Annotated in this window: 44 protein-coding genes, 1 other RNA gene and 4 pseudogenes (2 of these 49 cut by a window edge); 15 read left to right on the top strand and 34 right to left on the bottom strand. The window is 56.9% G+C overall.

Annotation, left to right across the window (positions count from 1 at the left end; genetic code table 11):
• Positions 1–2008 (top strand): annotated as a pseudogene (locus RGM2987_RS23600) (hemagglutinin repeat-containing protein) (its annotated part extends 3782 nt beyond the left edge of the window); the annotation flags it as partial.
• A complete protein-coding gene (locus tag RGM2987_RS23595; protein WP_245145210.1) occupies positions 2008–2436 on the top strand; it encodes a hypothetical protein in 429 nt (142 codons plus the stop codon). The pseudogene RGM2987_RS23600 and the gene RGM2987_RS23595, both read left to right, overlap by 1 nt.
• Here RGM2987_RS23595 and RGM2987_RS23590 read toward each other — a convergent pair.
• The 3 genes from RGM2987_RS23590 to RGM2987_RS23580 form a co-directional block, all read right to left on the bottom strand.
• Positions 2427–2975 (bottom strand): RNA 2'-phosphotransferase, encoded by a 549-nt coding sequence (locus tag RGM2987_RS23590; RefSeq protein ID WP_245145209.1) that lies wholly within the window; start codon positions 2973–2975, stop codon positions 2427–2429. The two genes, RGM2987_RS23595 and RGM2987_RS23590, sit on opposite strands and share 10 nt — an antisense overlap.
• Before the next feature lie 680 nt (positions 2976–3655).
• A complete protein-coding gene (locus RGM2987_RS23585) occupies positions 3656–4234 on the bottom strand; it encodes a transposase (protein ID WP_245145208.1) in 579 nt (192 codons plus the stop codon).
• Between the two features lie 411 nt (positions 4235–4645).
• Positions 4646–4918, bottom strand: coding sequence for a hypothetical protein (locus RGM2987_RS23580; RefSeq protein ID WP_245145207.1), 273 nt, complete (start codon positions 4916–4918; stop codon positions 4646–4648).
• 574 nt (positions 4919–5492) lie between these two features.
• Here RGM2987_RS23580 and RGM2987_RS23575 point away from each other — a divergent pair.
• From RGM2987_RS23575 to RGM2987_RS23555, 5 genes are all read left to right on the top strand, one after another.
• Positions 5493–6974 (top strand): leucine-rich repeat domain-containing protein, encoded by a 1482-nt coding sequence (locus RGM2987_RS23575; protein WP_245145206.1) that lies wholly within the window; start codon positions 5493–5495, stop codon positions 6972–6974.
• A 435-nt stretch (positions 6975–7409) separates the two neighbouring features.
• Positions 7410–8402, top strand: coding sequence for a hypothetical protein (locus RGM2987_RS23570; RefSeq protein ID WP_245145205.1), 993 nt, complete (start codon positions 7410–7412; stop codon positions 8400–8402).
• 1 nt (position 8403) lies between these two features.
• Complete coding sequence (locus tag RGM2987_RS23565) at positions 8404–9036, top strand: DUF2997 domain-containing protein (RefSeq protein ID WP_245145204.1); 633 nt, start codon at positions 8404–8406, stop codon at positions 9034–9036.
• Entirely contained in the window at positions 9037–9558 is a 522-nt protein-coding gene (locus RGM2987_RS23560) for a 4Fe-4S single cluster domain-containing protein (protein ID WP_245145203.1), read from the top strand.
• 27 nt (positions 9559–9585) lie between these two features.
• Complete coding sequence (locus RGM2987_RS23555; RefSeq protein WP_245145202.1) at positions 9586–11196, top strand: AAA family ATPase; 1611 nt, start codon at positions 9586–9588, stop codon at positions 11194–11196.
• Positions 11197–11472: 276 nt separating this feature from the next.
• Here RGM2987_RS23555 and RGM2987_RS23550 read toward each other — a convergent pair whose 3' ends face one another.
• The 4 genes from RGM2987_RS23550 to RGM2987_RS23535 all read right to left on the bottom strand — a co-directional run bounded on the left by RGM2987_RS23550 (position 11473) and on the right by RGM2987_RS23535 (position 16614).
• Positions 11473–13845, bottom strand: a complete 2373-nt coding sequence (locus tag RGM2987_RS23550; protein ID WP_245145201.1) for a TonB-dependent siderophore receptor — start codon at positions 13843–13845, stop codon at positions 11473–11475.
• Between the two features lie 120 nt (positions 13846–13965).
• The gene (locus RGM2987_RS23545) at positions 13966–14946 is read right to left on the bottom strand and encodes a DUF4880 domain-containing protein (protein ID WP_245145200.1); all 981 of its coding nucleotides are present in this window, start codon (positions 14944–14946) and stop codon (positions 13966–13968) included.
• Positions 14933–15448 (bottom strand): sigma-70 family RNA polymerase sigma factor, encoded by a 516-nt coding sequence (locus RGM2987_RS23540; RefSeq protein ID WP_245145199.1) that lies wholly within the window; start codon positions 15446–15448, stop codon positions 14933–14935. The genes RGM2987_RS23545 and RGM2987_RS23540 overlap by 14 nt, the downstream gene beginning before the upstream one ends.
• A gap of 407 nt (positions 15449–15855) precedes the next feature.
• Complete coding sequence (locus RGM2987_RS23535; RefSeq protein ID WP_245145198.1) at positions 15856–16614, bottom strand: SDR family oxidoreductase; 759 nt, start codon at positions 16612–16614, stop codon at positions 15856–15858.
• Between the two features lie 160 nt (positions 16615–16774).
• Between RGM2987_RS23535 and RGM2987_RS23530 the strand changes: the two genes are divergently transcribed.
• Positions 16775–17668: an AraC family transcriptional regulator gene (locus RGM2987_RS23530; protein WP_245145197.1), complete on the top strand. Its 894-nt coding sequence runs from the start codon at positions 16775–16777 to the stop codon at positions 17666–17668.
• A gap of 25 nt (positions 17669–17693) precedes the next feature.
• Here RGM2987_RS23530 and RGM2987_RS23525 read toward each other — a convergent pair whose 3' ends face one another.
• A complete protein-coding gene (locus RGM2987_RS23525; RefSeq protein ID WP_245145196.1) occupies positions 17694–18203 on the bottom strand; it encodes an Lrp/AsnC family transcriptional regulator in 510 nt (169 codons plus the stop codon).
• Between the two features lie 201 nt (positions 18204–18404).
• On the opposite strand from RGM2987_RS23525, the gene RGM2987_RS23520 reads away from it, so the two are divergent.
• The 4 genes from RGM2987_RS23520 to mdeB all read left to right on the top strand — a co-directional run bounded on the left by RGM2987_RS23520 (position 18405) and on the right by mdeB (position 23201).
• A complete protein-coding gene (locus RGM2987_RS23520) occupies positions 18405–19421 on the top strand; it encodes a 1-aminocyclopropane-1-carboxylate deaminase (RefSeq protein WP_245145195.1) in 1017 nt (338 codons plus the stop codon).
• Between the two features lie 137 nt (positions 19422–19558).
• Positions 19559–20023 carry a transketolase gene (locus tag RGM2987_RS23515; protein ID WP_245145194.1) on the top strand — a complete coding sequence of 155 codons (465 nt, stop codon included), beginning with the start codon at positions 19559–19561 and terminating at the stop codon, positions 20021–20023.
• 59 nt (positions 20024–20082) lie between these two features.
• Entirely contained in the window at positions 20083–20505 is a 423-nt protein-coding gene (locus tag RGM2987_RS23510; RefSeq protein ID WP_245145193.1) for a hypothetical protein, read from the top strand.
• Positions 20502–23201, top strand: a complete 2700-nt coding sequence (mdeB, locus tag RGM2987_RS23505; protein ID WP_245145192.1) for an alpha-ketoglutarate dehydrogenase — start codon at positions 20502–20504, stop codon at positions 23199–23201. Before RGM2987_RS23510 ends, mdeB begins: the two co-directional genes overlap by 4 nt.
• Before the next feature lie 250 nt (positions 23202–23451).
• On the opposite strand, the gene RGM2987_RS23500 is transcribed toward mdeB, so the two are convergent.
• From RGM2987_RS23500 to RGM2987_RS23470, 7 genes are all read right to left on the bottom strand, one after another.
• Positions 23452–24606, bottom strand: coding sequence for a M20 family metallopeptidase (locus RGM2987_RS23500; RefSeq protein WP_245145191.1), 1155 nt, complete (start codon positions 24604–24606; stop codon positions 23452–23454).
• Positions 24603–26027, bottom strand: a complete 1425-nt coding sequence (locus tag RGM2987_RS23495; protein ID WP_245145190.1) for a M20 family metallopeptidase — start codon at positions 26025–26027, stop codon at positions 24603–24605. Before RGM2987_RS23495 ends, RGM2987_RS23500 begins: the two co-directional genes overlap by 4 nt.
• Positions 26024–27013, bottom strand: coding sequence for an oligopeptide/dipeptide ABC transporter ATP-binding protein (locus RGM2987_RS23490; RefSeq protein ID WP_245145189.1), 990 nt, complete (start codon positions 27011–27013; stop codon positions 26024–26026). Before RGM2987_RS23490 ends, RGM2987_RS23495 begins: the two co-directional genes overlap by 4 nt.
• On the bottom strand, positions 27010–28026 hold the full coding sequence (locus tag RGM2987_RS23485; protein ID WP_245145188.1) for an ABC transporter ATP-binding protein: 1017 nt from the start codon (positions 28024–28026) through the stop codon (positions 27010–27012). Before RGM2987_RS23485 ends, RGM2987_RS23490 begins: the two co-directional genes overlap by 4 nt.
• A 17-nt stretch (positions 28027–28043) precedes the next feature.
• Positions 28044–28946 carry an ABC transporter permease gene (locus RGM2987_RS23480; protein ID WP_245145187.1) on the bottom strand — a complete coding sequence of 301 codons (903 nt, stop codon included), beginning with the start codon at positions 28944–28946 and terminating at the stop codon, positions 28044–28046.
• Positions 28947–28955: 9 nt separating this feature from the next.
• Positions 28956–29873, bottom strand: a complete 918-nt coding sequence (locus RGM2987_RS23475) for an ABC transporter permease (protein ID WP_245145186.1) — start codon at positions 29871–29873, stop codon at positions 28956–28958.
• Positions 29874–29978: 105 nt separating this feature from the next.
• Positions 29979–31499, bottom strand: a complete 1521-nt coding sequence (locus RGM2987_RS23470; protein WP_245145185.1) for an ABC transporter substrate-binding protein — start codon at positions 31497–31499, stop codon at positions 29979–29981.
• Between the two features lie 183 nt (positions 31500–31682).
• Between RGM2987_RS23470 and RGM2987_RS23465 the strand changes: the two genes are divergently transcribed.
• Together RGM2987_RS23465 and RGM2987_RS23460 are read left to right on the top strand one after the other, a co-directional pair.
• Positions 31683–32600 (top strand): LysR substrate-binding domain-containing protein, encoded by a 918-nt coding sequence (locus RGM2987_RS23465; protein ID WP_245145229.1) that lies wholly within the window; start codon positions 31683–31685, stop codon positions 32598–32600.
• A 154-nt stretch (positions 32601–32754) separates the two neighbouring features.
• The gene (locus RGM2987_RS23460) at positions 32755–33369 is read left to right on the top strand and encodes a LysE family translocator (RefSeq protein WP_245145184.1); all 615 of its coding nucleotides are present in this window, start codon (positions 32755–32757) and stop codon (positions 33367–33369) included.
• Between the two features lie 252 nt (positions 33370–33621).
• On the opposite strand, the gene RGM2987_RS23455 is transcribed toward RGM2987_RS23460, so the two are convergent.
• Both RGM2987_RS23455 and RGM2987_RS23450 read right to left on the bottom strand, forming a co-directional pair.
• Positions 33622–34305 carry a hypothetical protein gene (locus RGM2987_RS23455; RefSeq protein ID WP_245145183.1) on the bottom strand — a complete coding sequence of 228 codons (684 nt, stop codon included), beginning with the start codon at positions 34303–34305 and terminating at the stop codon, positions 33622–33624.
• A 101-nt stretch (positions 34306–34406) separates the two neighbouring features.
• Positions 34407–35323, bottom strand: a pseudogene (locus RGM2987_RS23450) (tyrosine-type recombinase/integrase); the annotation flags it as partial.
• Here RGM2987_RS23450 and RGM2987_RS27605 point away from each other — a divergent pair.
• Positions 35322–35462, top strand: coding sequence for a hypothetical protein (locus RGM2987_RS27605; protein WP_348529650.1), 141 nt, complete (start codon positions 35322–35324; stop codon positions 35460–35462). The pseudogene RGM2987_RS23450 and the gene RGM2987_RS27605 overlap by 2 nt on opposite strands.
• A gap of 723 nt (positions 35463–36185) precedes the next feature.
• Here the strand turns inward: RGM2987_RS27605 and RGM2987_RS23440 are convergent.
• From RGM2987_RS23440 to RGM2987_RS23355, 17 genes and pseudogenes are all read right to left on the bottom strand, one after another.
• Entirely contained in the window at positions 36186–36671 is a 486-nt protein-coding gene (locus RGM2987_RS23440) for a hypothetical protein (protein ID WP_245145182.1), read from the bottom strand.
• Complete coding sequence (locus RGM2987_RS23435; RefSeq protein ID WP_245145181.1) at positions 36661–37038, bottom strand: helix-turn-helix transcriptional regulator; 378 nt, start codon at positions 37036–37038, stop codon at positions 36661–36663. The genes RGM2987_RS23440 and RGM2987_RS23435 overlap by 11 nt, the downstream gene beginning before the upstream one ends.
• Before the next feature lie 189 nt (positions 37039–37227).
• Positions 37228–37395, bottom strand: coding sequence for a hypothetical protein (locus RGM2987_RS23430; protein WP_245145180.1), 168 nt, complete (start codon positions 37393–37395; stop codon positions 37228–37230).
• A 416-nt stretch (positions 37396–37811) separates the two neighbouring features.
• Positions 37812–38051 (bottom strand): hypothetical protein, encoded by a 240-nt coding sequence (locus RGM2987_RS23425; protein ID WP_245145179.1) that lies wholly within the window; start codon positions 38049–38051, stop codon positions 37812–37814.
• Positions 38052–38851: 800 nt separating this feature from the next.
• Positions 38852–39463: a hypothetical protein gene (locus RGM2987_RS23420; protein WP_245145178.1), complete on the bottom strand. Its 612-nt coding sequence runs from the start codon at positions 39461–39463 to the stop codon at positions 38852–38854.
• Between the two features lie 416 nt (positions 39464–39879).
• Positions 39880–43086, bottom strand: coding sequence for a type I restriction endonuclease subunit R (locus RGM2987_RS23415; RefSeq protein WP_245145177.1), 3207 nt, complete (start codon positions 43084–43086; stop codon positions 39880–39882).
• Positions 43087–43120: 34 nt separating this feature from the next.
• On the bottom strand, positions 43121–44167 hold the full coding sequence (locus RGM2987_RS23410) for a hypothetical protein (protein ID WP_245145176.1): 1047 nt from the start codon (positions 44165–44167) through the stop codon (positions 43121–43123).
• A gap of 3 nt (positions 44168–44170) precedes the next feature.
• Positions 44171–45481: a restriction endonuclease subunit S gene (locus tag RGM2987_RS23405; RefSeq protein WP_245145175.1), complete on the bottom strand. Its 1311-nt coding sequence runs from the start codon at positions 45479–45481 to the stop codon at positions 44171–44173.
• Positions 45471–47048 (bottom strand): class I SAM-dependent DNA methyltransferase, encoded by a 1578-nt coding sequence (locus RGM2987_RS23400; protein WP_245145174.1) that lies wholly within the window; start codon positions 47046–47048, stop codon positions 45471–45473. Before RGM2987_RS23400 ends, RGM2987_RS23405 begins: the two co-directional genes overlap by 11 nt.
• Before the next feature lie 934 nt (positions 47049–47982).
• Positions 47983–48818, bottom strand: a pseudogene (locus RGM2987_RS23390) (integrase domain-containing protein).
• Positions 48819–49914: 1096 nt separating this feature from the next.
• Positions 49915–51171 (bottom strand): annotated as a pseudogene (locus RGM2987_RS23385) (integrase domain-containing protein).
• Positions 51172–51359: 188 nt separating this feature from the next.
• Positions 51360–51756: a transfer-messenger RNA gene (gene ssrA, locus RGM2987_RS23380) on the bottom strand.
• A 94-nt stretch (positions 51757–51850) separates the two neighbouring features.
• Positions 51851–52141, bottom strand: coding sequence for a hypothetical protein (locus tag RGM2987_RS23375; RefSeq protein WP_245145172.1), 291 nt, complete (start codon positions 52139–52141; stop codon positions 51851–51853).
• A gap of 126 nt (positions 52142–52267) precedes the next feature.
• Positions 52268–55078, bottom strand: a complete 2811-nt coding sequence (locus RGM2987_RS23370) for an FAD-binding and (Fe-S)-binding domain-containing protein (protein ID WP_245145171.1) — start codon at positions 55076–55078, stop codon at positions 52268–52270.
• The gene (locus RGM2987_RS23365) at positions 55075–55746 is read right to left on the bottom strand and encodes a lactate utilization protein (RefSeq protein WP_245145170.1); all 672 of its coding nucleotides are present in this window, start codon (positions 55744–55746) and stop codon (positions 55075–55077) included. Before RGM2987_RS23365 ends, RGM2987_RS23370 begins: the two co-directional genes overlap by 4 nt.
• Complete coding sequence (locus tag RGM2987_RS23360; protein ID WP_245145169.1) at positions 55743–57200, bottom strand: LutB/LldF family L-lactate oxidation iron-sulfur protein; 1458 nt, start codon at positions 57198–57200, stop codon at positions 55743–55745. The genes RGM2987_RS23365 and RGM2987_RS23360 overlap by 4 nt, the downstream gene beginning before the upstream one ends.
• On the bottom strand, positions 57197–57671 hold the 3' portion of the coding sequence (locus RGM2987_RS23355; protein WP_245145168.1) for a (Fe-S)-binding protein. It continues 350 nt past the right edge of the window; the window shows 475 of its 825 coding nt (coding positions 351–825); its start codon lies off the right edge, out of view; it ends in the stop codon at positions 57197–57199. Before RGM2987_RS23355 ends, RGM2987_RS23360 begins: the two co-directional genes overlap by 4 nt.

Genomic DNA, 57671 nt, shown 5'->3' with positions numbered 1-57671 from the left:
GGACAGTAGCCAGGTTGGCAAGGGCGAAAAGGACAAGAACGGCTGGAGTGTTGAAGGCTGGAACTATGAGAAGGACCGCCAGCAAATCGTACGGGCGACGGTGGGAGCAGGTGACGTCGTCGTTCGCAACGACGCTGGGACTGTCGTCGACTCAACGCAAGGTTTGAACCGCAACGTTGACAACGCCTACGAAATCACCCGCGATGATGAACACCGTACAGACCTCTATGTAAGCAAGTCTTCCGTGACGGCCGTCCTTACGCCGTATGAAACGGCCAAGGAGTGGACCAAACAACTTCGCAGTTATGACGAAACAGCGAAGAGAAATTTCCAGCAAGCCGGCTACGACTTCAACGCGGCGGTCAACAAGATCGAGGCGGGGTTGGGGCGGAAAATGGATGCGAGTGCCTCGGCGATGGTGGGCGTCGATTTCGCCGAAGAGACCATGGAGGCACTGATCATCGGCGGCCTTACGCGTGCGCAGGCCATGAAGACCATGGGGAGCCCAGCGTTTCAGAACCAGGTGTTGGCTGAAGTCGGCCGTCTGGCTGGTGTGGATGTTAAGCAGGTCGAGCAGATCAGCAATGAAATTCAGGCGTCCTCATCTGACACGGGAGCGAGGGATGACTCCGGTTTCGTTCTTCCCCCCACTAAGGTAGAGGCCGACGCTCAAGAGTACAGCCTAGCCCAAGGAATTCTACGTAAAGCCTCGTCGTTCAATAAATACGCCAACGAGCACGAGGACGAGCGGCAAGCAATCTCGATGGTCGTCGCCATGGCGCAAGGCCCCAAAGGGCTGGTGCAGCTGATTGTCATCAACGCAGTTTCTGAAACCAAGCAGGGTAAGGCGCTGTTCGATGAAGTCGAGCAACTCAACGAGACTGTGGGCAAAGGAATCGCAGATGAGATTGAAGACTACGACCTCAAGAAAGAAGACGAAGATGATAAATTCCTGATCGGCGGCGGTCAGTTCATGGCCTCAGTATTGACAGGGGTGCTTTCGAAACGTAGAGGTTCGAAAGAGCCTACGTCAGTGACGGTAGCGGATGGAAAGGGGAAGGTTAGTAATCCAACTGCAGAACCCAAAGGCCCCTGCTGCTTTGCAGCTGGGACGATGGTTTCAACGCCCCAGGGTGACCGAGCCATCGAAACGCTGAACGTTGGCGATGTGGTATGGAGTAAGCCGGAAAAAGGCGGCAAGCCCTTTGCGGCGGCGATCCTCGCTACTCATCAGCGCAGCGACCAACCGATCTATCGGCTCAAACTTAAAAGCGTGCGTCACGATGGTTACGAGCGAGGCGAAACACTGCTGGTTACGCCGAGTCATCCGTTCTACGTGCCTGCCAAACGCGATTTTATCCCCGCTATCGACCTGAAGCCTGGCGACCTGCTGCAATCCCTGGCTGACGGTGAGACAGAAAATACCTCATCGGCAGTCGAGTCGCTGGAGCTTTACGCACCATTCGGTAAGACGTATAACCTGACGGTAGACATCGGCCACACGTTCTATGTGGGAGAGCTCAAGACCTGGGTGCATAACACTGGGCCTTGTGATTTGCCGGAGAGGGGTGGTGGTGCAAAAGGCGCAGGCAGTGCCACACTTCATGCGGCTGATGATATTCGGTTCTCGCAGAATAGCGTTTCATTCAATAAAACTGACCGAGTAACGGGTACAAATTACACATACGACGATTTGGTTCAAAGCATGCGGACTAATGGTTGGAAAGGTGATCCAGTTGACGTCGTTAAAATGCCTGATGGCAAGCTGACTAGTATGGATAACACTCGAATCGCCGCGGCCAGAGAGGCGGGGATTGACGTTAAAGCTAACGTTCGTGGATTTGATGATCCATTGACGCCAGCTATTCAAGAGGCTAGGGGGTGGCAGAGTTTTAATACTTGGGGAGAGGCCATTACTGGTCGTATAAACAAGCAGTCAGGTGGGTTTTCTACTTCCAATCCTCACGGTTCAACAGAGCCACCACGTATTTCTGGAGGCGGTAAATAATGAAGACTTTTTTGTACGATCTTCCAATTTTACCTGATGGTTTTAAATTCCCTATTGATTATTTAGATATGGTTTTAGCTGATGAGTTTGTAGATATAGAGCCTTGGCGGTTTCTATCAAAAGATATGGCGACATCTCTTTTTTATTATAGCTCTATGCTTTTGAAGTTTTCGGGGGCGGCGCTAGTCCCCTTTGCAATTATTCAAGATGAGTCAGGGCTGTATAATGATGGCTGGGTTGTTCTTGCTTGTTTTGATGGGGAGGCCAAGGAAGGCAGTTCATGTGTGCGGATTTATGATTATTCAAAGCCGAAGTTAAGTCCTTGGGATAATTTGGCTTACTCTGGTTTCTCTGAATGGTTTAGTGCTGCCAAAGAAGAGTCTTTCCGATATAAATCTAAGCGAATCGAAGATAAAGGCTATACCTGATGTATGAAAAAATTGGGGACATGGTCCGTTAACCATACATCGTTCTCAGCCTGAAAAAATTTGAAGCCCTGTTGGTGCATTCGGAGGGCTTCAACTTTTAGCACCACAGGCTTTCCATATCGCTGTCCGACAGCTACGGCTGTGGTCATGTCTTGTGATAAATGCACATGATGGCGAGAGCCTGCAATTAATCCTTGTTGCTGAATTGACTCTAGAAAGCGAGTTGCAGTTCCGTGGTACAAAAACTCGGGGGGCTCTTTCTCAATGTGTTGGAGGTCTACACTTCCGTTTGAGTGCCCCTGCACAGCTCGAATGTATTGCGCATCATTAGAAATAGAAAAACGCTTCTTATCGCTGCTGCTAACAATAGACAGAATTAGCTCTCGATCTAAAGTTCGCCCTTCCTTAGCTGCGCCTGCAATTAAACAATCAATTTCTGCCCAACCTTCCGTGTCCAGCTGAAGTCCAATGGAATGCGGCTCATGGCGCAAGATGTAACTTAGGAACTTGCTTGTTTCGTTTAGTTGCTTTTTATTCATGATTGTCCTGCATTTATTTGTCGAATTTTCAGGGGGCATTTGCTTTGGCTGATATCCGGTGCACTTGCGCCAGTGTTTTCAGTTGCTGTTGAACCCTACATGCACCCTGATTGCACTCTTTCTGTATCCTATTTGCAACCTTTCTGCACTCAAGGTGCACCTCTTTTGCACCCACCCTGACGACCTACGGTCTTTCTGCTCAATACGCCCTTTTTCAGCATGAATTTTCGCTCCTTAACAGGAGCAAAATTCGGGAAAGGGGGCCGGGAAAGGGGATACCCATTAGCCGGTCTCAAGTCAAGGTTAAAAGCCACCTCGCCCTGCTGTCTCTAACAGCAGGGTCTACCCTTCTCGAGCCTGTCAGGTTGAACCCGTCGTACCCGTTTTCTCATCAATGGCTACGACCGAGTCGTGCCTGACACCCATATGGATCAAGCGGTAACGATACTTCAAGCACCGCCTTGGCAGTGACCTGCCCCAGAGAAACGTTGGTGCCGCCAATGTGTCCAAAACGTGTCGCAGAACTGTGGCTCGTGCAAATACACGTCCAGTCTCAGCGGGCTCACTTGGCAGACGACCCGGTTACAACATGCTCAGGCGGTGACAGCCGGTCGCCACTCAGATTTTGTGGTTCGCGCCCAGTCCCTTTTTGGTTGACCGGCCATCACCTTAACTCGCCTTCAGGCGAAGCAGCATTTGGCATCGAAAGGCTGTTTCTCCTCCAGGATGTGGTAGCTCGCTCGGGCCAGTTTATGCGCCAGCGCTTTGGTGGCGACCACGGTATTGGTTTTGGCTTTCTTCTTCTCGAAAAAGCGTTTGGCATCCTCGCTGAAACGCCGGGCAAAATTAGCGGCTTCAATAAAGGCCCAGATTAAGTAAGCGTTGCCGTTCTTGGTATTGCCTTCGCCCTTTTTCTTGCCATTGGAGTAATGCGCACTCTTTACACAACGGGCGTAGGAGGCGAAGTTACCTACGTCGGCAAAGCGCTCGATATCTCCCGTCTCCAGCATGATGACCGTAGCCAGCACCTCACCAATTCCAGGCATCGTTTTTAACAATGAAAACTCCGGACGCAGGCGCGCTTCATGTACCAACCGCTCTTCTAAATAAACAATCTGAATTTGCAATGCTTGAACAATGGCAACATTGGCTTTCATTGCCAAAGCCACATCCGTTGGCAGGCCTAGCCTGTCGACGGATGTAGCTGAGAGTCCTTTGACTTCATTGCAGCTCAGCCGTTGGCCGAACTGACGTGCCAAGATGTTTTCGAAAAATATTTCAGTGAGGGTAGTTCATGAATCAGGAAATCAATAAGTGTGTCGTGCGCGCGATCATCGAGATGGCAGTTTTCTTGAGTTCTCCCAAGAAGATGTTGTGAACCCAGATGCGGCTATCCAAGCCCTTGAACAGCTTGCAGCGACTCTTCAAATGTCTGATTTAAAGTCTAGAGAGTCCCTATGTTTGCAATTTAAAGAAGTCTCTGCTGAATATTCCAGCGAGCAGGCAGTGTTCATCGAAACTCTCGGAGAGTAATTGGGGTTGCTTGAGGGATAGTCTAGGGGTATCTGGGGCAGCCCGACGATTATGAGTTGACTGGCAATCGTTCTGTATTTAATCGTGGCCTATTCCAAATAGTCCAAAACGGGCGACCACAAGTCGCCCGTTTTCATTTACTCCGCAGCCTGCGCCCGCAAGCGTCTCCCAAGCACATCCATCACATCACACCCATCGCGTAGCGATATCGTGAGCAATTTGCAAAAGTCGGAAAGCACCAACGTATCGGAGCTCATATCCGAGCGGAAGGCGATGTTTTCCAGTAGCTGTGTCACGGTGCGGATGCGGTAGTCGGCGGTTTCGAAGAGGACGTCGAGTGGGGCTTCGGTGTCGATCAGCAGGGTTGCTGGGGTAATGTCGATGCCGGTGATGGGCATATATCGGTTCATGTTTTGGCTCTCTATTTAAGTGGATGCCGTCACTCAAACGTCGCCAAACGATGGGGTGACAGCTGTACGCAGGTTGGCGAACCGGCAATAGAGAACCGGCAGACCCTAGGGTCTCCCGCGCACAGCCGCCATAGAACGACTTTGCGGGTGCACAAGCGACTGCAAAAAAGCCATCAGCTTGCGCATTCTCTAGTGTCAGGTCGCCAAACCTGAATCGCCATTTGGGCGACGGGCGGACTATAGGCTTCATCCCTCGGAGGCCGCAAGGTGCTTGTTTCTGAGAGCGGCGTAGGATTTTTGTGATGAGGGCGGCAGGTGGTTGCCGCATTGGAGATTGGGATGCGGCCTGACCAGAATATAGGTGGATGGCTTGATATCTTGGGGCTGCTTCGCAGCCCAGCGGGAGCAAGCTCCCTCGCCACGGGGGGGCCGTTTGTGTTCGGCGGCTCCGTGCGTAAAGCAGCGAGCGGGCATCTTCAGCGGGACCGGTTTTTGTGCTTCCCTTATGCACTTATCGAACTCTTCTTGAAAATCGCCGCGTAAGCCGCGCCCGCTCACTTCGGACTCGTGAACAGTGCAGACTGCCAACCGCAACGCCTTGATGACCCGACTCGCCGCTTCACCCGATGACATCGCCACACGGGCGTCACTTTATTGCGAGCTGCTGAACACCGGCGACGCGTCCCTGGACGGCCTGCGTGTCGCCGCCGGCCTCGGCGATCCGGCGGCAAAGTTGGCTATTGCCCAACTGCACACCACCGCCCACCGCAATCGCCCCGGGCCGTTGTTGCCGCAGTTGCGGGGCCTGCCGGTGGACCATGTGGAAATCGATGATGCCGAGCCGCAGTGGCTCGACGCCCTGGCCGGGTTGCCGTTGCGTACCTTGGTGCTCAACAGCCCGAGGTTCAGTTGCGACCCGGAGCTCTGGCGACGGCTGCCAGGCCTTGCTCTCGAAACGCTGGAAATCAGCGGCTTTTCCCGCCATGACAATGCCACCTGCCTACCTTCACTCGAACGGCTGCGCAGCCTGAAGCTGGAAACCTACGGTGACGACTTCGACGACCGTTTCCTCAAGCAGCTCGCCAACAGCCCGCTGCAAGCCTTGTCGCTCAATCGTTGCGATGAAATTTCCGACGACGGTCTTCTCGAACTCTCGCATCTGAAATTGCGCTCTCTCACCCTACAGCGTGCCGGTGAGCTCACTTCGCAAGGCATGGCGCACGTGTGCGGTCATTCGCTGGAACAGCTGTCGATCGAGGGCAGCGGCGCCGTTCTGAAAGATCCGTCCTGGCTCTCCCGCCTGACCGGGCTGCGGTCCCTGAGCCTCGATGACTGTTACGCGAGCGAGGCCGCGGTGCTCGCTATCCGAAGTTTGCCCATCGAGCGGCTTTCGCTTCAATCGGCTTATGTGGGCGAGGAGGAACTGGAAGTACTCGAAGGCATGCCGATTGCGGAACTGGATCTCAAGTCGTCGCGGATGATGATCGAACAGCTCGATGTGCTGCACGGCTTTCCACTCAAGCGCCTGGGGCTTTGCGATGTGCGGGGCGTCTGCGCCGATACGTTGAGCGATCTGCGTGGGTTGGATTTGGAGTCGCTGGATCTCTCGTTGAACGACATCACTTGGAAGGAACTGAAACAACTGGCCGGCCTGCCGCTTAAAAGGCTCAACCTGAGTTTTTGCCAAGGCATCGACGGCAAGACGTTGCGTAAGCTCAGCGAAATGGGGCTGCCGTTGGAGCAACTGGAGATCAGCGGCCTGGACCTGCGCGATGGCGACTTGGCGTGCTTGCGTGACTTGCCGCTGCAACGCCTGGGCTTATATGAGAGCCCTTGGTTGACCGACGCCGGCGTCGCCCACCTTGCGGGGCTGCCGCTACGGGATCTGACGCTTGAAGCCGGCCCGGGGGAGTCGCAACTTACGTCTGCCATGGTGTCGGTGCTGGAGCGGTTGCCGCTGGAAAGGTTGTCGTTGCGTAATTGCTCGAAGGTCAGCGCAGAGGGTTGGGATCGTTTGGCAAGGCTGCGGGCCCACGTGAGCGGCCCCGGCATCTGACGCTCGTCGGCGTATTTGCGCCCTGATAGGAATAGGCCGGGTACGCAGCGCAGATGAAATCCACGAGGCGCGAACCTTGGGGCCACCAAAAGCATAAACCCGTACGTCCGAATCGTCCGGTGGAACTTCCCCAGAAAATGATGTCAATTTGATTGTACACTGCACCAGCAAGCTCATTTTTGGATCAGTCAGCGCTAGGCGATTCCTGACGCACATGGAGAGAGTGATGAGATTTATCATTGCGTTGTTATGTTGAGTACCTACGCTCTGCCGGTTGCGGCAACATCGGCGACGGCGGTCAACGCGCGTACTGCGAAGCCAAAACCAATGGCTAAAGGTTCGGCAACATCAGTGACAACGATCAACGTGCCTTTGGGTAGTGCTACAGCTTTCCCCTCTCTACCCGCTTCTGCACCCATCCTAGAAGGTTTGTGAATGATAAAGACTATCCCGATGTGGAAAATGATGATTGCCATCCACGGTAAGAAAGCGGGGCTTGCAGTACTCGCATCCTTGCCTGTTTTCATCGTTACCGGTGCATGGATGTTTCTTGATGGCCTGCAAAGTGGGCAGAAGCGTCAAGCGGCAATTGGGCTTATTTGTGTGGTTTTTTTCGGTGCATGCACTTTGCTATTTGCACCTTCAAAAAAATATATTCCTGGCAAGACATTTCAGGGTTATCGAAATAAAAAACTCAGCTCAAAGACTGCCGTAAATTACGCCTATGGACTCATTGTTTTTATTGTCGCAGTTTTTTTGATTCTTGCACCGGAGCATGCGTTGAGCGTATTAGCCTCTGGATCTGTAGCCGCCTATAGCTGTTATGCTCTGTCAAAAAGCCTGAAATTTCACGCAGATATCGATTTTGCAACCAATGAATATTTGGCAACCGCACTTGGGTTCCCTGTCGGGGAAAAGATTCTGGTCAGCTACCAGAATTTTGCGAGTGACGAGGTCGCAGTAGGTAGTAATGCTTTTGCCGTAACAGCGACGAAGTTAATCATAGCGTCGTATGATGGGCATCTTTGGAAAAAGCTGTCACGGGATCTGAATCAGATCTCGCGCATTGGCATTGGTGGCAGTGAAAATCAAAATTACTTCGTTAAGTTGCAATTCAATGATGGGGCCGATGTTTTGTTGTGCGTTGGGCTATATGAAAAGCTCACATCAAGCCCCATTTTGGTAATAAGAAGGCTGCTGGAAGCCATTGACGCAAGTCTCCTGGGGGGTAGTGGTGTATCACAGGCAACACCAAGGCGTCGGGTGGTTGTCAACTCTGGAACTCCAGCCCCAACTCCACAAGTTGCTGCGCCTAAGGCCGCGCTTGCATCCATGGCACCTACGCGCAACATTGAGGTCGCCCCTGACGTATTAGTGGCTATCCAGAACGCCGAAGAGGTGGTTCCTGGGCGCAAGCTGGAGCTGTAACATGTCTCACTGTACAAAGTTTGAATTTTCTTATGTAAATGAAGAAGCCATTGTCAAAGCATTCGGCAAGATGGGCCTTAGCCCAACGACTGGTCTGGTTTCCGTCTTTGCCAGCGACTTCAGTAAAAGGGTCTTGAGCAAAATCGGGTACATGGGGCAACAGCAATTCAGGGCTATCTGTGGCCAAACCGCTGATGAGTTCAATCTATTTGTCTGCCAGGTCGAGGAGGGCTCCTACAAACTCCTCATCGAGCGGGAAACCGTTTCCACCGCCGATGAAGCGATAATGGCTGATTTGGCTTTACGCTTTCAGAAAGCGTATATCAGCGTAGCCATCGATGAAACCATCAAGCGCATAGATGCATCCGGTATTCCAGCGAGAGTGAAAGAAAGTCTTCTAGGGTTCGAGGTTGAATTTGGACCCAGTTATGAGTACGGCATCCTTGTCACCTTTACGGGCGATGAAATCACGGAGGAGGTGCATGGCGTGAAAGGCGACATTTGCACAAAGCTTACCGAGGTGCTTGAATCTCTACTTTCCAGTCCTACTGCGGAGCTGGTGACTGAGTGGAAGCCGGAATATACCGTAGTCCACGAAGAGCAAACCCTTCAAGTTCTTAGCGCGAATTTCTAAATGGAAATCAATGTCCACCATATGGAGTTGAGCTGCGTTAACGGCCCCGGGTTGCGCCTGACATTATGGGTGCAGGGTTGTGCGCTGAATTGTAAGGGGTGCTTCAACCCGGGGACCCACGCTGGCGAAGCGAAGACGTTGATGCCTATTGACGAGTTGGCGCAGAAGATCAATGCACTGGGCGTAGTTGGGGTTACCCTCTCTGGAGGTGAGCCGCTCGACCAGGCGCCAGCCTTGGAACAATTGATACATGCCGTCAATGGCGAGAAGAACTGGATACTCTATACAGGCTATACGCCAAAGGAGATATTCCAGAATGAGGCCATGATTCGTGTTGTCAAGGCGGTGGACTTAACGCTGGCGGGTCGGTATCGACAAAACGCGAAACATCCCTATCAGTACAAGCAGATTATCAAGACCAGCGAGAGAGTCGATGTTGACTTTTTTCGTACTAGAAGAGTTGTCGAGTTTGTCGTTTCAAATTCCGGCGTTACCAAAACCGGTCTTCCGGTGTATATATAACTCCGTCCAAACGCAGGGATAACAGGCATGAGCCGTACCAAACAGATAACAGACTACCTTAAGGCGCGTTATGCGATTCTGGTCATTGAATCTTTCGAGGAAGAGCGCGTACTCAATGAAGTTTCTGAAATCGCCAAGGCGCTTAGCCATCGCTTGTTCGTTTGGAACTCGACGCAAGGTGTCCAAATAAATGGCGTCGTGGCAGGGGATAAAACCTATGATTTGAAAATGGCCTTGGACTTTTGCGAAGAGAAGGCGAAAGAGGAGGGCAGCAAAAATATTTTTATTTTTTGTGATGCTCACAACTATCTTGCCTCAAACTCAAATCCTGTCTATCGTCGTCGGCTTCGAGATCTAGCCATCAATATCCGCTCACGTGGGTATCGAAGCAATTGCATTATCGTGGCACCCAGTTTTGAAATTGCCAATGATCTTCAAAAGGAAATCACGTTGATTGATTTTCCTTTGCCTTCAAGAGATGAAGTCAAGGCTCAGATAAATAATTTTGTTAATTCCTGGCAAGGCAACAGCAGCGTCAAGATTGATCTGTCTAGCGAAACCAAAGATAAACTCATTGATGCCGCTTTGGGCCTCACGGGATTGGAAATTGACAATAGCTTGTCTCGTTCGCTGGTCTCCAGCCTGAGTATTAATGAAAATACTGTAAAAGATCTGCTTTCCGAGAAAAAACAAATCATACGTAAGACGGGTATCCTGGAATACATTGATTCGAAGGTAAATCTTGAGGATGTTGGAGGGTTGGCAACGCTCAAGAAATGGCTCCATTTGCGTAGCCAATGTTTTGGGCAGGTGGCTCAGGAGTTCGGTGTAGGAACCCCGAAGGGTTTGCTCTTAACTGGCGTGCCTGGTTGCGGTAAGTCTCTTACAGCGAAATGCGTATCGTCGTCATGGAACATGCCCTTGTTGCGTTTGGACATGGGGAAAATCTTCCAAGGAGTGGTGGGCTCTTCAGAATCCAATATTCGTTCCGCGCTACGGACTGCCGAAGCTATTTCGCCCTGCATCCTATGGATCGATGAAATTGAAAAAGGACTTTCCGGCTCCTCCGGAGGAGCATCTGATGGTGGCACGGCTACACGCGTATTCGGCACCCTGCTGACCTGGATGCAAGAAAAAACGGCGCCGGTGTTTGTGTTTGCTACCGCCAACAACATCAACAGCTTGCCTCCAGAGCTTTTGAGAAAGGGGCGATTTGACGAAATATTTTTCGTTGACTTCCCGTCGACGTTAGAAAGAAAGAAAATTCTTGAAATACATCTGAAAAAATTGAAACGGGACCCGGAAAAATTTGATCTGGAGCGCTTGTCAGCTCTAGGAGGCGAGTCGAATTTTGGTAAGGATATCGTGCTTTCTGGTGCAGAAATCGAAGCTTGGGTCGGAGAGTCGCTGATTGAAGCGTTCTCACGGCGGATGAATGGCTCTGGTGATGCAAGCGATCTGACGATGGCCGATTTTGAAACGACTATTTCGCGTTTAGTACCCATGAGCAAAATGCGCAAAGACGAGTTTACAAAGCTTCGTGACTGGGCAAATCAAAATGCAATTAGCGCTTCGGCTATGGGTGCTGGTCAAAATGATGCGGAAACCCAAATCGGCGGCAGGCAAATTGATTTTTAATCTGCGGTGGGGTACGGCTTTGTTGCGCAGGTTGCGGCTGATGTTCTGGCCGGTAAAAGGGCTGCATGAGCAAACCTGCTGCCCTTGATCGTTGTCAATGGGGTGGCTGGCTGTGCCGGCCTCTTCGCGAGCAGCCCGCTCCCACATTGGATCTGCGTTTATCTTTATATCCCAGGTCACTATCAGTCCTGTGGGAGCAAGCTATTCGCCAAGGGGGCTGAGCTGTTTGGCCCTTAGCAGACCGGCATCAGACCGAGCCCCGCAACGAGTCGCCGCTTACCAGTTATAACTCAACTTCGCCGTGACCTCGCGTCCCGGGTTGTAGTAGTTCGCGGTCCCTGAACCGACCACATGTTGCTCATCCAGAAGGTTGCTGACATTGATCGCCAGGTCGGTGCCTTTATAGAGTTTGTAGTTGAAAGCCGCGTCGAACAGCGTCGTGCCGTCGCTGGTGCCGGTGTTGGCGGCGTCGAAGTAATAAGAGCCAACATACCGTGCGCCCAGGCCGACGCTGACATCGGTGTCGGGTACGCTGTAATAGGTCCACAGCGACGCGGAGTGCTTTGGCGCCGTGGCGAACTCGTTCCCCTTGAGCGAGCTGCCGTCGTACAAGGTCCCGCGCAACACTTCGGACTCCATGTAGGAATAGCCACCCACCAGGCTCAGGTTCGGGGTCAGTTCGGCCTTGGCCTCCAGGTCCAGCCCGCGTACACGAGATTCGCCAACGGTTTGTTGCTCGATGACACCGCTCGGTAGCACGACGGCGATGCTGACATTTTCCTGGGTCAAGTCGTAGACCGCCGCCGAGAACAATGCGTCCATCCCGATGGGCGCATATTTCACACCCACTTCGTACTGCTTGCCTGTCTTGGGAATAACGCCAACGGTTGGCGGCGAGACCGACTCCACCATGCTGATGTAGGTGGACACTTCGTCGTTGACGATATAAGTCAGCGCGCCGCGATAAGAGGTCTCCGAGAAGTTATCCGAGTCTTTTACGTTGTTGATGTCGGTGCTGGACAGGTCCAGCGAGTCGTTGCGCACGCCGGCGGTGACGATAAAGCGCTCGTAGAAGGACAGGTTCTGCTGCAAGAACACGGCCTTGGTCTTGGTATCGAGCTTGTCGTTACTGTAGGGCGCTACGCCGCTTGGAACTCCGGTGAACACCGGGTTGGCCAGGTCGATGGATCCGGTTGGGGAATAGATGGAGCTTTCCTCAGTCGAGGAATCGCCATACTCCACGCCCACCAACGTACTGCTGTCGATGTTTTCGAAACGGGCATCGTATTGCAGCATCAAGTTGCCGTTCAGTTGCTCGGCTTCGCTGTCAGTGCCGAAGATGTAGCGAGGGACTGTGGTTCCGGTGCGAGTCGTCGAGTCGCTGAGGTACACATAGCCGAAATCATCGGTCAGTTCGCTGTAGCGCAGGTTGCTGCGCAGCACGAATCCATTATCGAAATCATGGCTGAAGGTGCCGCTGATGTTGGTGCGCTCGACATCGTGAAAGTTGTAGCTGGGCTCGCCGTAGAACTTCTTGCGATCGTATTCCTTGTCCAGCGGATAACCGCCGCTGTTGGGCGAGCTTTGGGTTTTCAGGTAGTCGACGATCACCGAGGCCGAGGTGAAGTCCGTGGGGGACCAGGTCAGGCCGCCCATCAAGAACTTGTTGTCGTCCCGGGAGTGGTCGTACTCGCGATCACTGTCTTGCATTTTTGCGGTGAAGCGACCGGCTACGGTTTTCTCTTCGTTCAACGAGTCGCCAACATCGATGCCTGATTCGACATGGTCAAAAGAACCGTAGGTGACATAGCCCTGGCCGAACTTGTCGAAGCGTGGCTTCTTGCTGACGAAGTTCACCGAGCCGCCCGGGTCGGCCGGGCCGAACAGTGTGGAGTTGGCCCCGCGTATCACCTCGACGCGCTCATAGGCGAAAGGCTCCTCGCGCACGCCACGCATTGAGCCCAGGGTCAGGCCGTCCCGATAGGTCGTGGCCTGGAAACCACGAATCTGGAAGTAGTCGTTGCGGTCGTCAGTGCCGTAATAATCGGTAATGACCCCCGGCGTGTACTGCAGCAGCTCTTCGGTCGTGCTCACGCTGCGTTGCTGCATTTCCTTGTCGGTCACCACGGAAACCGAGGCGGGCGTATTGAGGATGCTGGTGGCCACCTTGCCGCCGACCCACAGCTCCTGGGCGACCACCGAGTGGGCGTCTTCGGTGCCGTCGATCCTGGCCTTGGCGTTGACGAGAATGGGCGCGAGGCGATAGTCGTCGAGTTCGCCCTCAGCCCTGGTTTGCGGCGTTAGCAGGTAAGCGTTCGGGCCTTGTCGTTGCACTTCTATGTCGCTGCCCTGCAACAATGAGGACAAGGCTCCAGGGGTATCGAGTGTGCCGCTCACGCCCCGGGTATTGCGGTTCGCCACGCTCGGGGCATCGAAGGAGAGACTAATGCCCGCCTCGCGCGCGAAGCGGTCCAGCGCCGGAGCCAGTGGCCCGGCGGGAATGTTCCACTGGTGAACCTGCTGGGTTTGATCAACGCTCGAGGATTGCGCCAGGGACGGCAGTGCGTAGCTGCTGACGATGGCGCCAAAGATCGCACCGTGCAGGGTACGATTCAGCCGGGGACGCTGTAGAACCGGGGACGAACTCATTTACTCGCTCCGTGAAAGGGGATCGGCAGATAGGCTTGTATGTCAGCCTTTCTTACATGCCGAACGAGAATGAGAAATCACCTCATTTTTATTTGAGCTTCGCGAGCGGACACAAAAAACTTAGCTGGCGGCGCTCAACGTCACCCAATAATGGGTTCGATAATCAATGCGCAGATGCAGTGACTGCGCAACCAATGCCAGCACTCGGTCGGTGTCGGCGAGCTGAAAGGTGCCGGAAACGCGCAGGCCCGAAACCTCGTCGGCGCATCGCAATACACCGGGGCGATAGCGCGACAAGGTCTCGATGAAATCACCGAGGCGCATATCGCGTGCGCTGATCACCCCGTCGCTCCAGCTCCATAGATCCAGGCCGTTATCCTTGAATTCACGAACGCCATTTGAAGTAAACAGCCGCTGATTTCCAGCCTGGACGGTATTGTTGCCCAGGTTATGACTGGTTCCGGGAAATACCGCCACTGCGCCGGCCTGCACCGCAAGGAGGGTGCCGTCGTCACGCTCGTGCGCCAGGAACCGGCCGTTGGATGTGCGTATGAGTCCGTCACGGGTTTGCAGCCAGAAAGGACGCGATTGCGCCGAACCGGTATCTGCACCGATGTTCACGATGATTTCGCCGCGCCGCAGTACGACCAGGCGTCGTTCTGCATTGAAATAGCTGTCGACGGCACTGTCGCTATTGAGCTGGATAAGGCTGCCGTCATCGAGCTGGACGCGTTTGCGCTCGCCAGTCCTGCTGTGTTGCTGGGCAAGCAGGGCCGGCAGCGGTGTGTAGTCCCGGCCCAGCCAGGTCGCCGCGCCCAAAGTGGCCAACGCACCCAGCAGCTTCAGGCTTTGCCGCCGATGCATGCCGGAGCGGGTGCCTCTGAGGGTTTGCCGGACCAGATCAGGTGGAATGCCCGCGAAATCATCGCCAAGGGCTTCTACACGCTGCCACGCTAACAAATGTTCCGGGCGCTGCTGCAGCCAGTGCTCGAACGTGCGCCGCGTTTGCTCATCGGCTGGGTTGAAACGCAGGCGCACCAGCCAGTGGATCGCCTGGTCGACCACCGCCGGATCCAGCGCTTGCGCTTCACTGTTCGGCATAGCGCAAGCGATAGCAGTGTTGCAGGGCCTTGGCCAGGTCGCGTTCAATCGTAGAGCGGGACACACCGAGTTTTTCGGCGATCTGCTGGCAGGTCAGTCCGTCGAGCTGGGCCAGTAGAAAAGCCTCGCGAACCCTCGGTTTGAGCAGGTCCAGCAGGCGGTCGATCCGCTCGAGGCTGTCAAGAATCAGCAGCCGCTCTTCTTCAGAAGGGATTTCCTGGGAAGGCAGCAGGGCGAGGCTCTCGAGGTAGGCGCGTTCCAGCTCGCGACGGCGATACCGATCGATCATCAGCCCACGCGCGATGCTGCTCAGGTAGGCACGAGGTTCGCGCAAGGGGCTTGATTGACGGGATTTGAGCAGGCGCACAAACGTGTCCTGCGCCAAGTCTGCGGCGCTTTCGCGACAGCCGATGCGCCGGCTCAGCCAGCCGTGCAACCAGGAGTGGTGGCTGCGATAGAGCTGCGCGAGATCGGCATTGCCCAATGTGTCGTTGCTGCGCATCAGCATCCCGGAAGACTACATAATTGATAATGAATCGCATTATATTCAGGCCGCAGAGGCCAGGGCAACTTTGCCGGACCTGAGGCTCGCTTTGCTATTTGCCTTGATAGGAATAGGCACGATCACGATGCCGGGTATCGGCTATTACTGCGGCAGCCAGCTCTGTTTCGTCGCATCAGGCCAGGCGGTATACCGTTCACTTAAGGACATCACTGAACTTGTGGCGAGGGAGCTTGCTCCCGCTTGACCGGGCTGGCGCTCCAGTGCGAAGCGCTCACAAAATGGGGGCTGCTGCGCAGCCAGCGGGAGCAAGCTCCCTCGCCACAATGGGTTAGATAAAGCCTAAGTGAACCACACGTGTCCATCGCCGGATTTTGTCGGCCAAGAAGAGCACGGGTAAGGGGGCATTACAGCAACTGCCCACCCGAAATATCAAAAGTGGTCCCGTTAGCCCAAGCCATGTCACCGGACAGGATCGCGGCGACCGCACCGCCGATGTCGTCCGGCAGACCGACACGGCCCAGGGCGATGCCTTGTGCCACGTAGGCGTTCACGTCCTGGTTGTCGCGCACCACGCCACCGCCGAAATCGGTGGCGATGGCGCCGGGGGCAATCGCGTTCACGCGGATCTGGCGCGAGCCCAGTTCTACGGCCATGTAGCGGGTCAGCACTTCGAGCGCGGCCTTCACCGCCGCATAAAGGCTGTACCCCGGCAACGTGAAGCGCACGAAGCCGGACGAAACGTTGAGGATACGACCGCCGTCTTGCATGAGCGGTAGCAGTTTCTGGGTCAGGAACACCGGACCGCGAAGGTGGGTGGCGACCAGTGAACCGAACTGCTCCTCGGTGGCGTCGACGAAGTTTGCAAAGAGGCCATTACCGGCGTTGTTGACGAGGAAGTCGAAGCGCTCGCGCCCGAAGTCGCTCGCCAGCGTGTCAGTCACTGCGCTCGCAAACGCCGGGTAGCTGGCGGTGTCGGTGATGTCCAGCGACAGCATCGCGGCCTTGCCGCCCAGCGCCTCGATCTCCTGTATCAGTGTCTGGGCTTCGGCGGCGCCGCTGCGATAGGTGCCGATGATGTGGACGCCGCGCTTGGCGAGGTGAAGGGCCATGTTGCGGCCCAGGCCACGGCTGGCGCCGGTGATGAGTGCGATCGGTTGGGTCATGGGTCATCTCTGCTGGGTTAGGTACGCCTTTTTCGGCGCGATCTTGACCTGGCCAAGATAGGCAATGAGCGCTTTGTAACCCACGCCCGATCAGCTCAATTTAATGCCTGATTGTCTCAACCGCCTTGTGCCCTGGCCGGGCACGGGCATAATCGGCCCTATGAACAGAGATCTTGCCCCGCATCTTGATATAGCCCTGCGCCATGCGCCGCCGGGATTGACCGCCACGCCGATTCCGCGTGTGGACCTGTGCGTCGGCCAAGGCTCTACAGACCAGGCGCCCTGCCTGTATCGCTCGATGATCTGCTTCATCCTGCAAGGCTCCAAGCGCGTCGCGATCAACGACAGCCTGCTGAGCTACGACAGTGAGCACTATCTCATCAGCGCGCTGGACCTGCCCTTGACCGGGCAAATTCTCGATGCCGAAGACGGGCAACCCTACGTCGCCGTATCGCTGGTGTTGGACCCGGCCACCCTGGCGGAACTGGCAGCGATCATGCCGCCGGTTCGCGAGCGCGAACAAAAGGGAATCGGCATCACGATCAATCCGATGAATGCTTCGCTGCGCGACACGTTGCTGCGCTTATTGTCATTGCTCGATACACCCGCCGACATCCCGGTTCTCGGCCCCATGCTCGAACGGGAATTGCTCTATCGTCTCTTGCAGGGGCCCCAAGGCCGGATTCTGCGTCAGATAGCCCAACCCGACGGCGCACTGGGCAGGATCCGCCGGGCCGTCGCCTGGATCAGGGACAACTCCACCACCCGACTTCGCATCGAGGCCTTGTGCGACGCCGCCGGCATGAGCCGGGCGAGCCTGCATCGGCATTTTTTGTCGCTGACCGGCCTCAGTCCTATCCAATATCAGAAGCAACTTAGGTTGCAGGAGGCTCGTCAGCTTTTGCTGGCCGGGGAACATCGCGCGTCTGACGTGGCTTACGCTGTCGGTTATGAAAGCGCGTCGCAGTTTAGCCGTGAGTATGTTCGGCAGTTTGGTGCGTCGCCTGCGCGGGATGTGCGAGAGGTGCGGCGGGGGATGGGGATTTCTCTATAGACGAGCGGCAGCCTCAATTCGAGCCTCAAAGGGGAATGTGGGTTGTCGACAAGACCTGGCGCAACCCCATGAACGAGCGAATCTGGCGAACCCCGGGCAGGTAAAGCAATTGCTCCGCGTGGAGCCGGTTGAAACTGTTGCTGTCCTTGGTTCGTATCAACATGAAGTAGTCGAATTCCCCCGTCACCACATGGCATTCCATGCAGCCGGACACCTTTTGCGCCGCGGCTTCGAAGGCGGCGAAGGATTCCGGCGTCGAGCGGTCCAGCACCACGCCGATCAACACCACCATCCCAGCATCGAGCGCTTGACTGTCCAGCAACGCGACAATGCCCTTGATCAGGCCCTCTTGCTTGAGGCGTTCGACTCGTCGCAGGCAGGCCGGCGCACTCAGCTTTACCTTTTCGGCGAGCGCTACATTGGAGATCGAGGCGTCTCGCTGCAGGGTCTTGAGAATGGCGCGGTCGGTCCGGTCCAGCGGGTGCGGCTCTGCAGCTGGGGTGCCGAGTTTCTTGTGGTTGTTTGTTGCGTTCATGTCGATTTCTACACAATAAAAATATGGTTTAAGTGGAAATTGAAAATTTATATTTCTTCAAGGCGCCTAAACTTGCAACACATATTTTTCGCTTTGTTCTTAATATTGGACTCATCGAAGCCCCTCTGAAAGAACCTGGAACGCAGCCCTTTTTGCCTTTCGGTCTGGCGCTTGGATATCCAATACACAAGGAGCAGAGTCATGAACCTGAATCGCTTTAAACGTTATCCGCTGACCTTCGGTCCTTCTCCCATCACGCCTTTGAAACGCCTCAGCGAACACCTGGGCGGCAAGGTCGAGTTGTATGCCAAACGTGAAGACTGCAACAGCGGCCTGGCGTTCGGCGGCAACAAGACGCGCAAGCTCGAATACCTGATTCCTGAGGCGCTCGAACAAGGCTGCGACACCCTGGTGTCCATCGGCGGGATCCAGTCGAACCAGACCCGCCAGGTCGCCGCCGTTGCTGCCCACCTCGGCATGAAGTGTGTGCTGGTCCAGGAAAATTGGGTGAACTACTCCGACGCCGTGTATGACCGGGTCGGCAATATCGAGATGTCCCGCATCATGGGTGCGGACGTACGACTGGACGCTGCAGGATTCGACATCGGTATTCGGCCCAGCTGGGAGAAGGCCATGAACGACGTGGTGGAGCGCGGTGGCAAGCCGTTCCCGATACCGGCAGGTTGTTCCGAACATCCCTACGGCGGGCTCGGGTTCGTCGGCTTTGCCGACGAAGTGCGGGAGCAGGAAAAACAACTGGGGTTCAAGTTCGACTACATCGTGGTCTGCTCCGTGACCGGCAGTACCCAGGCCGGCATGGTCGTCGGTTTCGCTGCCGACGGCCGTTCGAAGAACGTCATCGGCATTGATGCCTCGGCCAAGCCCGAGAAAACCAAGGCACAGATTCTGCGTATCGCCCGCCACACCGCTGAGCTGGTGGAGCTGGGTCGTGAGATCACCGAAGACGACGTAGTGCTCGATACACGCTTCGCTTACCCCGAATATGGTTTGCCCAACGAAGGCACGCTGGAAGCCATTCGCCTGTGCGGCAGCCTTGAAGGTGTGTTGACCGACCCCGTATATGAAGGCAAATCCATGCACGGGATGATCGAAATGGTCCGCCGTGGTGAGTTCCCCGAAGGCTCGAAAGTGCTTTACGCACACTTGGGCGGGGCACCTGCGCTGAACGCCTACAGCTTCCTGTTCCGCAATGGCTGATTAACGCCAATGACCTGTAGGAGCGAGCTTGCTCACGAAGCGGTGGGGCAGTCGGCATCAATATTGGATGTCATGGCCTCATCGTCGGATCGCCGACAGGAGCAAGCAGCTGCTATCAAACCGCCGGGAGTAGCGCCATGCATGCGATATCGCAATCCGCAGTCTGGATCAAGGAACCTTCGGCGGATGCCGGAGTGATCATCGTCACCAGCGCCGCGTTGCCCAAATACATGATCGACCAGCTGCACGTGGCGATAGATGACTGGGACCAGGTGGCTTATCTGGCCGTCAAGCAATCCGAGGCGTTGATGGTCGACTGGTTGCGGGGCGGGTCTGGCCCGGAGCAATCCGCTGAGGGCTATGCGTGTCATGCCAGCCAGCTGTTGCGCTCGGTCTCCCACGAAAGTTTTTTACTGGACGTCGAAGTCGGCACGGTGCCTGGCTTGGCCTGGCTGGGGTCGGTGCGCGGTCACCCGTTGCGCGTCGTCGAGCTGGGAACGATAGCCTCATCCACCACAGCGATGGATCAACAGGTAGAACAAGTGCTTTCGGCGACCCGCCGTCTGGCGAAAAGCGTGCTGCAGGCACGCGGCGTCATTTAGCCGGTGACCGCGCTAATTCACCTGTTGAATCACCCTCCCAAACAACAAAGGCAACGCCAATGAGCCAAGCGGCCTACTGTCGTAACAACGCCCTGAAGTGGATGCGCGAGCCTTCAAATTGCACACGAATCGTGGTCATCGCGGGTGGGCTTGATAGCGATCATATTGACTTGATCCATCAGGGTTTCAGCTGCTTCGACAATGTTGCACTGATCCATATCGATGCTGTGAAGACAGGGTCTGGTCAGCTCGCTGAAGGGCGAGTGGCCGAGGGTGATTACTGTTTTGTGGTACTCGGTGAAGTGGATGAGCATTTGTTGCACGACCTTTCCATTGGTCAGCCCTGCATCTACCCGATTGCTCCAGACGGGGCGGCCGAACGCTCGGTCATTGCGGCGGTAGAACAGGTGAAAAGCCTCGCCCGGGTGAACCGTTCGCACCCCCTTGAAGTGTTACCCGACACCAGCAGGAGTTGCTCATGAACCCATCCGATATCCAGATCCCAATTCCGGGCGAGACAGTTGAAGATGCACAGGAAATGGGCGAGTGGCGGGAAGCGTTGCTGTCCGTCATCGACCACGGCGGCACGGCCCGGGCGAAACAGATCCTCGACATGCTAGTGGCCGTGGCCGGCACGTGCGAGATTGGTTGGCGGCCCCGCCACGGTACGCCCTATATCAATACCATCAGCGTCGAGCAGCAGCCGGTGTTTGCGGGTGACCTGGCGCTGGAAGAGCGACTGGCGTCGATCATGCGCTGGAACGCGCTGGTCATGGTCGCCAGGGCCAACCAGGCCTATGGGGAGCTGGGCGGCCACATCGCCAGTTACGCCAGCGCCGCCGATTTATTTGAAGTGGGCTTCAACCATTTTTTCAAGGCGCGCACCGACACTCATGGCGGTGATCTGGTGTTCTACCAGCCGCACTCGGCACCGGGCGTTTATGCACGAGCCTTTCTGGAAGGGCGCCTCGAGGAACAGGATCTGCACCATTATCGGCAAGAGATCGGCGCACGTGCCAATGGTGCGCGGGGGTTGTCGAGCTACCCGCACCCGTGGCTGATGCCGGACTTCTGGCAGTTCCCGACCGGCTCGATGGGTATCGGTCCGATCAGCTCGATCTACCAGGCGCGTTTCATGCGTTATCTGGAGCATCGCGGCCTGCAAAATACCTCGGGGCGAACCGTCTGGGGGGTGTTTGGCGACGGTGAAATGGATGAGCCGGAAAGCATGTCGGCGCTGACCCTGGCGGCGCGTGAAGGACTGGATAATCTGGTGTGGGTGGTCAACTGCAACCTTCAGCGCCTGGACGGTCCGGTGCGTGGCAATGGGCGCATCATTGATGAGCTGGAGGCGCTGTTCGGTGGGGCCGGCTGGAACGTCATCAAACTGGTCTGGGGCTCCGACTGGGACGGCCTGTTTGCACGAGATAAAGATGGCGCGCTGGTCCGAGCATTGTCGGCTACGGTCGATGGCCAGTTCCAGACGTTCGCGGCCAAGGACGGGCGCTTCAACCGCGAGCATTTCTTCGGCCAGGACGAAGCCCTGGCGCATTTGGCCCAAGGCCTGACCGATGAGCAGATCGACCGCCTCAAGCGCGGAGGTCATGACCTGGTGAAAATCTTTGCCGCGTATCAAAGCGCAATGCACGAGGGCAAGAAACCTACGGTCATCCTGGCCCAAACCAAGAAGGGCTTCGGCATGGGCGACGCCGGGCAGGGCAAGATGACCGTGCACCAGCAGAAGAAACTCGATCACGAGGCGTTGATCGCATTCCGCAACCGTTTCAACCTGCCGTTGACCGATGAACAGGCCACTTCGCTGAGCTTCTTCAAGCCGGGCGACGACAGTGCCGAAATGCGCTACCTGCATGAACGCCGCCGTGCGTTGGGCGGTTACATGCCTACGCGACCTTCAACCTGCGAGTCATTGGCCGTACCCGATGTAGGCAGCTACGCCGGGTTTGCCGTCGCCGCCGAAGGCAAGGAAATGTCCACCACCATGGCCTTCGTGCGCATGCTTAGCGGCTTGCTGCGGGACAAGCAACTGGGGCCGCGCATCGTGCCGATCGTGGCGGATGAGGCGCGTACCTTCGGCATGGCCAGCCTGTTCAAACAGATCGGTATCTACTCCAGCGTGGGGCAGCGTTATGAGCCGGAGGACATTGGTTCGATCCTGAGTTATCGAGAAGCTCTGGACGGGCAGATTCTCGAAGAGGGCATCAGTGAGGCCGGCGCCATCAGTTCCTGGGTGGCTGCCGCGACCAGCTACTCGGTGCATGGCCTGCCGATGCTGCCGTTCTACATCTATTACTCGATGTTTGGCTTCCAGCGCATTGGCGATCTGATCTGGGCTGCGGCGGATCAGCGCGCTCGCGGGTTCCTGCTCGGCGCGACTGCGGGGCGCACGACCCTGGGCGGTGAAGGCTTGCAGCACCAGGACGGCAACAGCCATTTGATGGCGTCGATGGTGCCCAATTGCCGTGCCTACGATCCGGCGTTCGCCGGTGAGTTTGCGGTGATCCTGGACCACGGCATGCGCCAGATGCTGGAGCGCCAGGTCGACGAGTTTTATTACGTCACCCTGATGAACGAGAACTACCCGCAGCCCAATCTTCCCGAAGGTGTCGAGCAGGCAATTATCAAAGGCATGTACCTGTTCGCCCGGCATGAAGTCGAAGATGCGCGCGGCAGCGTTCAGCTGTTGGGTTCCGGCACGATCCTGCTTGAGGTGATCGCGGCGGCCGAATTGTTGGCCCGCGACTGGAACATCGACAGCGACGTCTGGAGCGTCACCAGCTTCACCGAGCTGGCCCGGGATGCCCGGGAAGTGGAACGCTGGAACCGCCTGCATCCCGGGCAAACCGCGCGGCGCAGCCATGTTCAGGAGTCGCTCGACGACACGGCGCCGATCATTGCCTGTACCGATTACGTGCGCGCCTTGCCTCAACTGATCGCCAGTTATCTCGATGCCCGTTACACCGTGCTCGGCACCGACGGCTTTGGTCGCAGCGATACTCGCAGCCAGTTGCGCAGGTTCTTCGAAGTGGACCGCCATCAGATCGTCCTGAGTGCGCTGACCGCACTGGTGCATGAGGGGCATCTGGACGCCAGTGTCTGTGCCGAGGCCATTGAGCGCTACGCCATTGACGTTGACGCAGTGGTCCCCTGGGACGCTTGAAGTCGGCCTCCCCCCTGTGGGAGCGAGCTTGCTCGCGAAGGCGATGGTTCAGTCACGTGGATGTTGGGCTTGCTGGCCTCATCGCGAGCAGGCTCGCTCCCACAGGTTTTTTTGTATCGCGCAAATGTTGTGAACACCCGCAACCCCCTGTGGGAGCGGGCTTGCTCGCGAAGGCGGTGGTTCAGTCACATGGATGTTGGGCTTGCTGGCCTCATCGCGAGCAGGCTCGCTCCCACAGGTTTTTGTGTTCTCAACTGCTCTCGCCAACAGCCAGAATGGTCGCCACCAAGGCCTGCGCACGAGGCACCAGTGTGTCCAGTTCCAGATACTCACGATCAGTGTGGACCTTGCCACCCACCGGCCCGAGGCCACACAGGGTTGCAATGCCCAGGCTGGCGGTGAATCCGGAGTCGGCGCAACCGCCGGTGAATTCGCCTTCGACGTTGAAACCCAAGGCCCGCGCTTTTTGTTGGTAGATGCGCAGCAGCCGTTCGCTGTGATGGGCTTCCATCGGCAGGAAGGTCGTCGCTTCCTTGAGGATGGCGTGGGTGCCGATCAGTTCTTCTTCTGCGACGATGGCCTCGATTGCGCTCAAGATCCGGTCCCAGTGCTTGAGTTCGATGAAGCGCACGTCCAGCCGGGCACAGGCGCTGGGCGCGACGGTGTTGCTGGAGGTGCCACCGGATATCAGGCCCACGTTAGTGGTGATGCCTGCCGGGTAATCGGTCAAGGCATGGAGCTTGACGATCTTGCGTGCCAGGGCCTCGATGGCGCTGGCGCCGTCGGCATGGTTGACCCCGGCATGCGCCGCGCGGCCGCTGACTTCGATGATCAGCGTGGCACCGCCTTTGCGTGCGCTGACCACGTTACCGCTGGCCCGGCCGGGTTCGGTATTGAGCACGGCGCGTGCGGCCCGGGCTGCGCTTTCGATATGGGTTCTGGCGCTGCCGGAACCAATTTCTTCGTCACCGGTGTACAGCACCTGAACCGGATAGGGTAACCGGCCGGCGCGTTTGAGCGCCTTGAGGGCGAAGCAATTGAGCACCAGTCCGCCTTTCATGTCGGCGACGCCGGGGCCAAAGGCGAGGTTGCCATCGCGGCTGTAGCCGCGAGTCGCGGTGGTGCCTTTGGGGAACACCGTGTCGCGATGGCCCAGCAGCAACACTGGCTTCCCAGGTTCGCCTGGCACTTGCGCGAGTAGCACGTCGCCAAAACCCTCGACCGGCATGCGCTTGAGCTGGATGCCGTCGGCTGCCAGTTCAGCGGCGAGCAGCGCGCCCACAGCGTCGACACCGGCCTTGTCATAGCTGTTGGAGTCGGTGTCGACGATACGCTGCAACAGCGCCTCCATGGCTGGGCGCTGGTCAGCAAGCCAGTCCAGCGCCTGTTGTGGCGTGGCGCTCATTGCGCTTGCTCCCGTAACTGATGCTCCTGCGTCAGGCGTGCCGCGTCGTTGCCCAGGTCCCAGAACAGTCCGGCCATGATTTGCAGGCTTTCCTTGACCACCGGTGCCAGCAAGTGCTCGTTCGGCGCATGTTGAGAGCAGGCTGGGTATGAGTGCGGCACCCATAAGGTTGGCAGGCCGAGCACGTCCGCGAACACGTCGTTGGGCAGCGAGCCACCGAGGTTTGGCAGCAGCGCAGGTTTTTTGCCGGTGGTCTGCGTCAAGGAGCTGAGCGCCCAATCAACCCATGGGCTTTGCGGGTCCAGCCGAGTGGCGTGCATCACATCGATGCGGCTTTGCCTGACCTCGACGTTGCTGAAACCATGGGCATCCAGGTGGCTGCGCACCGCGGGGATAAAACTCGTGTAGTCGCTGTTCACCACGAAGCGGATATGGCAGTGGGCGTTGGCCTTGCCGGGGATCGCGTGCACGGGGGCGTCCGGGTTGCCGGTCTTGAAGGCGATGACGTCGAGGGTGTTCCAGCCGAAGACCTTTTCACTCAGCGAGAGCTGCGGATTACCCCAGTCGGCGTCAATTTCCGGATCGCCCGGTCCTCCACCGACGTCGATGTCGGCCAGTGCCTGGCGAACCGGCTCCGGCAGTGCCTCAGGCATCAGTCCCGCCACTTTCACTCGGCCGTGCTCATCGACCATGCTTGCGATGGCATTGGCCAGAATGATGCCAGGGTTGGCCAGCAACCCGCCCCAGTTGCCAGAGTGATGGGCGCCTTCGCGCAGATTGACCACCAGCTCGAAGTTGAACACCCCACGTGAGCCCAGAAATATGGTTGGCCGTGATGCCGCCAGGCGCGGGCCGTCCGAGGCGATGAAAATATCCGCCGCGAGCTCTTCACGGTGTGCGGCACAGAATGCATTCAAGCCCGGCGAGCCTTCTTCTTCGCCCATTTCCAGCAGCAGTTTGACGTTGAACCCCAGCTTGCCTTCGCGAGCCTTGAGCGTCTGCTCCAGTGCGGTCAGGTTGATCAAGTGCTGGCCTTTGTTATCCGCCGTGCCGCGGCCATACCAGCGATCGCCTTCGACAGTGACTTGCCACGGCGACAGGCCCTCACGCCATTGCGCTTCATAGCCGCGTACCACATCACCGTGGCCGTAGCTGAGTACGGTCGGCAGTTCTGGATGTTCAATGCGTGTGGCGATCATGAACGGGCCGCGCTCTGCCACCGGGTTGTCATAGATATCGACACCGAAGCCCATCGCCTCGACATAAGGGGTGATGAAGTCCGTGAGGTAGCGATACAACTCGGGCTGGCTGTCCGGTGCCTGGCTTTCGGTATGCAAGGCGACGCTACGTGCGAGCAGATTAAAAAAACTGCCGTTGTCGAATTGCGCTGTGGTGTTGCTGATGGCCAATGAACGACTCATGAGTGGACAAGCTCCAGTGTTTGGGCAGGCGTATCGTGAAGGTGGCAACGCACGTTGCCTCCGATAATGGAATCATTGGCCGGGTAGGCCGTTTTGCACGGTGCGAAGCAGCTCGGGCAGCGCGGGTGAAAAGCGCAACCGGACGGCGGTGACATCGGATTGGGAAAGGTGCCGTGCAGTCCTATTTCGGGAATGCCCAGGCGCGGATCGGGCGTGAGCACCGAATCCAGCAAGGCGCGGGTATAAGGGTGGCCAGGCTCGGCAAACAACGATCCACGAGTCCGTTCTTCGACGATGCGCCCCAGGTACATCACCGCGACCCGGTCGGCGAGGTGTTCGATGACCGCCAGGTTGTGGCTGATCAGCAGATAGGTCAGGCCGAATTCGTGCTTGAGGTCTTGCAGCAGATTGAGAATCTGCGCCTGCACCGACACATCCAGTGCGGAGGTGGGCTCGTCGCAGATCAACACATCGGGGCGCATGATCAGCGCGCGGGCGATCGCGACGCGCTGGCGTTGTCCGCCGGACAGCTGACTGGGGTAACTGTCGATTACGCGTTTGGGCAGGCCGACCACATCAAGCATCGCTTCGGTTTTCTTGCGCCGCTCGGCCGTGCTGCCGATGCCGTGCACGATCAGCGGCAAGGTCACGATTTCGCGCAGTGTCTTGCGTGGGTTCAGCGAGGAATACGGATCCTGGAAGATCGGCTGGATATGCCGGGACATTTCCCTGCGATCAGTCGCCGCCAGATGTTTGCCGTTGACCAGCACATCGCCGCTGGTCGGCGGCAACAGGCCGAGCAGCAGCTTTGCCAGGGTACTTTTTCCGCAACCGGATTCACCTACCAAGCCGAGGGTCTCGCCACGCATCAGGCGCAGGGAAACCCCATCGACGGCCTTCAGGGTGGCGGCGGGTTTGAAAAAGCCCTGGTTGATCCGAAACTCGCGACGAATGTCACACAGCTCCAAAGCGATGTCTTTTTTCATGACCGTGCCCTCTCTTGAAGGCGAATCGGCTCTGGGGCCGGTGTGGCGAACAGGCAGCGGGCCATGTGGCCGTCCTGTTCGATTTCGGGGATGTCTTGCGCGCAGGCCGCCATCGCCTGGGCGCAACGATTGCGGAACGCACACCCTTGCTGATCGCCCACCAGGCTCGGTACCAGGCCTGGAATCGAACCCAGTGCCTCACCCGGTCTGGTCCGGCCAGGGATTGGAATACTGGCCAGCAGGCCACGGGTGTACGGATGCTGCGGATTCTCGAACAGCTGCCGGGCAGGGGCGGTTTCGACGATTTCCCCGGCATACATCACGGCGACCCGATCGGCGATCCGTGCCACCAGCCCCAGGTCATGGGTGATGAAAATCACCGCCAGGCCGAGTTCTTTCTGAATGTCGCGGATCAGGCGCAGGATCTGCGCTTGAATGGTCACGTCCAATGCGGTGGTGGGCTCATCGGCGATGATCAGGTCCGGTTCGCACATCAACGCCATGGCAATGATCACCCGTTGGCGCAAACCGCCGGAAAGTTGATGCGGGTACTGACGCAAGCGCTCGGTGGCATTGCTGATGCCGACTTTCTCCAGCATCTGCGCGGCGCGAGCGAGGGCATCCTTGCGCGATACCTTGTGGTGCCGGGTCAGCACTTCGCTGAGCTGATCGCCAATGCTGTAGGCCGGGTTCAGCGAGGTCATCGGTTCCTGGAAGATCATCGCCAGACGGTTGCCGCGCAAGTCGCACATGTGCCGTTCGCTCTGGCCGATCATGTCGATACCGTCCAGCGTCAGCCGGGACGCGCTACGTTTGGCCTTGCGTGGCAACAGGTCCATCAGTGCGAGCGAGGTCAGGGATTTACCGCAGCCGGATTCGCCGACGATGCACAGCATTTCACCGCGCTCGACTTCAAAGTTCAGACCGCGCACTGCATGGAGCATGTCATCCGGCGTCGGGCGGTTGCCCATGGGGATGTCCACGCGCAGGTTTTCCACATGGAGTAGTGCCATGCTTGGTACTCCTCTATTTAGTTACGGCCGTCGGGCAGAATCAGATCGCGCAGGCCGTCGCCGACCAGGTTGATGCCCAGCACCAGAATCATCAGGGCGACGCCGGGAATGGCGATGACCCACGGGGAAAAGAACATGTAGGGTTTGCCTTCAGCGATCATCAAACCCCAGGACGGCGTCGGCGGTTGCACGCCCACCCCGAGGAACGACAGGGCCGACTCCAGCAGGATCGCGTGGGCCATTTCCAGCGTCGCGACGACGATCAGCGCGCCGACCAGATTGGGCAGAATTTCACTGACCAGAATGCGCAGCGTCGAGCAGCCAAGCGCCTGGGCCGACGCTACATATTCCGCATCGCGAATCTGTTGCACCGAAGCCCTGACCACCACCGCGAAGCGATCCCATAACAGGCAGCCGAGCAGCATGATGACCACTTTCAGTGAACCGCCCATCAGCGAGGCCGAGGCCAGCGCGACCATCACCACCGGCATCGCCAGCCGGGTGGTGATCAGGTAGCTGATAAACGCGTCGACCTTGCCGCCGTAGTACCCCGCCAACAGCCCCATGACGGTGCCGATAAAACCGGAAATCAGCGCCGCCGCAATGCCGATGAACAATGAAATACGTGCGCCGTAGAGCAGCCGTGACAGGTAGTCACGCCCCAGCTTGTCGGTGCCAAGGACGTAGTCCCAGGTGCCTTTGGCCATCCAGGCCGGCGGTTTCATGCGCAGCATCACGTCCTGCGCATAAGGGTCGTAAGGTGCCAGCCACGGCGCGAACAGTGCGCCAGCGAAGATGATCAGCAACAACACTGCGCCGATGGCGAAACCACGATGACGAAAGCTCTTGCCAAGGGCTCGGCTCAGGCTGTTCGGGGGTGGCAGGTAGTCATTGATCGCGAGGGTCGTGGGGGTGCTCATGTAAGCCTCCTAGCGCACGCGAATGCGCGGGTCGAGCAGTGCGTTGAGCACATCGGCCAGCAAGGTGAGGATGATGTAAATCACCGCAATCAGCAGGACCACGGCCTGTACCACCGGAAAGTCATCCCGGGCGATGGCGTCCCAGGCGAGTTGCCCGATGCCCTGCAGGGAGAACACGGTTTCGATCACCACCGAGCCGCCGAGCATGAAGCCAAACTCCACCGCCGCCAGCGCGACCACTGGAATCAAGGCGTTGCGCAGTGCGTGCTTGAACAACACGCGGGCAGGTCGCAGGCCCTTGGCGCGGGCGGTGCGGATGTAATCGGAGCTGAGCACATCCAGCATGCCGGCGCGGGTCAGCCGCATGATTGCCGGGGTCGCGTAGTAGCCCAAGGCAATGGCCGGCATGACGAAGTGCAGCAGGGTCGAGTTGCCGGACACCGGCAGCCACTTGAGCGTTACCGCGAACACCACGATCAACATCAGCGCAAACCAGAAACTCGGCATCGCCTGACCCTGCACCGCGATGCTCAAGGCCAGTCGGTCAACCCAGGTGTCGCGTTTGACCGCCGCCAGCACGCCCAGGGGAATCGCCACCAGCAAGGCGATACCCAGCGCGGTGGCACCTAACCCGAGGGTAATCGGCAAGCGGCTGGCGACAAGGTTGTAGACCGATTCCTGAAAGAAAAAAGAGTCGCCCAGGTCCAGCCGTAGCAAATCGCCCAGCCAGTTGAAGTACTGGGTCGGTAGCGGTTTGTTCAAACCGTATTGCACGCGGATCTGTTCGATCTGTTCGCTGGTGGCTTCCGGTCCGCCAATGGCCGTAGCCAGGTCGCCGGACAGATGTAGAAGAGAAAAGCTGATCACCGACACGGTAATGGCAACGCAAATAGCGATGCCCAGACGGCGCAGAAGGAATCCAAGCATGGCAAGTTTCCTCATATCCAATGGATGACAGGTGTGAGGACGCGTCCGTGGTACGGGTCAGTCCGCAAGCCACGGCACCTCTTGATCAATCCGCTGGGTTGCGGATTACTTCCAGCTGGACTGAACGAAACGCGGCAGCTCATCCGGGTACGGCGTGAACGCCAGTTCGGAGGTGTAGGCGTAGTTCATCGAGTAGTTGAATAGTGGGGCCCAGTACGCCTGTTCGCTGATGCGCTGCAACGCCTTGCGGTAGTTGTCCTTGCGCAATTGCGGGTCGAGGGCGTTGTCAGCGGTCTGCAACCAACCCTGGACTTGCGGATCCTTGATGTTGTCGTCCGGATTGCCCTTGAACCAGGTGCCGGCCGACGCCGAGGTATCGAGGATCGAGAACGAGCCCCAGGCCTGGAACGACATTGGCACCTTGCCGCCACGTTGCTGATCGCGCAGGGCGGCGTACTTCAAGAAGCGGAGCTTGGCGTTGATGCCCACCGCGCGCAGGTTGCCGATGATGGCTTCGACGTAATCACGGTCGCGATAAGCGAAGATTTCAGTCTCGAAACCATTTGGGTAACCGGCTTCGGCGAGCAGCGCCTTGGCCTTGGCCGGGTCATAGTTGTAGACCATGGCCGCGGTGGTATCGCAGCCGAACTGGCCTGGATAACAGGCAACCTGCAAGGGTTTGGCTTCGCCACCCACCAGTTGCGTGGCCAGCGCATTGCGGTTGATCGCATGGTTGATGGCCTGACGCACCTTGAGGTTCTTCATCGGCGAGTTGTCGGTGGAGGTGCCCCGGGCATCAAGAATCAGGAAGCCGATGCGCATGGTTTCGCTGCTGGTCACGGTCAGGTTCGGCATGCCTTTGAGGTCGACTGCCTGATCCGAGGTCACCCGCCAGGTCCAATCGACACCATTGGTCATCAACTCGGCCAGGCGGGTTTCGGCATCCGGAATCACCCGGAACTTGAGGTGGCTGATATGTGGCTTGCCTTGCGGGCTGTCCGGGAAGTAGTCCTTGTTAATCTCCATCGTCACGCCTTCGCCAGCCACCACCGACACGGCTTTATACGGCCCGGTACCGATTGGCTTGCGACTGAATTCGGCCAAGCCGACCTTCTCGAAGTATTGCTTGGGGAACATCGGAACGGCGTTGGACAGGTATTCCAGTGCCGGAGGGAAAGGCTTCTTCAAATACAGGCGGACGCTGTAGTCACCGGTTTTTTCGGCGCTCTTGATCCAGTCGACGTTTTGCACGGTCACGACTTTCGCTTCGGGCGACACCACGTAGTTGAGGGTGAACACCACATCGTCGGCGGTAAATGAGTCGCCGTTGTGAAATTTGACGCCTTTGCGCAGCTCAAAGTCGATGGTGGTGTCGTCGACTTGTTTCCAGCTGGTGGCCAACATGGGTTTGTATTCACCGCTGTTGGGATCGCGGTAGATCAGGTTGTCCCAGATCAGCCGGCCGAGAATCACGCCTTCGCGTAAATCATTGTGATAGGGGCTGATGTTCTCAGGCTCGCTGTCGGAAGCGTAAACCAGGGTGTCGTTGGCTTTACCGGCATGAGCCGGAAAACTGCTGATGAAGCCCATCAGCGCAATACTGCAGGCGAAACCTTTGATGCCCATGCCGTCGTCTCCGTTGGCGAGTGGTTGAGTCAAAGGGCAGCGAGTCGCAAATGCGTAAAGGAGGGTGAGAAGCTCAGGTCATGTTTTTTTGGTCTGGACACGAATGTAGGGAAAGGCTATCAGTGCCACAAGAATAATATTTCGATACTTGCATTGCCGAAAAGGCAATCCCTGGGGGCGCCGATGCAGCTGTATGGTGTGCAGTCCACGGCACTGCGCTATTTTCTGGAAGTAGCACGATGCGGATCGATCAGCGAAGCCTCGGTGCGGCTCAATGTCGCAGCGTCAGCGGTGAGCCGACAGATTTCCAAGCTCGAGCTGGCCCTGGATGCCAGCCTGTTCGAGCGTCGTGCCCGGGGCATGGTGCTCAGTGAGGCGGGGGCGCGACTGGCGGCTTATGCGCGTAAGTCGCAGCTCGAGGCCGAGCAGGTGGTGCTGGAGATCACCGAGCTGCATGGCTTGCAACGCGGTCATGTGCACGTTGCCTGCTCGGAAGGCTTTGCACTGGAATACATGCCCAGAAGCATCAGCGCGTTCAGGCGTGAGTATCAGGGCATTCATTTCACGTTAGAGGTCTGTGCGCCTGCCGAGGCGACTGAGAAGGTTCGTTCCGGCGAAGCGGATCTGGCGATGACCTTCAGCCTGATGCCGCAAAAGGAGATCAAGGTCGAACATGTTCTGAGCGGGGCGATTTTCGCCGTGGTTTCCAATTCCCATCCCTTGGCCGGGCGTGAAGCAGTCAGCCTCGCCGAGCTGCAACCCTGGCCCATAGCGTTACCAAAGGCCGATACCACGATACGGCAACTGTTCGACATCTGTTGCGGTGTACAGGGGTTGTTGTTTGACCCGGTGTTGACCACCAATTACGTGGCCGCGCTCTATAGCTTCGTGCGCGAAGAAGGAGTGATCAGCCTGGCCAGCGAAATGACCTTGCACAAACAGGTAGCGGACAAGCAGTTGCAATGCTTGCCAATCCTTGATGAAGGGATGAAGGCTCGGCGTATTGAACTGCAGAGCATGGCGGGACGTAATTTGCCGGCGGCGGTTTCTGCGTTCAGGGATTTTTTGATTGCTGGGTTGGGGGAGGGGAAGCGTGGTTGAGGAGGCGGGGTTACTTGACGCTTGCGCCTTGTGATCGCTCTAGCGCCCAAGTCAGACTCTGCGAGTGACTGCTGCGAATAATCATTGCTCTCGCGATAACAATGTGAGGAAATTTTCAACCAGGCGCCGACGCCGATAAACGCGAGGGATCGAAATGTTCGACAGTGCTGCAGTACTCACTGTTTTCTGGGTTTATCTGGCGGGCGTGGTAATTCCGGGGCCTAACTTCGTTGCCGTTGTTCACAAGGCAGTGGCCGCGACACGTTCCGAGGCTCTGGCTTTAGTCGCCGGTATAGTGACCGTGAACCTACTCTGGTCTGGCTGTGCGATCACAGGCCTGGGTCTTATATTTGCAGCCTTCCCATGGGCGGCACTGATCGTGAAGATACTGGGTGCCGCGTACCTGATGTGGTTTGGGGTACGCTTGATCGTTAACGCAGGCAAGCATCCCGTCTCACAGGCTGACGAGGAGCCGGTTGGCAGTGTCCGGAAATCCTTCTTGCAGGGGGTCATTACCAACATCGGCAATCCGAAATCCATGGCCTTCTACGCCGCCGTCTTTTCAGCCGCCGCCCCTGCCCACGTCTCGGTCAGCACCTTCGCTTCGATGCTGGCGGTCGTGGTGGTCGTTTCGCTGACTTGGTATGGGTTGGTTGCGCTGGCGTTGTCGCAGTCAAGGATTTCCTCCGCGTATCAGAAGGCGCGCAAAGTGATTGATCGCCTGTGCGGCGGGCTGATTCTAGGGTTGGGTGTAAGACAGCTGACCTGAGTCCGGAATCGAAGGCGAAAAATCCGGAGCTTTAGCTTTCGGCCAGAAGCATGCGTTCGCGAGCGGACTGTTTTCGCCCCAGAGCTCCATGGAGCTCGATGGCGCTGAAAGCCCCGTATTTACTGGATTTCAGCCACAAACAAAGACGTCCGTGGACGTTTTTAGATGATGAAATGGTGGGCTGGGGTGATTTGAGCCCGCATCCGAGCCCTGTGTTCCGGGGCTTTGGGGCTGAAGGCTCTCATATTGCTGTCATTGTGTACGGTCTCCACCCCACACTCTTGGAACGAGTTCTTTCTTCATTACGATGTAGGCGCCTCGAATAATGTACGCGCTTACGCCCTCAGCGGTTTGCCACCTGAACTGATCCTTATCTCCCAGGGCGGTGGGCGCTCCCAATGCATTGCTCACTGCAAGTTCAAGAAAATTTTTCCCCAGTTCTATTTCAAAGTCGAGCATGTAAGCGACAGATTTTATGAGTTTGCTCTCAGGGTCGTAGCTATATGATACACGATAAAAAACCGAGTTTTTTAGATCAACTGCGATAGTAGGTTGAGATGGTGTGTCGTTGTCTGAAGTAGTCTGACTATTGTCGTAGACTTCATAAATCCTTGATATATTGTCGCCAACTTTTATAACTTCTAAAGTCGCAGGATATATATTGTTTTTGATAAACAAATTTGAGTGTTCTATTTGCGACAGTTTTAGTTGGGCTTTGTCCAGTTTCTCTTTGGTCCGATTTAAGTCATCAACAATGTTCGATTGCGAATTTAACTGCTCGGTCAGCTTTTCTACCTTTTGACTGGACTCAAACACTTTTATCGGTGTTATAAAATTCTCATGTAAAAAATGAACCGCAGTCGCGGTGGTTGTCACCGCCCCCAGTAACAGCCCCCCGAACCACATTAGGGTGTTTTTTTCAATCGAATCTGACATTATTGAAGTCGTCCGTGAGTGCTAGGATGTGTGAAATTGGTTTCTAATAAAAATGCTGCTTCGGCTTTCCCGCCTGCGGTTTGATCAGCGGATGGCATTCAGCGGCCATATACTCGCGCAATCATCGTCCATTCGCTATGCCCCATCTGCTTCGCCACCCCTATTGGATGCTCGTCAGCCGAAAGCATCATTGAAGCGTACGTGTGGCGAGTTTGATAGGGTCGTCGATACCGCACACCAGCTTTCTTCATCGCCGGCATCCACATCGTTCTCCGGATCGGGCCATCGCCCGCCAGGGCTCGAGCGTACGCGGTTTCTGGAAGGCTTCGGCGTCGGCCAAGAAGGTGTGCACCTTCTGCACCTTCAGCGTCTCTAACGCAGGTCGCAGCAACTTTACGCTTCGGCGCCCGGCTGCAGTCTTCGTAGTTTCCGCCTTACCCTTTCCTGCCTGGGTCAGCGCTCGGCTCACCATCACTTCTTCGTGGAGCTAGTCAATGTCGCCCCAGTCCAACACTGCCTGCTCCTCCTCGGGGCTAAACGGATCGACATCATCCTCTTTCGGCGGTGGCCTTGCGGGAGTTCGTCCAGCCAGCCAGCCAGCGAGCGGGTTCAGTTCTATCAGCTCTTCCTCGGTAGCATCATTCCGCGCTGAGCACAGGCCGCTCTGGATATTGCTGAGCGTCTTGTTGCTCACCTCCAGGGTGTCGAGCCAGTCGCGAACCGTCTTCCGCTTCAGGTCCACGAGCATCGTCTCGCCCAGCGCTGGGATGAGGCGCAGGGTGACCAGCTTCCGATACCCATCGAAGGTGCTGCTGGCGACGTGCTTCTGTTTTTGGCCTCGAGCCATCTGGTCAAGAAGCCGGCTACGGTCTCGCTGGAGGCTTCGGGCTTGAACTTCGACGCCCGGGTCGATCCCGGAAACGTCACCGAGTAGTCGAAGGCTGACCGAGATCGCATGCTCAATCGCGCCCTTATGCTGTTCGGCTTTCTTCAGGTTAGTGGCAGTGGGCTCTGGCATGACGGCGGCGCAGAAGTTGGTCGGACTGTTGTTGCTGGTCCTGGCGCTGATGGCCGTCGCCGCTGGCGTTGCGTGGCAGGTGCACGAATGGCGAATGGGCAAGCAACTGGGCAGTGCAGGCCGGCCAGCATCAGGCTGACCTCGTCGCCATTAGCAACGCAGCCGCCACAGAGGCCCGGGCTGAGCAGGACAAACGCCTGGCCCTGGAGCAGCGGCTGTCAGCCAGTGAACATACCCACTATAAGGAACTGAGCGATGCTCAAACCAATCAGGCTCGCCTGCGTTATCGCCTTTGCCACTTCTGATTTGCGGCTGTCAGTCCTCCCGAGGATTCAGCCAGTTGCAGCGCAGTGCCTGCCGCCTCCGGCGCCGACGGCGTGGTTCATGAAAGAGCAGGAGTCCAACTTGCCCCAGCGCATGCTCAACGAATTGTCGCCATCACCGACGACGGCGACGGGGGCTGATCGCGCTGAAGGCGTGCCAGGTATATGTGCGGAAACTAATAGATGTGAAATGAAAAGGCCCCGACCATCGCTGGCCGGGGCTACATGCCTACATCAATCTTTGATGTAGATTTTGAAAGGCTTGCCCACTGCGCGTTGGATGTGGCCGTTTTTCAGTCGGCGGCTCCAGCGGAGGATGAACGTGCCCCGTTCGTCGGTATAGGTCATGACCTATCTCCTTGAGGGGTTGCCACTACTTACCCTGCTGGACAAACGAACTCGACGTACGTAGACTCCGCTCTTGTCTAGAGAGGCTTCGCCAGCATAAATCTTGTCTGTCTGCAAGAAGCGAGTGGAGAACTTCTTTGGTTGGCTAGCCAACCACCAGTTCTGATTGGTTACGGTGCAAACGTAATCAATCAGAACTTTAATTCCATTTGTTTATCGAATTTCGGCAGTCCTAACAGATCAATTATCGAGTCTGCAAGATAGTCTGCCTGCCATTCTGAATCCTCAGCCTCCCTCGGACTTTCGACTGCGAAGTGAAGTAGAGGTCGATGCCCGAGAACTATGTGGCCTATTTCATGAAGAAAGATTCGTATGGCTTCCGCTCTCCCTCTGCAGAAATCGCTATAGAATTTTTCCGGCACGTAGATCATTGCTTTTTGGGGGTCTACTGTTGCTCGAGTAGCATCAATCCATTCTTCATCTGCAATTACATCAACGTGGATGCCATATTGCTCGAATCGAGATATTAGCTGTTCAGACCTTTTTCCTTTGAAGGACGTCTTTTTGATCTTCATGATCTCGCAGACGCGTTGGGCAACTTCCTTGATTTCGTTTGGGGCGAGTGCGTGGACCCGATGTCCCCGCATGCAGTAGTTTTGCGGATCTTCAGGCGTCATCTTTCGGTTTCTCCCCATAAATCTCTGAAAGCAGTTTTCCAAGCTTTGCCAGCTGCTCCTGGTTTAGGTCCGAATTGGCGAATCCGGCAATCAGCATTTTGTGATGAGGCGGCAAACCTTCAAGCGACACGCTGTCGTTTGACTCACATGCCATCGCTTTGAGGCGTTCAATTTGGATACTTTTGCCTTGAGCTGAAAAATAACTACCGATCTTTTCAGCCCATTCCATTGGGACCTTGCTTCTGCCTGTCTCCATGGCACTGAGAAAAGCGGAAGAAGTTCCGAGCGCGGCCGCCATGGTGCTGAGCGTAAGGCCCAGTTGACGGCGGTATTCGCGAACGGCGGTACCAAATTTTGTAAGCGACATGATGATCTCCCTATTGGCCAGTTTCAGCACTGATGCCAGTAAACAGGATTGATTATTGCTCGTCAAGCATTCTACTTGAAAAGTTTAATGCTTGACCTGAGGGCTCTACAAATCTTCTTTACGACGTGATTACCAGGGGTGAAAGTCGTCTTGGTTTCTAGATCATTCCGGAGTCATTAGCAGCAAGCGTCAGCTTGATGAATCCTCGTTCTTGTCGACGGTGTCCAAGGCACCACGCACGTTGTGGGCGATGTCAGCTGAGTCGTGCGCCTCGACCCAATTGGACAGCTCCATGATAGCTGCTTCCAGGGCGAGCTGGTTTTCGGCGATCTTGGAGGGCAGTTGGGGAGCGATCAAGGTTTTGCATTTATCACTCCTACTTCAGCGACCTCGATCAACGGTTCTGTTTTTTGGTCGAGACTGGAACATTTCGTCAAGCTGACGGGATAGCTGTGCGGCCGACTTTAATCCACCGACTCTTGCTTGACCTGTAGCGTGATGTGCTTCTGGATTACAAGTTGAATGCGGAGCGAACGTCACGCTTGCATTGGCTTCTGCATCAATCATGGCTTGAAGTCTTTCTGCGTGAATCCTTAACGGTCCAAAGCTTCGCCCGTAGGGGGAGGCGGCCTTCCTTTGCAAGGCGATAGGCAGTGGTGCGACCGATCCCTAGCAGAACTGCAGCCTCCGTGCTCGACATGAGCGTCATGATATTTTGATTCCGGGTTTCACCCAGCCATCCACGGCCTAGATTTCATGTGTGAAACAGCCCGTCAACTCAACGGTCGACGACTAATGCTGGTGGTGCGCTTCCGGCCTGCCTTCGGCGCCTTGTTCTCGTCATCCCGGCAGGCGCTGAGGAATTCCCGCATATCATCCTTGAGCCAGCAATGCCTGGTGCCCATCTTGAAACCCTTCGGCAGCCAATCGACGCTGCGCCGGATTGATGCTTCTGTTCGACCGAGCATCTTGCCCAGACTAGCTACGTATAAAACCTCGCACTCATCTTCCACGAGCAGCCTCCAATGAATGCTTACTGGGCTTTCCGTTTATTTTTCCCCAAGACCATCTCTAACGCCTTCTCAAATTCTCCCTTTATTTCCGCCTGGGAGATAACTGATTTTGGTAAGGCGTCGCCGACTTCGCGAGGCAGATGGCGAAGACCTTCCGGAAGGTCGCGTTGATGAACCATCAGCCAGGCGTTTATTGAGGGCGTTGGCGGCAATGTAGGAATCGGCCCGCGCGTCGAGATCCAAACGATCAAAGCCGACGCCCTGTTTGCCGATCGGGAACTCACGCACATTTGGCCGGACTGTCTTGTTAAATTCATCCCGGCATATACCCAATAGGCTGGCGCTTGGAGAAACCTGAGGATGCGAGGTTGAACGATTAATTTGGCGCATGCCTACACGCTATACAGGATGGTACGGCCCCTCATATTGCTGCGCAGCGAGCGGCAGGGCGATAAATTACGAGGGGCCGTACCACTGTTTGGGAGTAGCAGTCACTATGAATGTGCGCCAATCCATGCGTTGAGTGGCTGTGGCTGTTGAATCGCCGTGAGTTGCACCACCGGAACTCGGAGAGCCCGCCCAAACAGTACGCCCTGGCACAGCGGGCGGCGGGTCTAGTTTATTCCTGGGCCGATCCGGGTATCCCCAAGGGGGGCGGGCGATTAACAATTACGTCGCTACCATGCCGAAGATCATCGGCCTGACAAAGCTCAACCCCATATTGCTGCATCACTGTTGGGTTGAACGTAATAGCGCTGCGAGCCTGCCGGGGGGGCAGTAGTGACCTCATTGCTAGATAGCTATATCTTCATCGTTGCCCAGTGATCGATAGTATTACTACCTATCTTTCGCACAAGTCGATTGTAGATCTCTGTTCTGATTCCGCCTTTTGCGCCTATTACCTTCGCGTTCGATGCGTAGGACTGTAGAGCTATTTTCATGAAGCCATTAGAGCTCATGGACTTGAGATGCAAAAGGGTTTTGTAGTCAGCAAAAACCTCCGCGCCTACGAGATCCATCGTTCTCCGTTCGGTGTTAAAGTTCTTTTGTTTGCTGAAGTCCAACGCATGCATAAGCTCGTGATGAAGAGAGTTGTATCTCCAAAGCCAAATCAGGTCCTCTCGCTCTCCCTCCTGCAAGCAATTTTCGTTAATAAATATCGCGCTACGACCTTTCCCGGCCAAGAGGAAATTGATGGTGATGCCTCCAGCACCCTCTATGCCATAATTTTCCATGTCAGCCGCGTCGTCGTTGAAATATAGCTTTTCGTCGTATTCAACTTTGAAGGCGCCCAAAAGGTCCGTGCGCTCGTTCATCTGGCTAGGAGGTACCAAGTACACGTCGGACGTAAGCCCTGCGAATCGACAGGCTAGCTTCTGGTAGGCACCCTTGAAGACTTCAACACCGAGCATTTTCCACATCCTTGCGCTTGAGCGACTTATGACAGGCAATCCAGCAGCCTAGAAGTTGTATGATTCGTGAGACAAAGGCTGTCATTCAGCTGGCATAACGGAGCTAAAACCAGCCATTCGGGTACAAAAAAGGCACTTTCGATTATCGCTAACCACCTGATTTATAACGCTAATTTGATGGGTCGGGTAAGTTAAAACAAGTTGGGATCTATCTGTTTTTTCTGGTTAATAATTTATTGGTTAACTTGCTTGGAATACCTGTTGGAACGCTGTGTGGTCTGGATTCCGATAGACGGTGCTTGTTGAGCTCAAAGTTAGATCCCTATCCGCCCAGCTTCCGAAGAACCCCGGCCTACCAAAAGGTCTGCCGGGTTTTGCTTTTCAATGGCTCCTTTACTCAGCCATCAGTGCATCCGTTACCTCGAAACGGTCCATCCCGAAGACAATGCCTCGGCCTGCTGCAGCACCGTTTGCACTGCCATGTCTTGGAGGTCTGGTGGGTAGCCGTACTTACGCAGAATACGCTTCACCAGCACTCGCATTCTTGCGCGGGCTGAATCCCGATGCGCCCAGTCAACCGAGACGTTCTCGCGCAAGCTCATCAGCAATTCGTGGGCGATCAGCTTGAGCTTGTCGTCACCTATCACATGCATCGCGCTTTCGTTCTCGGCCAGCGCGTCGTAGAAGGCAATCTCTTCATCTGACAGACCGGACTCTTCGCCGCGCTGGCGCGCCGCGCGGATGTCTTTGGCCAGCTGGATCAGCTCCTGCAGCACTTCGGCGGTGGTGATGGCGTTGGCGTGGTAACGCGCCACCGCGTCCTCCAACCGCTCCGAAAACGCTTTGGTCTGTACAATGTTGGCCTTGCTGCGCGAGCGAACGCCGTCGTTGATTAGCTTGCGCAATGCTTCAAGCGCAAGGTTCTTCCTCTCCATCTGCTGCACTTCCGTGAGAAACTCGTCCGAGAGGATGGAGATGTCCGGGCTCTTGATGCCCGCAGCAGCCAGTATGTCCACGATCTCGGTCGAGATCACCGCGCGGCTGACGATTTGCTGGATGGCCAACTCGCGTTCTTGCTCAGTCGCGCCAGAGCCCGTGCTACTCTTGACCAGCGCAGCACGGATGGCCTGGAAGAATCCGACCTCCTCGCGAATATCGCGGGCTTGGTCGGAGGCAGATGCCAGGGCGAAGGCCTTGGACAAAGCCAGCACAGCGTCCTGATAGCGGCGGTGAGCGTTCTTCTTACCTTCTTTGGTTTCCTCTTTTTCAGCCAGTTGCTGTTGAAGGTCGAGAATCCACTCGATGGCCCCCGCCATCATCGCCAGACGCTGCTGTGGCGTACCATTCATTGCGGAGATGTAGTCGTAGCCGTGGTACATGTCTCGCACGACTTCATACTTCTCCATCATCACTGCAATGGCCTGTGCTTCGTCGACGCCAGTGTTCTCCTGGTCGTTTTTGGAGTACTGCTGCAGAGCAGACTTCAAGTTTTGTGCAATGCCGATGTAGTCCACAATTAGCCCCGCCGGCTTATCGCGGAACACGCGATTCACTCGTGCAATCGCCTGCATAAGCCCGTGCCCTTGCATCGGCTTGTCCACGTACATCGTGTGCATGCAAGGTGCATCAAAGCCGGTAAGCCACATATCGCGTACGATCACCAGTTTGAGCGGGTCTTTAGGATCGCGGGCTCGCTTGGCCAGCAGATCGCGTCGGGCCTTAGGACCGATGTGCTGTTGCCATTCCTGAGGGTCGCTAGCTGCGCCCGTCATTACGATTTTGATTGCGCCCGCATTGTCGTCAAGGCTGTGCCAATCTGGCCGCAGCTTGACGATCTCATCGTAGAGCTTGACGCAGATACGACGGCTCATGCACACCACCATCGCCTTGCCGTCGAGGGCTGCCACGCGATCCTCAAAGTGGGTGACCATATCTTTGGCCACCAGAGCCAGACGCTTGTCGCTGCCAACCAATGCTTCGACCGTTGACCATTTTTTCTTGAAGCGCTCCTGATCGGCGTCTGAATACTCTTCGGTTAAGTCGTTGACCTCGGTGTCGATCTTTGGCTTTTCTTCCTCGTCGAGATCGATACGTGCCAGCCGCGACTCATAGTAGATTGGTACGGTCGCACCGTCCTCGACAGCACGGCTGATATCGTAGACATCGATGTAGTTGCCGAACACCGCTGGTGTGTTTACGTCGGCCGCCTCAATGGGCGTGCCGGTAAAGCCAATGAAGGATGCGTTCGGCAAGGCGTCGCGCATGTATTTGGCAAAACCATAGGAAATTTCACCGGTCTTCGCGTCCACCTTGGCATTGAAGCCGTATTGACTGCGGTGCGCCTCATCCGCGATGACGACCACATTGCGGCGTGTGGTGAGTGGCTGAGCTATCTCGCCGAACTTCTGCAAGGTCGTGAAAATCACGCCGCCCGATGCCCGGCTCAAGACCTTCTGAAGATCTTCGCGGCTCTCGGCCTGAACTGGCGTTTGGCGGATCAGATCACGACACATCGAAAAGGTCGCGAAGAGCTGGTCGTCGAGATCATTGCGATCGGTCAGCACCACCAGCGTCGGGTTGGCCATAACCGGATGTTTCACCAGTTGACCGGCATAGAACGCCATCAGGAAGCTCTTGCCGGAACCTTGGGTGTGCCAGATCACCCCAGCGCGTTTGTCACCTTGCCCCTGCGTCTTCACGCTCAGCAAACCGTAGTCGGAAGGGGCTTCTGCCACGCCTTCCACGGACGCCGAAGCACGAATAGTCGATGCAACTGCATGACGCACCGCGTGAAACTGGTGATAACCCGCGATGATCTTGGCCAGCCCCGAACCGGTTTCGCCAAATACCGTGAAATCGCGCAGTAGAGCCAGCAGACGGCTATGCTCGAACACACCTTCAATAAGCGTTGAGAGTTCAGGCGCACCTTTCGGAGCAACTTTTTTGCCGTCAGTGGTGCGCCACGGCATGAAGCGCTCTAAGTCTGCTGACAACGAACCTACCCGTGCCGCAATACCGTCCGAGGTAACCAGCAGCGCGTTGGTGTTGAATAGAGCCGGAATCTTCTGCTTGTAGGTCTGCAGTTGGTTGAACGCGCCCAGCAAATGCGCCCCCGCGCTGCCTGGCGCTTTCAGCTCGATCACACCCAGCGGCAAGCCGTTAACGAACACCACTACGTCGGGCCGCCGTTTGTTCTGGCCGCTGATCACAACAAACTGGCTTACCGCCAGCCAGTCGTTCAGTACTGGGTGTTCGAAGTCGATAAGCACGACCTTGCCAGCGGTTAGCGTGCCATCATGGGCGTAGTATTCTACGTCCACACCTTCCGTCATCAACTTATGGAGGCGGCGGTTCTCTTCAAGCAGCGAGGGTAGCTCGGACTGCGTCACCTTCCGAATCGCATCCTGGCGCGCCTCCAATGGGAGGCCAGGGTTCAGGCGCGCTACGGCGTCCTCCAACCGCTTCTTGAGCACGACCTCATCGTGGCTCTCGCGCTCCGGTCGCTTGTGTTTGGAAACGTCAGCGTCGGGGCCGATGTCCTCCTCAAGTTCGATGCGGTAATCGAGCGCGCGCAACTGATCCAGCAGTGCTTGCTCAACGGCGGCCTCCGACAGAAAAGCCATTATTGTCCTCCTGCCATTTTGGATTTGCACATTTCTATTCCACCTCCAATCCAAACAGTCCGCGCAGCTCGTTTATTTCTGTGGCGAAGTTTTTCCGATCTTCTTCGTGGCGTGCGGCTTCGCCAATAATTTCGTACTCAAGCCGCCGATCTGGTACTTCACCTCTAGTCTTTCTGAAAATACAAAGACGAGTTGTGTGGCCGACGCCGTCCTCGCGAAAATAAATCATTGGACGAAGACCAAAAATAAGCCCGTCAGCAATCACAAGCATCTGTCCTTGCTGAAAGTATCTCGCAGAGTCCAGCATTTGCTGGTCATTAATTTTTATGTTCTGAATTGTTCGTGTGGAACTGTGGCCTCTGAATATTTCACATCGCAGGGTTTTCACATCAGCCTGGCCTAAATATCGAACGATCTGGATGTTTTCTAGTCCATCAAGACTTGCAAGAACTTCCAATGCATCTACATAACATTCGCTAATCCAACTCCGTGCCTGCGCCTCAGACTGCGCCGCGCTATGGGAGAAAGCATTTCGTGACTGGTTGAGCTCCCTCATAGCAGCAAGTGTCGCTGCCGGTGAGATTTTTGCGACGGAGGGGGAAATTCCTGCGGCACTTAACTGACTGGTGATCCCCTCGATGTTCTCAAGCCTCTTTACGACACTGTCAGTGAACAGGTCTCTAAATTTCAGTGGGTCTACGACTGGAATATTTCGATGACGGCATTCCGCCACGGCTAGCGCATGAAGAATGTCGATGACCGATTCCCAAGTGTCCCGAAGTAGGTGTAGACGTTGTAGGTCGTTCTCGTATCCGTTTTCAAATCGGTAGAAATAGTAAGCGATCGGAGATGGGAATTGATTGCATACTGATTCTTTTATTTCTTCTTGGCGCTGCTGTGTGAAGTCCGCAAACGTGGCTTCATAGGTGTCGGGGCTCATGCTAAAAAGAACAAAGCTTGGCCTTGGCTGATAACCAAGAATGTCGAGTATCCCACTCGACTGTTCTGAATACTGTTCATCCAACCATTCGTTGTATGGTGGGCAAGCCTCATAATTGTTTGGATCAAGCTGAAGCTTCATTTGTTAAGCTCCGACGATGCGCTCGGCATCCAGCAGGCGCAGCTCGCCGGAGATGAGCTTGGGCAGCAAGGTATCGCGGAGTTGAGCGAGTGTTGCGATTGCCTCCGCGTTGGCTTTGATGTTTTTGAATACGGGAGCAACAACTCCTGAGAATGCATCCCACACGGCTTCGTTCGACGGTGCCGCAAGCTTGAATGCAGCAACTGAGTCAGATTGAACACGTTGGCGACCCGAAGTGCCGGTCATGCTTCGGATAGCTTGCTCTCGAAAGGCCGCGTCGCGTGCCAGCAAATACCCAAATTCCGCCGGAACCGGAGCCTTGGGGCGCATTACGATGTACTCGGTGGAACCCCATCCCACTGTGTTATCCGGCAAGGATTGGACAAACGCCGTCTTGCCGTTCTCCAAACAAGGCGTGATCCGTGCCAACAGGGTGTCACCGTTTCGAAAGCGCATACCACTGCCGAACGGCCGCAATACCGGCGGTTCAGGCCAACTTCCGGCCGTCGGTAAAGCAGCCATCTCGATATACGGGGCCTCCGTCTCTTTTCGCAATTGCTCGGACGGATTGAACTCTACGAGGCGACTCGCTGGTACGCTTTCCCAGCCTTCCGGGATCTCCCTCAGATCTGACTCGACGAGGCGGTCGGGGAAGAGGTCCCAGAGGGGGGCGGGCAGGCCCGGGAGGCATTGGCTGCGTTGCCAGCGGCCTTCGAGCTTGGCGCGCACTGGTTCGAAATCCACGAACCACGCCTGGAACAAAGCGTGGGCCATGGCCTCTAGCGTTTCGTTCTGCTTGCGATTGATTTCGATCTTTTCGTCGAGTGTGCTGAGAATGTGGGCGATGGAGCGTTGTTCAGCTATGGGGGGTAACGCTACTTGTATCTTGCGAAGTTCGCTTTGCTTGATGCCGATCACTGTTGTCCCGGAACTGCGACCGAGAAGTTTCGCTTGCATTTCCTGTGATTGCATTAGGTAGAGCAAGTAGCTGCTATCAAGCAGGTCTCGCTTGCCTCTTAGAGTAACTATACGTTGGGCTAACGCGACCGGCAGGAATTTTATTTGCGCAACTTCGCCTAGTGGAGCTTCGGTGGTTAACACAACATCACCGATTTGAGGATAGCCGCGGGTCATCCACGCTCCGTAATCCTCTTCAGCAATAAACTCATTAGGGGGCTCGATACGTCCCGACTTAACTACTTTCGCGGTAATTAACGGAATGCCGAAATCCGTTTTGCGTGGTGTCTTACCGCGATAGTCAATCAGAGCTTCAAGACAATCCTCCAACGTAAGAGTGGCCAACTCATTCGCCATATCCAAGCTCCTTCAAGTTGGCCTCAATTGCAGCGTCCAGCTTGGCCGATACTGCCTGCTGCTCACGCCACTGCGAGAAGAGTCGCGCCATCTTTTCGTCGAAAGGCTCACCATCGTCTTCTTGCTCCGCCGCGCCCACGTAGCGCCCCGGCGTTAGGACATAGTCGTGCTTGCGGATGTCGTCCATCGATGCCGATTTGCAGAAGCCCGCAACGTCGTCGTACTCCCCAGCGGCCTTCTCACCGCGCCAGGCGTGATATGTATCGGCGATCTTCTGGACTTCTTCGTCAGTGAGTTCGCGTCGAGTGCGATCGACTAGCTCGCCCATCTTTCGAGCGTCGATGAACAAAACCTCCCCGCGCCTGTCGCGTAAACCGCCTCCCGGCTGCTTGTTCCGGGCCAGGAACCACAGGCATGCGGGAATCTGCGTGGAGTAAAAAAGCTGGCCGGGCAGCAGCACCATACAATCGACCACATCAGCTTCAAGCATGGCCTTACGAATATCGCCTTCGCCGGACTGGTTGGAGCTCATCGAGCCGTTGGCCAGTACCACGCCCGCCGTGCCGTTGGGTGCGAGGTGGTGGTGGATGTGCTGCAGCCACGCATAGTTGGCATTGCCCACAGGCGGCACGCCGAATTTCCAGCGCAGGTCTTCACGCAGACGGTCGCCGCCCCAGTCGGAGATGTTGAAAGGCGGGTTGGCGAGGATGTAGTCGGCCTTAAGGTCGCGCAGTTCGTCCTTGTGGAAGCTACCTTCGTTGTTCCAGCGGATGTCGGAGTCGATACCCCTTACCGCTAGGTTCATCTTGGCCAGTCTCCAGGTGGTGTAGTTCGACTCCTGTCCGTAGATCGCGATTTCGCCAATGCGACCGCCGTGCTCCTGCACGAACTTTTCCGACTGGACGAACATCCCACCCGAGCCGCAGCAGGGATCGTAGACACGGCCGGCCACCCCACGTGCGGGATCAGGCAGTGGTTCGAGCATTTCAACCAATACACGCACAACCGAGCGCGGGGTGTAGAATTCACCGCCACGCTTGCCTTCGGCGCCGGCGAACTGGCCGAGGAAGTATTCGTACACGCGCCCGAGGATATCTTTCGAGCGGTCGCTTTCCGCGCCCATCGCAATGCCGGAGATCAGGTCGATCAGTTCCCCTACCATCACCTTGTTGAGGGCGGGGCGGGCGTAGTCCTTGGGCAGCACACCTTTGAGCGACTCGTTGTCCTTCTCAATGGCGCGCATGGCGTCGTCGATCAAAGTACCGATGGTGGGCAGCTTGGCATTGGCCTGCAGATGTGACCAGCGTGCCTCCTTCGGCACCCAGAACACGTTGTCCGCAAGGTATTCGTCCTTGTCCTCGGCGGCTTGTGCGTCTTCGGCCAGCAGCGCCTTGTGCTTGGCCTCGAAGGCGTCGGAGATGTACTTCAGGAAGATGAGCCCGAGAGCGACGTGCTTGTAGTCGCTTGGTTCCATGTTACCGCGCAGCTTGTCGGCGGCTTTGAAAAGATTAGCCTCGAAACCGAGGTTGCCACCGTTGCCGTTTTTGGCAGTGTCGTTCTGTGCCATCGAGATCTTATCCGTTGCGAAATGTCTTGACTGCCCCGGCGAGCTTTACGTTCTCAACACCGTACAGCGCTAGTGGGTCGCTGAGGCATGGCGGGAATGGCAGTTTTTGGTGCGATGGTCGGGTGAGCTGCCCTCATTATCAACGCATCAGCGTGTAGCGTAATTACGGCGCAACCTATGCTCGTATCGCCTCATCCTCCATGGCCTTGAGTTATTGGGGGATGGTCTACAAGCGCTATAAGCTAGCAGCAAGGATGACTAGCTCGTCACACAGTTGCTGAATTTGGCTTTCGATCTGTGCCTCCTGCTCGAAGGATTTTACCAATGTGTTCACTTGCTCCGAAGACGTGATTGGAATGCTCAGTTCCTCTAGCACAGATAGCTGAATCGAGGGAACGGCGGCACCAACGCCTACTTCCGTGAGTCAAGCAAGGCATGCCCTACTTCAGAGTCGGGGAACGTTAATAGCGAAGCTATGGGATCAGTACCATAGCGGTCACTGGGCACGAATGATCTGGTGCACCGGCCATAGCTGTGACCATATACAATCATGATGCCAGAAATGGAGAAGAGTCATGCGCCTAAATAACGATCGTCGTCCTTTGGAAGAAGCCGGTGCTGACTAGGTTGATGGTGGCCGATCTCGATGGAGGCTGCATCCAAAGGACGAACTTCCATGACGCTTCCAAGCGCCGAACGATCAATCTGACGGTGAGCAGATAATAATATCGAGAGATCTCACTATGCTGCTCTAGGCGATGTTTGGGGAACCACACTCCAAATGCTTCCGCTTCCAACGCCCAAGGCGTTTCCCGCTGCCACCGCTCTGCGATTGCAGCCTGGATAACCCTCGCTTGTCGCAAGTGCCGCTGCCGCGTCGCATTCGATCCAGTCAGTACGCCTGCCAAGAAAACCTCCATATCGAACGTCCTCGTCATATCCGCCCCCCGATGTAAGCAGCTACAACGTCGATCCGACCATGCCCCAGCTCTCGGCTGATCTGCATGCGAGCCTCTCGGTCAAGTTGCCGTTCTATGACGTGGCACCGCCCACCATTGATAGGCGCGCGATGTTGTGTGATTTGCTCGTAGCGCTCGCACGCAAACGCCGCCCTCAGTTCGTGAAACCCTTTGAGGTTGTGGGTGTGCAAGACCTCCCGGGCGTGCCGGACAATTCCCTGTAGAACGTCTTGATAGCTTTCGCTTGGAGCAATCAAGTTGCGGCTGCCTGCCGGCGACACCTGCGCCGCAAATGCTAAGGCGTCGCGAACAGACTCATCCACCAAAACCCACCGAGGCGCCGAAGCACCAGCCCGGCCACCTTTGGTGCCGTCCTGAATGTTGATCCTTTCGAGGTCGTCGGCCTCTCGGCATAGCCGTGGGATGTCCGCCAGGATTGCCTCGCGCAATCTCATGCCCGTGGACCGCGCCAGATGAACAATCGCGGCCGCCCGCAGCTGACCGCTGCTACACAGCGCGTCGGCAATTTGCTTCACCTGTTCTCGGTCTTGACCCTGTGGGACTGATTGTCGAATGCCGCTGCGCTGCATGCCTGACGCCTTGCTAGGGCTGGGCACCTTCACATACTGATCACCGCGAAGCGCAGCCATGGTCCGGTTCAACTGGAAACGCGGTTCGGCGCAGTACTGATCGCGAGCTCACCGCGCCCAACCAGACCATGGACGTACGCCGCATAATCAGCCAAAACCTGCCGATCAATCTGCCGCGCATCATTCACCCCAGGCCCATCCTCAGACCTGCATCATTTCACGAACGCGTGTCACCGATCCGCGTGCGCCTTGACCGTGCCGTAGTAGCCTCCGCCAAACATGTCTTTCAGCGCCTGCGGCCCTGCGTGCCTCAATTGCCTGCCATAGCCGAAATTACGGCCATCACGTCTACTCACCAATGCCATGTTGTCACCTCATCTTCTGCTCTCCAATCCTCGCCCTACGTCATCCCGCCAAGAAATGCTGAGTGTTATCAGGGATCAAAGCCCCTGCGACCTGTGGGGGATGTCCTCTAACGCGTGACTGGCGGCTCCTTACGACCGGGAGCAAGGGCATCTCATGATCTGGCCTCTTGAACACCATTACCGGTGGGCGGGTGGAGGCTGCATTGGCTGACGAGACCAGTGCCGCGAGATCCTGAGCCAGGTGTACGCAGCAATGCGATGACCGGGGCATGCCTGACTGTCAGTCAGGTGCAGTCCATTCCTTGGTCTGCGGCACCATCATCTACAGCGCTGTTGCTGGTGACATCGGCGTTTGTTACGCCGATTGTCACGAGGGGAGTTGCCGCAAAGCCAAGTGCGATGAGGGCTGCAGCAGTGTTAGAAGCGCCCGTCTCTTTCCAGGAAAAAGAGACGGGCGCAGGTTGGCGCAAGATTCGGCCAAGCGGGCAGGTTGCTGCAGGGCAGCGAAGTAGGAGGTGTTGTCTGGCGCATGAGGGCCATGATCTGAAGTAGGCATCCATCACCGGGGAGGTGACCGGGCGAGCTGCCGGACGCGAATCGCCATTTGGGGGGAGAACCACCGCGGGAGCGGCGTGACCTTGAAGGTTCGGGTCACCTGGGGTGCTGTCATCGACAGCGCTTGCACGGCCAGTTCTACGCCTGTGGATAAACCCGGTCAAGGGTCGAAATTCAGCGCCACTTTGGACTTGAAGAACGGTTATCCACCGGTGGAATTCCGTGGTAAATCCTGGACAACGTGGTCGCTTTTAGCTCTTCAAAGTAAGGTCCATTCAAACAGGGCGGCTTTGCAGCCCTGTTTGGATGGACCCGCGCTTAGAAGCGGATAAGCGAGGCTGCTTGCCCCGAATCTTGAACGTTCAGTTGTTGCTGCAAATCTTGCGCCTGTAAAGCGCTAGCGAATCGGCACCACGTTCTTATCTCTGACTTGGCCGTACGCTGAGGCGAGCAGGCTGCCGGTGGCGGCTTTCTGGATATACTCACTCCACCAGGCCATCATCGGGAGCCGGCGCTCGATGTAGTCGGCTCGGTTGTAGGCGCTCCGCACCTCATCCTTGTCGACGTGCGCCAGGGCTACTTCGATGAGCTCAGGATCCCAGCCATGTTCATTCAAGATGGTGCTGGCCATCGAGCGCATGCCGTGGCTGACCAACCGATCCTGGAACCCCATGCGTTTCAACGCCATGTTGGCGGTCTGACTATTGGCGTGGGGGCGCGGATTTCTGTCTGCCGGGAAGACGTATTCTCGATGGCCGCTGTGAGTCTTCAGTGACTCCAGCAGTGCGACAGCGTGATCACTCAATGGGATGCTGTGTGAACGGCGCTTCTTCATCCGCTCCGGTGGAATAGTCCAGACACGCTTTTCAAAGTCGATGTCCGCCCAGCGGGTAGTCGCCGCCTCGGCGGGGCGAGTCGTCGTGTGCAACTGCCATTCGATCAGGCAGCGGGTGGTGCGTTTGATGCTGGCATTCGCGATCTCCAGCATGAGCTCGGGGAGCTCTTCGGGTGGAAGCGCGGCCATGTTCTCTTTCTTGGGCTTCTTGAATACTGCCCTGATACCGCTGAGCGGGTTGGCGAAGATCAAGCCGGAATTTACGCCGTGGGTCATGATCTCGTTTAGCCGCTGGCTAAGATGCTTGACCGTCTCCAGGCTGCCTTTCGCTTCGATAGGGCGAAGTAATCCAGTCACCATCGGCGCGGTGATTTTCACCAGTGGTGTCGTTTTCAAGTCGGGGAGCACATGCAGCGTGAGCGACCGCCAGATGTCCTCGGCGTAGGCCGGGGTGACCGAGTCTTTCTTGAGCTCGAACCAGGCGGTGGCCACGTTCTCGAAGGTGTGTTCCGTTTCTGCGCGCTTGGCTTCATTCAGCGTATTGCGCTGCACCTTCGGATCAATGCCCTGAGCGAGCAGCTCGCGGGCATCGACTGCCATCTTTCGTGCATTCGCCAGTGACAGTTCGGGTTAGGTCCCGAAGCCGATGTTGATGCGCTTCTTGGTCACCGGTTCGCGGTAGTTGAAATTCCATAGCAACGAGCCGTTGCTGCGTACGCGGAGCTGCAAACCGTCACCGTCCGTGAGGACGTAATCCTTGGACGCGGGTTTGACTCCCTTGAGCTGTCTATCCGAGAGACGGAGGTTTTGAGCAGGCATGAGATTCTTCTCAGGCACTGATTCGGTATTCCAAAGATTAGCACCGGATGAGGTGGAATACCGTCTGGAATACCCGAATGACTGGAAACTCAAAAACTCTCAAAAGACGGAAAAAGCGCTGGAAGCCGCGTTTTTACTGGCTCGCAGGCACAAAAAAAGACGTCCTTGGACGTCTTTTTTTGATCATTTGGTGGAGCCGGGGGGATTTGAACCCCCGTCCGCCAGTACTCCGCTGTCGGTACTACATGCGTAGCCGTGTCTATTAAGTTAACCCTCAGCGACCCGACGGGCAGGGTGCTTTGGGCGAGTTGTGTAAGTTTTAGCCGCTTCGTCCACAACGTACTGCACGGCGATTCCGTTCTATATGACAATCACTTTGGGTTTACGGACATCCCCTAATGATTGCTGGACCCGAAGGTACCAGAAGCTCAGGATCTAAGGCTGCTTACGCAGCGATAGCGAATTCCTGGCCGTAGGTTTCGTCATTGGCAACTATAGAAGTTGCAACAGTGGATTTACGAGTTCTGTTACCAACTCGGCATGCACCTAGAGTTTCGCAACCGGCGTCGAATCCTAAACGGCCCCGAACCTGTCGTTTCGTGAATCTACTGAAGCGACAGGCGTTTGCAGTGTACGCCAATCCGCGGCTGAGGCCAACCCGAAGGTTGGCCTTCGGCGCTTACGAGTTCTTGCCGTCCTTGTTCGCCTTCTGAATCTCCTGGATGGTTTGGGTGGTCTCGGCGATGCATTTCTCCGTGCCTTCCTTGGTATTCAGCGCTTGATAGGCTTTGGCTTGCTGGACGCTGGCCTCGACGCGCGCCTGGAGGTCTGGCGCCTGTACCTGGTTTTTTGCGTTGGCGATGGTTTGCAGGTTGGTCTCGCAGAGACTGTCCGTGCCACCAGCGGCAAACGATGACGACGCCAGCATGGAGGCAGTGACAAACAGACCTAGCAGTACAGAGCGTTTCATGTGTCTCTCCTTGAACTGAGGGCACAGCATCACTGGCCGTCAGTACGGCTACCAATTGAGGGAAGGTCCCACGTTTGCGGGACTTGATCAGTGGACTGCGCCGGTTCGCCAGGGTTCTATTTTTCTTCAGTTGGCCCTGGCCTGGGTCACCCGATCCACCAGGTAAACCAGCCCGTGGTAGTCAATTTCGCCATGGCGCGTAAGACCGATCTCACAGGTGCGGCTGGTGGAAATCCCTTCGCTGCACGGTTGGATTGCATCCTTCAACGTGCGTAATGCATGCGCGTTCAGCTCTGGTGTGGTGAAGCCTTTGTCGCCGGCAAAACCACAGCAGTGGATCCCTTCGGGTATGACCACGTGCTTGCTGCATTTTCGCGCCAGGTCGATCAGCGCCTGGCTTTCGCCCAGGTGTTGGGTGCTGCAGGTGACATGGACGGCGATGGGGGCTTCCTGCGGCGTGAAGTCGAGACGCTCCATCAGGTGGGTGCGGATGAAGCGCACCGGGTCGTACAGATCCAAACGCACATCGCCAAGGTCCTGGACCAGCCGCAACGTGCACGGGCTGGTGTCGCAGTAGATCGGGTCGAGCCCGCCGCGACTGGCGTGCAGCAGCGCACCTATTAGCTCCTGGCGCTTGTGTTCGGCCTGTTCGGCGTAGCCTTTGGAGGCGAACGGCTGGCCGCAGCAAAGGTTGTCCAGGTTGTCTGGAATGATCACTTGGTAGCCAGCCTTTTCCAGCAGGCCGCGAGTCTTGTCGTACAGCGACATCTGCTCTTTATCCTGTGCCGCCGGGCCCATGACTCGGGAGACGCAGGCGGCCAGGTAGACCACTCTCGGCCGTTCGTCCGATACGCTCGGGCTGAAGCGGATGGGGCTTTCGGGCTGCGGCATGGCGTTGGTCCATTGCGGCACATTGCCCTTGGACAGTCGTGCCAACGATGCCGAGAGTTTCGCCAGGCGTGGGGCTCCCAGCAACATGCGTGCGCCGTTGGCGACATGTAGGGTGAGGCGGGCGCCTTGGAGGGCGGTGGCGAAATTTCCTTCAATCCAGTTGGCGATTTTCGTGTTCTTCGCTTCACGGCTGCGGAGTTTTTTCACCAGCTCGCCGGTATTGATGCCTACTGGGCAGCGTTGCGCGCATAGGCCGGTGGCGGCGCAGGTGTCGATGCCTTGGTACTGGTAGGCCGTTTCAAGTTCCGATGTGTCGATGCCCGCGCGTTTTTTCGCCTGGATGTCGCGCCAGATCACGATGCGTTGGCGCGGGCTCAAGGTCAGGTCCTTGGAGGGACACACCGGCTCGCAGAACCCGCATTCGATGCATTTGTCGACGATCTCATCGGCGGCCGGCAGCGGCTTGAGGTGCTTAAGGTGGATCTGTGGATCTTCGCTGAGCACCACGTCCGGGTTGAGGATGCCGTTGGGGTCGAGCAAGCGTTTGAGTTGCCACATCAGTTGGTAGGCATCGCGGCCCCATTCCAGCTCGACGAATGGCGCCATGTTGCGGCCGGTACCGTGTTCGGCTTTCAGCGAGCCGCCGAACTCCACCGCCACCAATTGCGCCACGTCATCCATGAACGCCTGGTAGCGTGCGACTTCTTCCGGGTTGTTGAAGCCTTGGGTGAAGACGAAGTGCAGATTGCCTTCCAGTGCATGTCCGAAAAGGATCGCTTCGTCGTAGTGATGTTTGTCGAACAGCTCGATCAGGCGATTCACGCCAATGGCCAGTTGCTCCACCGGGAAGGTCACGTCTTCGATAATCACCGTGGTCCCGGTTTTGCGTACCGCCCCAACGGCTGGGAAGGTGTCTTTGCGAATGGCCCAGAGCCGAGCGTTTTCCTTTGGGTCTTCGGTGAAGTCGACCTGTTTTTCCACCGGGAAAGCGGCCAGCGAAGCCATGATCCGCGCCAGTTGTTCCTGTAGGAGCGACGAAGAGGCGGCGCGGGATTCGATCAGCAGGGCACAGGCATGGGTCGACAGATGTTGTACGAAATCCGGCATGCCCGGTTTGTTCTGCACCGAACGCAGGCTGCGCCGGTCCAGCAACTCCACCGCCGAGACCGGTTGGCTTTTCAGCACGGTGACCGCGTTGCAGCAGGTTTCTACATCGGGGAACACGATCAGCGCCGACGCCTTGTTCGGGTGGTCGATGACCGTGTTGTAGGTCACCGCACTGATAAAGCCGAGGATGCCTTCGGAGCCCACCAGCAGATGGCTCAAGATATCCACAGGGTCATCGAAATCCACCAGGGCATTGAGTGACAGGCCGGTGGTATTTTTCAGACGATATTTGTGGCGGATTCGGGCGGCCAGTTCGGCGTTGGCGCGGGTTTCGCGACCGAGGGTCGCCAGGCGCTCCAGCAGTTCGCCATGACTGGCGCGAAAGGCTGTCACACTGGCGTCGTCCTCGGTATCGAGGCGGGTGCCATCGGCCAGTATCAAACGGATACCGGCCAGAGTGTGATAGGTATTCTGCGCGGTGCCGCAGCACATGCCGCTGGCGTTGTTGGCGACGATGCCGCCGATTTTGCAGGCGTTGATCGAGGCCGGGTCCGGGCCGATCTTGCGCCCGAACGGGGCCAGCCAGGCGTTGGCCTGGGCGCCAATCACGCCGGGCTGCAAGCGAATCTGTGTGCCTTGGTCGCGAATCTGCCGAGCGTTCCAGTTATCCCCCAATACGATCAGCACCGAGTCGCTGATCGCTTGCCCGGACAGGCTGGTGCCCGCCGCGCGGAAGGTGACGGGCACCCGGTCGCGCTGGGCGAATTGCAGTAGCGCCACCACTTCGTCTTCGCTCTCGACCCGGACCACCAGTTTCGGAATCAACCGATAGAAACTGGCGTCAGTGCCGAAGGCCAGGGTCGACAAGGGATCGTCGAAAAGGCGCTTCTGTGGGATCAGTTGGCGTACGTCGCGTAGGAAAGAGGCCGGAAGGGTCATTGGTCCTCCAGAATCAGTACCACCAGGTCTTTCGGACCATGGGCGCCGTAGGCCAGGACCTGTTCGATGTCGGCAGTTTTCGACGGGCCTGACACTAGCAAGGCGTTGGTGGGCATGCCTTGGGCCCATTCGAATTCCTGCTGCACTTCATAGAAGTTGTCGCGGATCTCGCTGGCCTTGAGCAAGGCGAAATGCACCGGCGGGACCAGGCTCATCAGCCGCGGTTCTTCCCGCGTCGGCCAGATAATCAGGCTTCCGGTGGCGGCGATGGCGCCGAGGGTTCCGGTCAGGCTGGCCGGGGTGTCGTTGAACAGTTCGGCTTTCCATTCCTCGACCGGTCGGTCGTAGGCCTTGAGCGTTGGCAGGTCCGGATTGTTCGCCCAGAACTGTGTGATTCTTTTCCCGTGGGGCGTGGTTGGTGCGATGAGCAGGCTCGGCAGTTGACGGTCGCGCAGCAGCTGCGTCAACAGCGCCGGCCAGCCTTCGCCGGACGTCAGGTGGATTTCGGTGTGCACCGCCTCCATCAGCTTGCGCAACTGCGGGATGCGCTCCTCAGGTGCGTAGCGGTAGGTTTGGGTCACCAGCTCGACGTTGTAGGTGTCAGCAACGGGTGTGGTGCTTGTCAGGCTGTTGCGCAGCTTGGCGAGGATATTTTCCTTGGCGCTCATCGACGGTCTCCCTGTTGATCCAGGTGTTCGCGAGCCAGGTCATGCAATGAGCGGGCGGCGGGTTTGGGGGCGCTGTGGTTCTGGGTCCACGGGCCGACATTACGGGGCGTCAGGGCGCGCAGGCGGGTGGCGAGGAAGCCGAACAGCCTGTAAAGCCGCGGTGAGCTGTTGAGCCAGGCCCAGGCATTCCAGATGAAGCGTTCCTTGGGCGAATACTTGCTGCCCTGGCCGCGCATCACTGGGTGGGGGCTGTCCGGCGCCTTGACGTTTTCTTCCCGCAGCCGCCGCAGCAAGGCCGGAATTGGGATCTTCACTGGGCACACTTCACCGCAGGCGCCGCAGAGCGAAGAGGCGCTCGGGTGATCCGGCACTTTGGCCAGGCCGACCATGTGCGGCGTGATGATTTTTCCGATAGGCCCCGGGTAAACCTCGCCGTAGGCATGACCGCCGATTCGGGTGTAGACCGGGCAATGATTCATACAGGCGCCACAGCGGATGCAGTTCAGGGTCTGGCGCAGTTCGCTGTCGGCAAACGCCTGGCTGCGACCGTTGTCTAGCAGTACCAGGTGCACTTCCTGGGGACCGTCCAGCTCGCCGGGCTTGCGTGGCCCGGAGATCATGTTGACGTAGGTGGTGATCGGTTGGCCGAGGGCCGAGCGGGTCAGCAGCGAGAGCAACGGCACGACATCGCGCAGGTTCTCTACCACTTTTTCGATGCCGGTCACGGCGATGTGTACCGGTGGCACGGTGGTGGACATGCGCCCGTTGCCTTCGTTTTCCACCAGCAGCAGAGTGCCGGTTTCGGCGACGGCAAAGTTGACGCCGGAGACGCCGACATCAGCTTCGAAGAACTTCTGTCGCAAGACTTTGCGACCGATCTGAATGAGTTGGTCGACGTCCTTGGTGTATTCCACGCCGAGTTTGTCGTGGAACAAGGACGCGACCTGGCCGGCATTCTTGTGAATCGCCGGCATAATGATGTGTGAAGGCTTCTCGTGATCGAGCTGGACGATGTATTCCCCCATGTCGGACTCGAGACATTCAATGTCTCGAGCCTCGAGGAAATGGTTCATTTCCATCTCTTCGCTGACCATCGATTTGCCCTTGATCACTTGCCGCGCCTCGTGAGCGCGGATGATCGAGAGGACGATGCCGTTGGCTTCGTCCACCGTTTCCGCCCAGTGCACGTTCACACCGTTGCGGGTCAGGTTGGCTTCAAGTTGCTCGAGCAGGTCGGGCAGCTTGGATAGCGCACGGGCGCGGACGGCATTGCCCAGCACCCGCAGGTGTTCTCTTTCGTGGGCATCGCTGAAGGACGTTGCCCGTTTGGTCATCAGTGAATCCATCGCGCTGCGAAAGTTGTTTCGCAGTTGCGTGTCGTCCAAGGCCTTGTGGGCGCGGGCGCGAAAATCCTCTTGTACCTCTACGGCCGGAATCAGCGTCGGCGTGCTCATGCAACACCTCCGGTACGCTGCCAGAGGAAGCTTGCCAGATGCTGGCCGCGCAGCGCCTCCTGCTGCTTTTCCAGCGCGCCGTTGATGTTCATCAGGCAACCGCAGTCGGCACTGATGACCTCATGCGCGCCGGATTCCTTCAGTGCACGGGTCTTGTCGGCCACCATCGCGCCGGAAATATCCGGCATGCGCACGCTGAATGTCCCACCAAAGCCACAGCATTCGCTTTCATGGCTATGCTCGACCCGCTCCACGTTGCCCAGCTGCGCCAACAGGGCGCGGCCATGCAGGTGCGTATTCATTTCACGCCGCGCCGAGCACGAGGTGTGCAGGGCGACCTTCACCGGCGCGCCACTGTCGTTCAGTTGCACCTTGCAGACAAACAACAGGAACTCGGCCAGTTCATAGGTCCGGGCCGCCAGGGCCTGAACCTGCTTGAGCGTTTCGGGCTCATCCTTGAACAGGTCGGCG

Origin of the sequence: Pseudomonas sp. RGM2987 (assembly GCF_022952855.1) — a bacterium.
Taxonomy (GTDB): domain Bacteria; phylum Pseudomonadota; class Gammaproteobacteria; order Pseudomonadales; family Pseudomonadaceae; genus Aquipseudomonas.
This window is presented reverse-complemented; position numbering and strand designations above follow the sequence as displayed.

Coding starts and splice junctions, on each gene's coding strand:
- RGM2987_RS23595 (WP_245145210.1), top strand. CDS start 2,008: ATGAAGACTTTTTTGTACGATCTTCCAATTTTACCTGATGGTTTTAAA.
- RGM2987_RS23590 (WP_245145209.1), bottom strand. CDS start 2,975: ATGAATAAAAAGCAACTAAACGAAACAAGCAAGTTCCTAAGTTACATC.
- RGM2987_RS23580 (WP_245145207.1), bottom strand. CDS start 4,918: ATGAACCGATATATGCCCATCACCGGCATCGACATTACCCCAGCAACC.
- RGM2987_RS23570 (WP_245145205.1), top strand. CDS start 7,410: ATGATAAAGACTATCCCGATGTGGAAAATGATGATTGCCATCCACGGT.
- RGM2987_RS23565 (WP_245145204.1), top strand. CDS start 8,404: ATGTCTCACTGTACAAAGTTTGAATTTTCTTATGTAAATGAAGAAGCC.
- RGM2987_RS23560 (WP_245145203.1), top strand. CDS start 9,037: ATGGAAATCAATGTCCACCATATGGAGTTGAGCTGCGTTAACGGCCCC.
- RGM2987_RS23555 (WP_245145202.1), top strand. CDS start 9,586: ATGAGCCGTACCAAACAGATAACAGACTACCTTAAGGCGCGTTATGCG.
- RGM2987_RS23550 (WP_245145201.1), bottom strand. CDS start 13,845: ATGAGTTCGTCCCCGGTTCTACAGCGTCCCCGGCTGAATCGTACCCTG.
- RGM2987_RS23545 (WP_245145200.1), bottom strand. CDS start 14,946: ATGCCGAACAGTGAAGCGCAAGCGCTGGATCCGGCGGTGGTCGACCAG.
- RGM2987_RS23540 (WP_245145199.1), bottom strand. CDS start 15,448: ATGCGCAGCAACGACACATTGGGCAATGCCGATCTCGCGCAGCTCTAT.
- RGM2987_RS23535 (WP_245145198.1), bottom strand. CDS start 16,614: ATGACCCAACCGATCGCACTCATCACCGGCGCCAGCCGTGGCCTGGGC.
- RGM2987_RS23530 (WP_245145197.1), top strand. CDS start 16,775: ATGAACAGAGATCTTGCCCCGCATCTTGATATAGCCCTGCGCCATGCG.
- RGM2987_RS23525 (WP_245145196.1), bottom strand. CDS start 18,203: ATGAACGCAACAAACAACCACAAGAAACTCGGCACCCCAGCTGCAGAG.
- RGM2987_RS23520 (WP_245145195.1), top strand. CDS start 18,405: ATGAACCTGAATCGCTTTAAACGTTATCCGCTGACCTTCGGTCCTTCT.
- RGM2987_RS23515 (WP_245145194.1), top strand. CDS start 19,559: ATGCATGCGATATCGCAATCCGCAGTCTGGATCAAGGAACCTTCGGCG.
- RGM2987_RS23510 (WP_245145193.1), top strand. CDS start 20,083: ATGAGCCAAGCGGCCTACTGTCGTAACAACGCCCTGAAGTGGATGCGC.
- mdeB (WP_245145192.1), top strand. CDS start 20,502: ATGAACCCATCCGATATCCAGATCCCAATTCCGGGCGAGACAGTTGAA.
- RGM2987_RS23500 (WP_245145191.1), bottom strand. CDS start 24,606: ATGAGCGCCACGCCACAACAGGCGCTGGACTGGCTTGCTGACCAGCGC.
- RGM2987_RS23495 (WP_245145190.1), bottom strand. CDS start 26,027: ATGAGTCGTTCATTGGCCATCAGCAACACCACAGCGCAATTCGACAAC.
- RGM2987_RS23490 (WP_245145189.1), bottom strand. CDS start 27,013: ATGAAAAAAGACATCGCTTTGGAGCTGTGTGACATTCGTCGCGAGTTT.
- RGM2987_RS23485 (WP_245145188.1), bottom strand. CDS start 28,026: ATGGCACTACTCCATGTGGAAAACCTGCGCGTGGACATCCCCATGGGC.
- RGM2987_RS23480 (WP_245145187.1), bottom strand. CDS start 28,946: ATGAGCACCCCCACGACCCTCGCGATCAATGACTACCTGCCACCCCCG.
- RGM2987_RS23475 (WP_245145186.1), bottom strand. CDS start 29,873: ATGCTTGGATTCCTTCTGCGCCGTCTGGGCATCGCTATTTGCGTTGCC.
- RGM2987_RS23470 (WP_245145185.1), bottom strand. CDS start 31,499: ATGGGCATCAAAGGTTTCGCCTGCAGTATTGCGCTGATGGGCTTCATC.
- RGM2987_RS23465 (WP_245145229.1), top strand. CDS start 31,683: ATGCAGCTGTATGGTGTGCAGTCCACGGCACTGCGCTATTTTCTGGAA.
- RGM2987_RS23460 (WP_245145184.1), top strand. CDS start 32,755: ATGTTCGACAGTGCTGCAGTACTCACTGTTTTCTGGGTTTATCTGGCG.
- RGM2987_RS23455 (WP_245145183.1), bottom strand. CDS start 34,305: ATGTCAGATTCGATTGAAAAAAACACCCTAATGTGGTTCGGGGGGCTG.
- RGM2987_RS27605 (WP_348529650.1), top strand. CDS start 35,322: ATGACGGCGGCGCAGAAGTTGGTCGGACTGTTGTTGCTGGTCCTGGCG.
- RGM2987_RS23440 (WP_245145182.1), bottom strand. CDS start 36,671: ATGACGCCTGAAGATCCGCAAAACTACTGCATGCGGGGACATCGGGTC.
- RGM2987_RS23435 (WP_245145181.1), bottom strand. CDS start 37,038: ATGTCGCTTACAAAATTTGGTACCGCCGTTCGCGAATACCGCCGTCAA.
- RGM2987_RS23420 (WP_245145178.1), bottom strand. CDS start 39,463: ATGCTCGGTGTTGAAGTCTTCAAGGGTGCCTACCAGAAGCTAGCCTGT.
- RGM2987_RS23415 (WP_245145177.1), bottom strand. CDS start 43,086: ATGGCTTTTCTGTCGGAGGCCGCCGTTGAGCAAGCACTGCTGGATCAG.
- RGM2987_RS23410 (WP_245145176.1), bottom strand. CDS start 44,167: ATGAAGCTTCAGCTTGATCCAAACAATTATGAGGCTTGCCCACCATAC.
- RGM2987_RS23405 (WP_245145175.1), bottom strand. CDS start 45,481: ATGGCGAATGAGTTGGCCACTCTTACGTTGGAGGATTGTCTTGAAGCT.
- RGM2987_RS23400 (WP_245145174.1), bottom strand. CDS start 47,048: ATGGCACAGAACGACACTGCCAAAAACGGCAACGGTGGCAACCTCGGT.
- RGM2987_RS23375 (WP_245145172.1), bottom strand. CDS start 52,141: ATGAAACGCTCTGTACTGCTAGGTCTGTTTGTCACTGCCTCCATGCTG.
- RGM2987_RS23370 (WP_245145171.1), bottom strand. CDS start 55,078: ATGACCCTTCCGGCCTCTTTCCTACGCGACGTACGCCAACTGATCCCA.
- RGM2987_RS23365 (WP_245145170.1), bottom strand. CDS start 55,746: ATGAGCGCCAAGGAAAATATCCTCGCCAAGCTGCGCAACAGCCTGACA.
- RGM2987_RS23360 (WP_245145169.1), bottom strand. CDS start 57,200: ATGAGCACGCCGACGCTGATTCCGGCCGTAGAGGTACAAGAGGATTTT.